55 protein-coding genes and 1 riboswitch (2 of these 56 cut by a window edge) are annotated in these 56375 nt (G+C 67.8%); of the genes, 22 read left to right on the top strand and 33 right to left on the bottom strand.

Annotated elements, in window-relative coordinates; all coding sequences use genetic code 11:
- The 3 genes in view from QGN32_RS09445 to QGN32_RS09435 are tightly spaced (at most 26 nt apart) and all read left to right on the top strand, a layout consistent with a single transcriptional unit that may run on beyond the window.
- Positions 1-720: the 3' portion of an endonuclease/exonuclease/phosphatase family protein gene (locus tag QGN32_RS09445; protein WP_326548309.1), read on the top strand. It extends 252 nt beyond the left edge of the window; only the last 720 of its 972 coding nucleotides appear in the window; its start codon lies off the left edge, out of view; it ends in the stop codon at positions 718-720.
- Positions 721-746: 26 nt separating this feature from the next.
- On the top strand, positions 747-2846 hold the full coding sequence (gene pta / locus QGN32_RS09440) for a phosphate acetyltransferase (protein WP_326548308.1): 2100 nt from the start codon (positions 747-749) through the stop codon (positions 2844-2846).
- A complete protein-coding gene (locus tag QGN32_RS09435; protein ID WP_326548307.1) occupies positions 2846-3988 on the top strand; it encodes an acetate kinase in 1143 nt (380 codons plus the stop codon). Before pta ends, QGN32_RS09435 begins: the two co-directional genes overlap by 1 nt.
- Here QGN32_RS09435 and QGN32_RS09430 read toward each other — a convergent pair.
- On the bottom strand, positions 3923-4252 hold the full coding sequence (locus QGN32_RS09430; RefSeq protein WP_326548306.1) for an STAS domain-containing protein: 330 nt from the start codon (positions 4250-4252) through the stop codon (positions 3923-3925). The genes QGN32_RS09435 and QGN32_RS09430 overlap by 66 nt on opposite strands.
- Positions 4253-4825: 573 nt before the next feature.
- Here QGN32_RS09430 and QGN32_RS09425 point away from each other — a divergent pair.
- Positions 4826-5209 (top strand): hypothetical protein, encoded by a 384-nt coding sequence (locus QGN32_RS09425; protein ID WP_326548305.1) that lies wholly within the window; start codon positions 4826-4828, stop codon positions 5207-5209.
- A 101-nt stretch (positions 5210-5310) separates the two neighbouring features.
- On the opposite strand, the gene QGN32_RS09420 is transcribed toward QGN32_RS09425, so the two are convergent.
- The 3 genes from QGN32_RS09420 to glnX all read right to left on the bottom strand — a co-directional run bounded on the left by QGN32_RS09420 (position 5311) and on the right by glnX (position 9877).
- The gene (locus QGN32_RS09420; protein WP_326549005.1) at positions 5311-7503 is read right to left on the bottom strand and encodes a serine/threonine-protein kinase PknG; all 2193 of its coding nucleotides are present in this window, start codon (positions 7501-7503) and stop codon (positions 5311-5313) included.
- A gap of 92 nt (positions 7504-7595) precedes the next feature.
- Positions 7596-8561 carry a glutamate ABC transporter substrate-binding protein gene (locus QGN32_RS09415; RefSeq protein ID WP_326548304.1) on the bottom strand — a complete coding sequence of 322 codons (966 nt, stop codon included), beginning with the start codon at positions 8559-8561 and terminating at the stop codon, positions 7596-7598.
- The gene (gene glnX, locus QGN32_RS09410; RefSeq protein ID WP_326548303.1) at positions 8558-9877 is read right to left on the bottom strand and encodes a protein kinase G-activating protein GlnX; all 1320 of its coding nucleotides are present in this window, start codon (positions 9875-9877) and stop codon (positions 8558-8560) included. Before glnX ends, QGN32_RS09415 begins: the two co-directional genes overlap by 4 nt.
- A gap of 111 nt (positions 9878-9988) precedes the next feature.
- Between glnX and QGN32_RS09405 the strand changes: the two genes are divergently transcribed.
- Complete coding sequence (locus QGN32_RS09405; protein WP_326548302.1) at positions 9989-10498, top strand: NUDIX hydrolase; 510 nt, start codon at positions 9989-9991, stop codon at positions 10496-10498.
- Here QGN32_RS09405 and thiE read toward each other — a convergent pair.
- On the bottom strand, positions 10482-11153 hold the full coding sequence (gene thiE / locus QGN32_RS09400; protein ID WP_326548301.1) for a thiamine phosphate synthase: 672 nt from the start codon (positions 11151-11153) through the stop codon (positions 10482-10484). The two genes, QGN32_RS09405 and thiE, sit on opposite strands and share 17 nt — an antisense overlap.
- 151 nt (positions 11154-11304) lie before the next feature.
- Between thiE and thiO the strand changes: the two genes are divergently transcribed.
- Genes thiO through QGN32_RS09370 form a run of 6 tightly spaced genes read left to right on the top strand, consistent with a single transcriptional unit; the run spans position 11305 to position 17039 of the window.
- Positions 11305-12318, top strand: coding sequence for a glycine oxidase ThiO (thiO, locus tag QGN32_RS09395; protein WP_326549004.1), 1014 nt, complete (start codon positions 11305-11307; stop codon positions 12316-12318).
- Complete coding sequence (gene thiS, locus QGN32_RS09390; protein ID WP_326548300.1) at positions 12315-12512, top strand: sulfur carrier protein ThiS; 198 nt, start codon at positions 12315-12317, stop codon at positions 12510-12512. Before thiO ends, thiS begins: the two co-directional genes overlap by 4 nt.
- On the top strand, positions 12505-13263 hold the full coding sequence (locus QGN32_RS09385; RefSeq protein WP_326548299.1) for a thiazole synthase: 759 nt from the start codon (positions 12505-12507) through the stop codon (positions 13261-13263). Before thiS ends, QGN32_RS09385 begins: the two co-directional genes overlap by 8 nt.
- Positions 13260-14033: an SGNH/GDSL hydrolase family protein gene (locus QGN32_RS09380; protein ID WP_326548298.1), complete on the top strand. Its 774-nt coding sequence runs from the start codon at positions 13260-13262 to the stop codon at positions 14031-14033. The genes QGN32_RS09385 and QGN32_RS09380 overlap by 4 nt, the downstream gene beginning before the upstream one ends.
- A 28-nt stretch (positions 14034-14061) precedes the next feature.
- Positions 14062-15579 carry a M28 family metallopeptidase gene (locus QGN32_RS09375; protein ID WP_326548297.1) on the top strand — a complete coding sequence of 506 codons (1518 nt, stop codon included), beginning with the start codon at positions 14062-14064 and terminating at the stop codon, positions 15577-15579.
- A complete protein-coding gene (locus QGN32_RS09370) occupies positions 15576-17039 on the top strand; it encodes a M28 family peptidase (protein WP_326548296.1) in 1464 nt (487 codons plus the stop codon). Before QGN32_RS09375 ends, QGN32_RS09370 begins: the two co-directional genes overlap by 4 nt.
- On the opposite strand, the gene QGN32_RS09365 is transcribed toward QGN32_RS09370, so the two are convergent.
- The 3 genes from QGN32_RS09365 to QGN32_RS09355 are packed head-to-tail and all read right to left on the bottom strand — an operon-like array spanning position 17024 to position 18835.
- On the bottom strand, positions 17024-18241 hold the full coding sequence (locus QGN32_RS09365) for an APC family permease (protein WP_326548295.1): 1218 nt from the start codon (positions 18239-18241) through the stop codon (positions 17024-17026). The two genes, QGN32_RS09370 and QGN32_RS09365, sit on opposite strands and share 16 nt — an antisense overlap.
- 14 nt (positions 18242-18255) lie before the next feature.
- Entirely contained in the window at positions 18256-18597 is a 342-nt protein-coding gene (locus QGN32_RS09360; RefSeq protein WP_442791801.1) for a hypothetical protein, read from the bottom strand.
- A 13-nt stretch (positions 18598-18610) separates the two neighbouring features.
- Positions 18611-18835, bottom strand: a complete 225-nt coding sequence (locus QGN32_RS09355) for a hypothetical protein (RefSeq protein WP_326548294.1) — start codon at positions 18833-18835, stop codon at positions 18611-18613.
- Between the two features lie 104 nt (positions 18836-18939).
- Here QGN32_RS09355 and QGN32_RS09350 point away from each other — a divergent pair, with 104 nt between their 5' ends.
- The gene (locus tag QGN32_RS09350; RefSeq protein WP_326548293.1) at positions 18940-20181 is read left to right on the top strand and encodes a TetR/AcrR family transcriptional regulator; all 1242 of its coding nucleotides are present in this window, start codon (positions 18940-18942) and stop codon (positions 20179-20181) included.
- A gap of 99 nt (positions 20182-20280) precedes the next feature.
- Here QGN32_RS09350 and QGN32_RS09345 read toward each other — a convergent pair whose 3' ends face one another.
- The 9 genes from QGN32_RS09345 to QGN32_RS09305 all read right to left on the bottom strand — a co-directional run bounded on the left by QGN32_RS09345 (position 20281) and on the right by QGN32_RS09305 (position 30148).
- A complete protein-coding gene (locus QGN32_RS09345; protein ID WP_326548292.1) occupies positions 20281-21768 on the bottom strand; it encodes a flavin-containing monooxygenase in 1488 nt (495 codons plus the stop codon).
- Between the two features lie 42 nt (positions 21769-21810).
- The gene (locus tag QGN32_RS09340; protein WP_326548291.1) at positions 21811-22548 is read right to left on the bottom strand and encodes a DUF4190 domain-containing protein; all 738 of its coding nucleotides are present in this window, start codon (positions 22546-22548) and stop codon (positions 21811-21813) included.
- 79 nt (positions 22549-22627) lie between these two features.
- On the bottom strand, positions 22628-23251 hold the full coding sequence (locus QGN32_RS09335; protein WP_326548290.1) for an alpha/beta hydrolase family protein: 624 nt from the start codon (positions 23249-23251) through the stop codon (positions 22628-22630).
- Positions 23248-24084: a bifunctional hydroxymethylpyrimidine kinase/phosphomethylpyrimidine kinase gene (thiD, locus tag QGN32_RS09330; protein ID WP_326548289.1), complete on the bottom strand. Its 837-nt coding sequence runs from the start codon at positions 24082-24084 to the stop codon at positions 23248-23250. The genes QGN32_RS09335 and thiD overlap by 4 nt, the downstream gene beginning before the upstream one ends.
- Entirely contained in the window at positions 24081-25715 is a 1635-nt protein-coding gene (gene thiC / locus QGN32_RS09325) for a phosphomethylpyrimidine synthase ThiC (RefSeq protein ID WP_326548288.1), read from the bottom strand. Before thiC ends, thiD begins: the two co-directional genes overlap by 4 nt.
- Positions 25713-25813, bottom strand: a riboswitch (TPP riboswitch). It overlaps the preceding gene by 3 nt.
- 81 nt (positions 25814-25894) lie before the next feature.
- The gene (locus QGN32_RS09320; RefSeq protein ID WP_326548287.1) at positions 25895-27481 is read right to left on the bottom strand and encodes an HNH endonuclease signature motif containing protein; all 1587 of its coding nucleotides are present in this window, start codon (positions 27479-27481) and stop codon (positions 25895-25897) included.
- 355 nt (positions 27482-27836) lie between these two features.
- The gene (locus QGN32_RS09315) at positions 27837-28661 is read right to left on the bottom strand and encodes an exodeoxyribonuclease III (protein WP_326548286.1); all 825 of its coding nucleotides are present in this window, start codon (positions 28659-28661) and stop codon (positions 27837-27839) included.
- A gap of 3 nt (positions 28662-28664) precedes the next feature.
- Entirely contained in the window at positions 28665-29555 is an 891-nt protein-coding gene (locus QGN32_RS09310) for an N-acetylglutamate synthase, CG3035 family (RefSeq protein WP_326548285.1), read from the bottom strand.
- The gene (locus tag QGN32_RS09305; protein ID WP_326548284.1) at positions 29555-30148 is read right to left on the bottom strand and encodes a peptide deformylase; all 594 of its coding nucleotides are present in this window, start codon (positions 30146-30148) and stop codon (positions 29555-29557) included. The genes QGN32_RS09310 and QGN32_RS09305 overlap by 1 nt, the downstream gene beginning before the upstream one ends.
- A gap of 123 nt (positions 30149-30271) precedes the next feature.
- On the opposite strand from QGN32_RS09305, the gene napA reads away from it, so the two are divergent.
- From napA to QGN32_RS09280, 5 genes are read left to right on the top strand one after another with little or no spacing between them, the layout of a single operon-like run.
- Positions 30272-30580 (top strand): nucleoid-associated protein NapA, encoded by a 309-nt coding sequence (napA, locus tag QGN32_RS09300; protein ID WP_326549002.1) that lies wholly within the window; start codon positions 30272-30274, stop codon positions 30578-30580.
- Between the two features lie 40 nt (positions 30581-30620).
- Positions 30621-31079, top strand: a complete 459-nt coding sequence (locus tag QGN32_RS09295; protein WP_326548283.1) for a LytR C-terminal domain-containing protein — start codon at positions 30621-30623, stop codon at positions 31077-31079.
- Between the two features lie 10 nt (positions 31080-31089).
- The gene (gene sodC / locus QGN32_RS09290) at positions 31090-31803 is read left to right on the top strand and encodes a superoxide dismutase[Cu-Zn] (RefSeq protein ID WP_326548282.1); all 714 of its coding nucleotides are present in this window, start codon (positions 31090-31092) and stop codon (positions 31801-31803) included.
- Positions 31760-32926, top strand: coding sequence for a glutamate--cysteine ligase (locus tag QGN32_RS09285; protein WP_326549001.1), 1167 nt, complete (start codon positions 31760-31762; stop codon positions 32924-32926). The genes sodC and QGN32_RS09285 overlap by 44 nt, the downstream gene beginning before the upstream one ends.
- A 2-nt stretch (positions 32927-32928) precedes the next feature.
- Positions 32929-33564, top strand: a complete 636-nt coding sequence (locus QGN32_RS09280; RefSeq protein ID WP_326548281.1) for an LON peptidase substrate-binding domain-containing protein — start codon at positions 32929-32931, stop codon at positions 33562-33564.
- Positions 33565-33601: 37 nt separating this feature from the next.
- On the opposite strand, the gene QGN32_RS09275 is transcribed toward QGN32_RS09280, so the two are convergent.
- The 14 genes from QGN32_RS09275 to QGN32_RS09210 form a co-directional block, all read right to left on the bottom strand.
- The gene (locus QGN32_RS09275; protein ID WP_326548280.1) at positions 33602-34507 is read right to left on the bottom strand and encodes an SAM-dependent methyltransferase; all 906 of its coding nucleotides are present in this window, start codon (positions 34505-34507) and stop codon (positions 33602-33604) included.
- A complete protein-coding gene (gene mnhG / locus QGN32_RS09270) occupies positions 34494-34856 on the bottom strand; it encodes a monovalent cation/H(+) antiporter subunit G (protein WP_326548279.1) in 363 nt (120 codons plus the stop codon). Before mnhG ends, QGN32_RS09275 begins: the two co-directional genes overlap by 14 nt.
- The gene (locus tag QGN32_RS09265) at positions 34853-35140 is read right to left on the bottom strand and encodes a monovalent cation/H+ antiporter complex subunit F (RefSeq protein WP_326548278.1); all 288 of its coding nucleotides are present in this window, start codon (positions 35138-35140) and stop codon (positions 34853-34855) included. Before QGN32_RS09265 ends, mnhG begins: the two co-directional genes overlap by 4 nt.
- Positions 35137-35670, bottom strand: coding sequence for a Na+/H+ antiporter subunit E (locus QGN32_RS09260; RefSeq protein WP_326548277.1), 534 nt, complete (start codon positions 35668-35670; stop codon positions 35137-35139). Before QGN32_RS09260 ends, QGN32_RS09265 begins: the two co-directional genes overlap by 4 nt.
- Positions 35667-37265, bottom strand: a complete 1599-nt coding sequence (locus QGN32_RS09255; RefSeq protein ID WP_326548276.1) for a Na+/H+ antiporter subunit D — start codon at positions 37263-37265, stop codon at positions 35667-35669. The genes QGN32_RS09260 and QGN32_RS09255 overlap by 4 nt, the downstream gene beginning before the upstream one ends.
- The gene (locus QGN32_RS09250; protein ID WP_326548275.1) at positions 37262-37735 is read right to left on the bottom strand and encodes a Na(+)/H(+) antiporter subunit C; all 474 of its coding nucleotides are present in this window, start codon (positions 37733-37735) and stop codon (positions 37262-37264) included. Before QGN32_RS09250 ends, QGN32_RS09255 begins: the two co-directional genes overlap by 4 nt.
- Positions 37732-40626, bottom strand: coding sequence for a Na+/H+ antiporter subunit A (locus QGN32_RS09245; protein WP_326549000.1), 2895 nt, complete (start codon positions 40624-40626; stop codon positions 37732-37734). The genes QGN32_RS09250 and QGN32_RS09245 overlap by 4 nt, the downstream gene beginning before the upstream one ends.
- 176 nt (positions 40627-40802) lie before the next feature.
- On the bottom strand, positions 40803-42911 hold the full coding sequence (locus QGN32_RS09240; protein WP_326548274.1) for an acyltransferase family protein: 2109 nt from the start codon (positions 42909-42911) through the stop codon (positions 40803-40805).
- Between the two features lie 108 nt (positions 42912-43019).
- Positions 43020-43457: a DUF1707 domain-containing protein gene (locus tag QGN32_RS09235; protein WP_326548273.1), complete on the bottom strand. Its 438-nt coding sequence runs from the start codon at positions 43455-43457 to the stop codon at positions 43020-43022.
- A 144-nt stretch (positions 43458-43601) separates the two neighbouring features.
- Positions 43602-45830, bottom strand: coding sequence for an AAA family ATPase (locus QGN32_RS09230; RefSeq protein WP_326548272.1), 2229 nt, complete (start codon positions 45828-45830; stop codon positions 43602-43604).
- Positions 45823-46683, bottom strand: a complete 861-nt coding sequence (gene pssA, locus QGN32_RS09225; RefSeq protein WP_326548271.1) for a CDP-diacylglycerol--serine O-phosphatidyltransferase — start codon at positions 46681-46683, stop codon at positions 45823-45825. The genes QGN32_RS09230 and pssA overlap by 8 nt, the downstream gene beginning before the upstream one ends.
- The gene (locus QGN32_RS09220; protein ID WP_326548270.1) at positions 46680-47408 is read right to left on the bottom strand and encodes a phosphatidylserine decarboxylase; all 729 of its coding nucleotides are present in this window, start codon (positions 47406-47408) and stop codon (positions 46680-46682) included. Before QGN32_RS09220 ends, pssA begins: the two co-directional genes overlap by 4 nt.
- Before the next feature lie 110 nt (positions 47409-47518).
- Positions 47519-48712 (bottom strand): molybdopterin molybdotransferase MoeA, encoded by a 1194-nt coding sequence (gene moeA, locus QGN32_RS09215; protein WP_326548269.1) that lies wholly within the window; start codon positions 48710-48712, stop codon positions 47519-47521.
- On the bottom strand, positions 48712-49623 hold the full coding sequence (locus QGN32_RS09210; protein WP_326548268.1) for an SDR family NAD(P)-dependent oxidoreductase: 912 nt from the start codon (positions 49621-49623) through the stop codon (positions 48712-48714). The genes moeA and QGN32_RS09210 overlap by 1 nt, the downstream gene beginning before the upstream one ends.
- A 56-nt stretch (positions 49624-49679) precedes the next feature.
- Between QGN32_RS09210 and QGN32_RS09205 the strand changes: the two genes are divergently transcribed.
- Together QGN32_RS09205 and QGN32_RS09200 are read left to right on the top strand one after the other, a co-directional pair.
- Positions 49680-50174: a PH domain-containing protein gene (locus tag QGN32_RS09205; RefSeq protein ID WP_326548267.1), complete on the top strand. Its 495-nt coding sequence runs from the start codon at positions 49680-49682 to the stop codon at positions 50172-50174.
- Positions 50171-51622 carry a PH domain-containing protein gene (locus tag QGN32_RS09200; protein ID WP_326548266.1) on the top strand — a complete coding sequence of 484 codons (1452 nt, stop codon included), beginning with the start codon at positions 50171-50173 and terminating at the stop codon, positions 51620-51622. Before QGN32_RS09205 ends, QGN32_RS09200 begins: the two co-directional genes overlap by 4 nt.
- Here the strand turns inward: QGN32_RS09200 and QGN32_RS09195 are convergent.
- Positions 51529-52959 carry an FAD-dependent oxidoreductase gene (locus QGN32_RS09195; RefSeq protein ID WP_442791834.1) on the bottom strand — a complete coding sequence of 477 codons (1431 nt, stop codon included), beginning with the start codon at positions 52957-52959 and terminating at the stop codon, positions 51529-51531. The two genes, QGN32_RS09200 and QGN32_RS09195, sit on opposite strands and share 94 nt — an antisense overlap.
- A 169-nt stretch (positions 52960-53128) precedes the next feature.
- On the opposite strand from QGN32_RS09195, the gene QGN32_RS09190 reads away from it, so the two are divergent.
- Together QGN32_RS09190 and QGN32_RS09185 are read left to right on the top strand one after the other, a co-directional pair.
- Positions 53129-53944, top strand: a complete 816-nt coding sequence (locus QGN32_RS09190) for an HAD-IIA family hydrolase (protein WP_326548264.1) — start codon at positions 53129-53131, stop codon at positions 53942-53944.
- A 4-nt stretch (positions 53945-53948) separates the two neighbouring features.
- Positions 53949-54221: an addiction module protein gene (locus tag QGN32_RS09185; protein WP_326548263.1), complete on the top strand. Its 273-nt coding sequence runs from the start codon at positions 53949-53951 to the stop codon at positions 54219-54221.
- Positions 54222-54434: 213 nt separating this feature from the next.
- Here the strand turns inward: QGN32_RS09185 and QGN32_RS09180 are convergent, their stop codons facing one another.
- Positions 54435-56132: a DEAD/DEAH box helicase gene (locus QGN32_RS09180; RefSeq protein ID WP_326548262.1), complete on the bottom strand. Its 1698-nt coding sequence runs from the start codon at positions 56130-56132 to the stop codon at positions 54435-54437.
- Between the two features lie 189 nt (positions 56133-56321).
- On the opposite strand from QGN32_RS09180, the gene QGN32_RS09175 reads away from it, so the two are divergent.
- Positions 56322-56375, top strand: the start of a protein-coding gene (locus QGN32_RS09175; protein ID WP_326548261.1) for a ribbon-helix-helix domain-containing protein. 180 nt of this gene lie beyond the right edge of the window; 54 of the gene's 234 nt are visible here — the first part of the coding sequence; the start codon lies at positions 56322-56324; the stop codon falls past the right edge of the window.

The following is a 56375-nucleotide window of genomic DNA, read 5'->3' as shown; positions in this document are numbered from 1 at the left end:
GAGAAGACCGCTGCGCCCTCGATCGCACTACGGGTGGTGACGGCCAATCTCGGCATGGGTCGGGCCGACGCGCGGGCGGTCGTCCAACTCGCGACCGCGTCGGCCGATGTGCTCGTCGTGCAGGAGATGACCCCGGAAGTGGCGGACGCCATGTCGACCGTCGGAATCGACAGCGTCTTCGGGCACCGGGTCGTCGATGCGCGCCCGATGGCGGAGGGGATCGGCGTATGGAGCCGCCATCCGATCGTGGCCTCCTCGGCCGTCGACGGTTACCAGATGCCGATGCTCGGCGCCCGGATTCGGTGGCCCGGAGTGAAGTTCGACCTCACCGTCCTCGCCGCGCATCTGGCCGCTCCGTGGGTGCAGCCGCTGCGCTGGTTCCAGGGCGACATCGCCCGTTTTCCCGAGACGCTACGGGCGCTGGCCGGGTCCGCCGGGGCGGGCGCGGTCATCGTGGCCGGCGACCTGAACGCCACCTACGACATGCGACCGTTCCGAAAGCTGCTGGACGAGGGTTACCGGGACGCCGCCGAGCAGGCCGGGGCGGGTCTCACCCGCAGCTATCCCAGCAAGCCGTGGCGGCCGCCGGTGCTCGGCATCGACCACGTCTTGGTCCGGAACTGTGCGGCGACATCGGCCGGCACCGTCGCGCTGCCCGGCTCCGACCACCGCGGGCTCGTGGCTACCGTCGAGGTCCCGATCGATCCGACCGCAGGCTGACGGGCGCTGCGGCTAGGCTGTGACGCGTGTCGGAGCGCTCATCCAACTCAGTGTCCTCGCGCGAGCGCTCAAGCGCCATCTACGTCGCCTCCCCCGAGGGCGACACCGGCAAGTCGACGATCGCGCTGGGCGTCCTGCACCGGTTGACGGCGACCGTCGCGAAAGTCGGTGTCTTCCGGCCGATCACCCGGCTCGGCGAGGACCGGGACTACATCCTGGAACTGCTGCTCGGCCACACCACCGCCGGTCTGTCCTACGACGACTGCGTGGGCGTCGGCTACGAGGAACTTCATGTCAATCCCGAGGGTGCGCTGGCCGAGATCGTCGACCGGTACCACTGGGTGGCCGATCACTGCGACGCGGTGTTGGTCGTCGGCAGCGACTACACCGACATCGCCGCGCCCAGCGAGCTGTCGACCAATGCGCGGATCGCGGCCAACCTCGGTGCCCCGGTGATTCTGGCGGTGAAAGCCAAGGATCGAAGCCCCGAGCAGGTCGCGCACATCGTCGACATCTGCCTCGACGAGATCACCGCCCAGCATGCGCACACCGCAGCGGTCGTCGCCAACCGCTGCGATCCCGCCCAGTTGTCCGCGGTGCTCGACGCGCTGAAGGGCTTCGAACCCAAGTGCTACGCCCTGCCGGAGGACCCGCTGCTGGTGGCGGCGACGGTCACCGAACTGCAACAGGCCGTCGAAGGTACGCTGCTCAGCGGCGACCCGGCGCTGCTGTCGCGGGAGGCGATGGATGTCCTGGTCGCCGGGATGACCGCCGAACGGGTACTCGAACGGCTCAGTGAGGGTGTCGCGGTCATCGCGGCGGGTGACCGATCCGACGTCGTGCTGGCGTTGGCGAGCGCGCATGCCGCCGAAGGCTTTCCGTCGTTGTCCTGCATCATCCTCAACGGCGGACTGGAACTGCATCCGGCGATCGCTGCGTTGGTGGCGGGCCTCGGGTTGCGGTTACCGATCATCGCCACCAGGTTTCGCACCTTCGAGACCGCGAGCCGGGTGGCCTCGGCGCGCGGCCGGGTGACGGCGAAGTCGGTGCGCAAGATCGACACGGCCGTGGCCTTGATGGAGACCCACGTCGACGTCGCGGATCTGCTTGCCCAGCTTGCTATTCCGATCCCAGCAGTGGTTACCCCGCAGATGTTCACGTATCAGTTGCTCGACTGGGCGCGCTCGGACCGCAAGCACATCGTGTTGCCGGAGGGCGACGACGACCGCATCCTGACGGCCGCCGGCCGATCGCTGCGGCGCCGGGTGGCCGATCTGACTATTCTCGGTGACGAGGCCCGGATCCGCGCTCGCGCGGCGGAATTGGGCGTCGACATCTCGAGCGCCACGGTGCTCGACCCGCAGACCAGCGACCTGTGCGACAAGTTCGCCGAACAGTACGCCGAACTACGGAAACGCAAGGGCGTCACCGTCGAGCAGGCGCGCGAGATCATCCACGACGTATCTTATTTCGGCACCATGCTGGTGCACAACGACATGGTCGACGGCATGGTCTCCGGCGCACGACACACCACGGCCCACACGGTGCGGCCCGCCTTCGAGATCATCAGGACGTTGCCCGACGTCTCCACGGTGTCCAGCATCTTCCTGATGTGCCTGGCCGACCGGGTGCTGGCCTACGGCGACTGTGCGATCGTGCCGGACCCGACCGCCGAGGAACTGGCCGACATCGCGATCTCGTCGGCACGCACCGCGGCCAGCTTCGGTATCGAACCGCGGGTTGCGATGCTGTCCTACTCGACGGGCAGCAGCGGATCCGGTGCGGACGTCGAGAAGGTCAGACAGGCAACGGAATTGGTTATGCAGCGGGAGCCGGATCTGCTTGTCGACGGACCGATCCAGTACGACGCCGCGGTGGAACCCTCGGTGGCCAAGTCGAAGATGCCCGACTCGAAGGTGGCCGGTCGGGCGACGGTGCTGATCTTCCCGGACCTCAACACCGGCAACAACACGTACAAGGCGGTGCAGCGCAGCGCCGGCGCGATCGCGATCGGACCCGTACTGCAGGGTTTGAAGAAACCCGTCAACGATCTCTCGCGCGGGGCGTTGGTCGAGGACATCGTCAATACCGTGGCGATCACCGCTATCCAGGCGCAAACGCTCTGATGGCACGCAGCGTACTCGTGATCAACTCGGGCTCGTCGTCGCTCAAATACGCGATCATCGAACCGGATTCAGAAACGATGGTGGTGGACGGCATTGTCGAGCGAATCGGCGAGGGTCAGGTTCGCGACCACGCCGAGGCGCTGCAGACGGCGTTCGACCAGATGGCGGAGTCGGGACGACCGCCCGACTCGCTCGACCTAGTCGCCGTCGGGCACCGGGTGGTGCACGGCGGGCCCGATATCTATCGGCCGACGCTGATCGACGACGCGTTGGTCGCCAAGATCGGCGAGTTGTGTCCGCTTGCCCCGCTGCATAATCCACCCGCTCTGCTCGGTATCGAAGAAGCCCGCAAGGCACTGCCCGATCTACCCCACGTCGCGGTCTTCGACACCGCGTTCTTCCACGACCTGCCGCCTGCCGCTGCCACGTATGCGATCGACAAGGACGTCGCGGCGCAGTGGCACATCCGTCGCTACGGCTTCCACGGCACCTCGCACGAGTACGTCAGCGAACAGGCTGCCGCGTTTGTGGGCGTTCCGCTGGACTCGGCGCGCCAGATCGTGCTGCATCTGGGCAACGGCGCATCGGCCTCGGCCATCGTCGGGGGGCGCCCGGTGGACACCTCCATGGGGTTGACTCCGATGGAGGGGCTGGTGATGGGAACACGTTCCGGCGACATCGATCCCGGGGTGCTGTTCTACTTGCGGCGCAACGCGAACATGAGCGTCGAGGATATCGAGGAGATGCTCAACCGCCGCTCCGGCGTCCTTGGGCTGGGCGGCGAGATCGATTTCCGGGTGCTGCATCAGCGTATCGAATCCGGGGACGCGGCAGCACAATTGGCCTACGACGTCTATATCCACCGGCTGCGCAAGTACATCGGCGCCTACCTGGCCCTGCTGGGCTCGGCCGATGTCGTCACGTTCACCGCGGGGGTGGGGGAGAACGACGCTGCGGTGCGCCGTGACGCGCTGACCGGGATGGCACCGCTGGGCATCGAACTCGATGAACAACTGAACGAGAGTGCCGACAGGACCACCCGGCGGATATCGGCCGACAATTCGCCGACGACGGTGCTAGTTGTTCCCACTGATGAGGAGCTTGCGATCGCCCGTGCCTGCGCGCACCTCGTCGAGCGGTGAGCGCGGCTTCTCGAGCGGCAGTTCGCCCGCGGGATCGCAGATGGCGAGCAGCCGGCGGACCCGCCGCCCGCAGCGCACCTCCCAGTCGATTCCGTTCCGCGAGCAGATCACGTTGATGTAGTGCAGGCTTGCGAATCCGGCCGTGCCGAAGAAGTCCACGAGCCGAAGGTCGACCAACAGGCGCCGCGTACCGGCCATCTGCCCTTCCACGTAGGTCGCCAGCGCGCGGCTGTTGGTTGCGTCGATGTCGCCGTCGACCGTCACGAGCACCGTCGAACGGGTCTGGTGCGCCGCGGAGAAGCTGCTGCGGTGGTGGCGTTCGCACTGATCGAACGAGCGGGGGTCGGGTCGAAACACCCGGCAGGTTCCTACAGCGGACACGGTGACTCCTGTTGTCGGACGCAGTTGGAGCCGCGGAGGCGCCGTCGGCTTCGATGGCCGCTATCGGGGAGTTCGACCCCGAATCACCTCTGCAGTTGGCTGTGACCTCAACCTGTGATGCAGATTACTACGAAATCCGCGCCTCGACCATTGGGTTTACGGCATGGGCAAATACTGCAAAGCCGCCGCCGCGGAAGCGGTGTTTGCTGGTATCGGCCACTGACTCCGTAGGCCCTCATCACGCCGCGGTCACGATTGTGAGGACGAATTGCCTCATCGGTAACCGGCGGAAACCGGCGGTGCAATCAGTGAAAGGCCCGAGTCAAGACTTTCTTCCCTGAACAAAGGTGGCAAAAGCCCCTGTTTGGTGATGCTGATCGCCCCGATAGTCAGCTATGCGAGAAGTTCACCGATCTGTCGGGAGGAGAGATGGCTAGAGAAAGGACCTCTGCGCGTGTGGGCTTGAACGTCGCTGCCGTATTTCTGGTCTTCGCCGCGGGCCTTGCCCTGTGTCTCGGGATAGGACAACGGGCCGGGGCAGCACCCTCCGTCGCTGAGACCTACAGTCAGTCCGCACGTATCAAAGCGGCGACCATGATGATTCCGATTGGGATGGGCAGCGCCGTCTTTGTGTCGTTCCAAGCGGAAACCCCCAATGGCGTCGTGATGACGCAAGGCGGATCGAACGAAGTCAGCCAGACGGAACTGGGTAGCGGATACCTTGGACAGAACCCCAAACGTTGGGCCATGGTCGACGCTCTCCGGAGCAAGATGCAGAATGCCGGCTGGACCGAATTGGGTGTGGACGGCCAGTGGTTCGAGTACGTCTTCGGGCGTTAGCGATCTGTGCAACAGTCATCTGACACCGATCAGCGGAAGGCTTGCGGTCGCCGCCAGCAAAGCGTCGATCGGCATGAGCTGACTGTGTCCAAACCAACCGCTTAGAAGGTGCTGGTCGGCCGCACGCTGTTGGCGAGGTCCACCAGCGCGTAGCGGTGCGCCTGGGTAGGCGCGGCCCGGGCCAGGGCGCGAAGCGACGCCTCCACGCCCAGTTGCAGCCCGTGCTCGGTGAACGGGAACCCCAGAATGTGATTGGTGCTTGCGGTGTTGTCCGCCAGCCAATCCATCGCGGTGCCCAGCACCAGGGCCCGGATCTGCAGCACCCGCGGCTCGGTGTCGGGTAGCGCCTCCACGCGGCGCGCGGCGTCCCGGATCTGCTGCTCGGTGATCTCGCTCGACGACCGTCCGGACAGCAAGGTCACCGCGCTAGTCAGCCGGGCGGTCGTGAAATGCCGGGACATCGCGGGCACCTTGTCGAGTGTCTTCACCGCGGCGTCTCGTTCACCGGCCGCCGACTGCGCGCGGGCCAACCCGAATCCCGCCGAGATCACCCCGTTGTCGGTCGACCAGACCGTGTTGTAGAACTTGCCCGCATCTGAGGTGCCGGCCAACTCCGCCGTCGCCGCCAGCGCCGCCTTGGGCCCGAGCTCACCTGGCATGGTGTCCAGCACCGCGGTGAAATGCTTTGTCGCCGAGTCGTAATCGGCTGTCAACAGTTCAGACACGGCCTTGAACCAGACCAGCCGCCACGGCCAACCCACCCGCTCGGCGAGGTCCTCGAGCTTTCGGGTGGCCTTGGCGACGTCGCCGAGATCCAGCAGGGCGCGTATCTCCATCAACGGCAGTTCGACCGAGTCGGACAGATCGATGCCCTCGGAGTCCAGCGCTCCGTGCCGGGCAGCGCGCAACTGGTCGAGCGTCTGAATGGGCTGGCTCATCACGCTGGCCGATAACACCGTCGCACCGACATCGGTCGGGTCGACCAGGGGGACCGGCAGGGCCCTGACGATCTCCTGTGCGGTCAGCCGTTCGGAATGTACCTGCCCGTCCAGGTAGACATCGGTGTGGGCGACCAGCAGATCGATGCCGAACGTGGACCGGGTGGGCGAAAAGACCGTGGACAGACCGGGTTTCGGCGAGCCGGTATCCTTTGCGACGACCTCGCGCAGCACGCCGAGCAGCTGGCCGGACATTTCGTCCGTGCTGCCGAAGCGGTGCCGGGGGTCAGGGTCGATCGCCCGGCGCAGCGCACGGCCGAACGAGTCGTGCTCGGCCAGCACCGGATCGTCCTCGGGCAGGCCGTCGACGTAACGGCCTCTGCGCGTGCGCAGTTTGAGTGTCAGCGCCGCGAGGGTGCGACCAACGGTGTAGATGTCGGTGGCCACCGTCGGGCCGGTGCGCACGATCTCGGGCGCCTGGTATCCCGGTGTCCCGTAGAGGTAGCCGAAGGAGTTGATCGTCGACACCGCACCGAGGTCGATCAGCTTGAGCTGCTCCTCGGTGATCATGATGTTCTCGGGTTTGAGGTCGTTGTAGGTCAGCCCGATCGAGTGCAGGTAGCCCAGGGCGGGCAGGATTTCGAGCATGTAGCCGATGGCCTGCGCCACCGGCAGCTTCTCGCCCCTGGCCGGTTTGAGTGACGTGCCCCCGACGTACTCCATCACGATGTAACCGACCGGGTTGCCGTGCTGGTCGGCGTGTTCGACGAAGTTGTAGATCTTCACGATGCCGGGGTGGGTGACCTCGGCGAGGAACTGCCGCTCGGTCATCGCGATCTTCTGCGCCTCGGCGTCACCGGAGTGCACCAGACCCTTGAGCACCACGGGCCGCTCGTTGACGTTGTGGTCGAAGGCCAGATACACCCAGCCGAGGCCGCCGTGCGCGATGCAGCCCTTGATCTCATACTGGTCGGCGACCATGTCACCCGGATTCAGTTGCGGCAGAAACGAGTACGAGCTGCCGCAGTGCGGGCACCAACCTTCGGACTGGGCGCGTTTACCCGCGCTGGAGCGGCCGACCGGGCGTCCGCAGTTCCAGCAGAAGCGCTTGGACTCGGCAACCACGGGGTGCGACATCAGCGCTTCGAGCGGGTCTTTCGCACGAACCCGCGGGATCTCCACCAGCCCGCCGCCCAGGCGACGCGTGCGCGACAACGCTCTCGTCGCCGCGGTGTTCTCCTGTGGCTCGGTGTCGCGGCTGCCCACCGACAAGTCCTCGGAGCCGTCATCGAAGTGCGGCCGGAACACCGCCTCGGTTGCCATCGGCCGGATGGTCGACGCCGAGTCCATGTCCATGTCGTCGAGGCTGGCGGGCTGGGTCCCGACTGTCGGCTCCTCCGACGATGTCGCGACCGGATCGTCGAAGTCTTCGCGCCGAGTTTCGGACATCAGTCGGAATACCTCGAGACCGGCGGTGCGGGCGCCGGACCGAGCACCGTGAGCCACTTGCGGTACAGGGTGTTCCAGGTGCCGTCGCGGCGGATGCGTTCGAGCGTGCCGTTGACGAACCGGATCAGGCCGGTGTTCTGCTTGTTGATCCCGATCCCGTAGGGCTCCTCGTTGAGGCTCGGCCCGACGATGTGCAGGTACGGGTCCTGCGACACCAGACCGGCCAGGATCGCGTCATCGGTGCTGACCGCGTCGACCTGACGCTGCTGCAGCGCCACCAGGCAGTCGGCCCACGTCACCACGCCCACGATGATGGGCGGCGGCGTGATCTGCTGGATCCGCTGCAATGAGGTCGTGCCCTTCGTGACGCACACCCGCTTGCCGGACAGGTCCGAAGCCCGCCGGATCGTCGAGTCGCGCGGCGCGAGGATGCGCTGATTGGCGATCAGGTAAGCAGTGGAGAAGCCGATCAGCTTCTTGCGCTCGCAGGTGATCGTCATGGTCTTGACGACGACGTCGACCTGGTTGTTCCGCAGGGCTGCAATGCGGTCGGCCGACGACAGGATGCGGTACTCCACCTGGGACGGGGTGCCGAAGATGTCGCGCGCGACCTCGCCGGCGATATCGACGTCGAATCCGGTGACCTGACCGGTGATCGGGTCGCGGAACGAGAACAGATTGCTCCCGATGTCCAGCCCGACGATCAACCGGCCGCGCGCACGGATGTTCTTCACCGCGCTCTCTGCCTCGGCCTGGGTGTTGAACGGCCGCAGGCTGGCCATGCGGTCGCACTCGTCCGCGGCTTCATCCGGCGGTCGCACCGGTTCGGGCGGCATCTCCTCCATGCCCGCCGGGGTGGGCGGCGCAAGCGTGACGCCCGGCGCCGAGGTCACCGACGCGGCCTCCCCGCAACCGGCGAGTACCACCACGGCGGCGATGAGTATCCCGCAGAGTCTGGCCGTCACCGGTACTCGCTCAATCTCGGCCACAGCCCCAACGCCACGGCGATCGCGGCGACGACGCTGAGCGCCGCGGCCCCCACGGTCGCGCCGGACAATATGCGGTAAGCGTTGACGATGTCCCTGCGCAACTGGCTGCGGCTCTCCTCGATGGCGTGGCTCAACGCCTCGTCCAGCTTGTTGAACGCCGGCGTGGAGTCGTCCTCGCCGGTGCCCAACGCCACCTGCGTGGCGGCCTGGTAGTTGCCCACACTGATGTAGGCGTTGATCCGGTCGTCGGCGGCACGCCACCTTTTCAGCAATTGGTCGGCCTCGGCGAGGTCGGTCTTGTCGATGGTGTCGTCACGGGAGAGGTAGTTCGAAAGCTGTTGCTGCATCATGTCGATGCGTTGGTAGTAGGACTCCTTTCGCACCGTCTCGTCGCCGCGCCGGACCAATGAGAGCGTCTCGTCGGCGCGCGCTTGCTGCGCGGTGATCGCCAGGTTGGTGACGGTCGTCAAGGACTCGGCGGCGGTGTCCTTGGCGCTGCGGCTGTCGGCGGTCGAGATGATCAGCGCCGTCCCCACCCAGATCAGCATGATCAGCACCGCCAGGCCGCCGGCGACGAAGCCGATGTTGATCCGCCTGCGGGTGCGCCGGGCCAGCCACCGGTTGGCGAACACGCCGAACAGCAACGTCGCCAGGACCACCAGGATGACCGGGCCGGGAATGCGGGTGGATGCGCTGGTCTCGTCGTCCACCCGCGCCGAGGTCTCCTCGTAGAGCCGCTGCGCACCGGGCAGGATCTGGTTCTGCATCAACCCAGACGCTTCGGACAGGTACGACGAGCCCACCGGGTTGCCTGACCGGTTGTTGGTGCGTGCGGTCTCGACCAGACCGGTGTACACCGACAGCTCGGCGTTGACCCGGCCCAGCAACTGCACCAGGTCCTCGTCGGTGAGCCCGCTCGACGCGCGTGTCACGGCGACCGACGCTTCCGTGATCGCCTGTTCGTAGCGGTGCCGGACGTCGCGTGGCTCGGCGCCGGCGATGAACGCGGTGGCCGCGGCGGCGTCGGCCACCGACAGCGTCGTGTAGAGCTGTCCGGCGGCGAAGGACAGCGGCTCGGTGTGGTTGAGCACCTTCATGAGCGCTTGCTGGCGGTCGTTGATCGTGGTCGAGGTGGCGAACGCGCTGGCGATGACCAGTGCGGACAGCACCACCCCGATGGTCAGGATCCGGCCCGGCGTGGTCCACAGGAACCACCAGCGTTGTTGTGCCGGTGTGGACGGTGACCGCGAAGCGAGCGGCTCCGTCGACGGGTGCGCCAACTCCACAGTCACGTGCGCGCGGACCTCATCAGCATCGCTTTCCGGCTCGTCGTTACGACCGCTCCCACTCTATGAAAGAAGTCTAAGAGTTTCCGGCAGCCAGGGCGGCCCTATTGTTGAGGCGTGCGTGGCGACGGTGACGGATGGGTGGTTTCCGAGGGCCAGGCCTACTGGGGTAGGTACGGTGCGGCCGGCCTGCTGCTGCGGGCCCCGGGCCTGAGCGGCGCCGCGGTGGTGCTGCTTCAGCATCGGGCGGCATGGAGCCACCAGGGCGACACCTGGGGTCTGCCCGGCGGTGCGCGCGACAGCCACGAGACTGCGGAACAGGCGGCCATCCGGGAAGCCCACGAAGAAGCGGGCCTGCCGCAGGACCAGTTGACGGTGCGCAAGGTGGTGCAGACCAAGGTGGTCGCGGCAGGCCCGAATGGGCAGGTGAGCTGGACCTACAGCACGGTCATCGCCGACGCGCCCGAGATGTTGGACACCGTCCCGAACCGGGAGAGCGCCGAGTTGCGCTGGGTGGCCGTCGACGAGGTCGTCCGGCTGCCGCTGCATCCGGGGTTCGCCGCCAGTTGGGAGCGGCTGCGCGACGAGTTCGCCTCGATCCCGCTGCTGGTCAATCGGCGGCTCTGAGCGCCGCCTTCAGCTGCCCGGCCGCCGCGCGCGGATCCTCGGCGGCCGTGATCGCCCGCACCACGACGATGCGGCGCGCACCTGCGGCCAGCACCTCCGGCAACCGGTCCGCGTCGATCCCGCCGATCGCGAACCACGGCTTGTCGCTACCCCGTTCGGCGGTGTGGCGCACCAGGTCGAGGCCGGGTGCGGGGCGCCCGGGTTTGGTCGGGGTGGGCCAGCAGGGGCCGACGCAGAAGTAGTCGACGGACTCGGCCATCGCGGCCGCCACCTGATCGACGTCGTGGGTGGACCGCCCGATCACCGGGTCGGGACCGACGATGTCGCGGGCGACCGTCAGCGGGAGGTCGTCCTGGCCCAGGTGAAGAACCCCGGCGCCGGCGGCCAGTGCGATGTCGGCACGATCATTGACGGCCAGCAGCGCGCCGTGGCGCCGGGCAGCGTCGGCGAGCACCTCGAGTGCCTCGAGTTCGTGACGCGCCTCCAGCGGCCCGAACCGCTGTTCGCCCGGCGAACCCTTGTCCCGCAACTGGATGACATCGACGCCGCCAGCCAACGCGGCGTCGGCGAACTCCGCGAGGTCGCCGCGCTCGCGGCGGGCGTCGGTGCACAGGTACAGCGACGCGGTGGCCAGGCGCTCCCGAGGTTCGTGCACACCGCGACGTTAGCGGCTCATCGAAGACGGTCTGGCCAGCGGGTACTGTGGGTGAACGAACGCGGGAGTCCCGGGACCGGGGACTGAGAGTGGGCATGCGAACCTGCCCTTACCGTCGCACCTGATCCGGGTCATGCCGGCGAAGGGAGGGATGTTGACCAAGGCAAGTCTGGCCGTGGTCGGCGGCGGCGTCATCGGGCTGTCGGTGGCGCGGCGCGCACTGCTGGCCGGCTGGGACGTGCGGGTGCACCGCACCGACGACCGCGGCGCGTCGTGGGTCGCGGGCGGCATGCTCGCACCGCACAGCGAGGGCTGGCCCGGCGAGGAGAAGCTGCTGCAACTCGGGCTGGAGTCGCTGCACCTGTGGCACGGCGGTTTCCTGGACGGGCTGCCCGACGACGTGGTCACCGCACGCGAATCGCTGGTGGTCGCCGTCGACCGCGCCGACGCTGCCGACCTGCGGACCGTCGGTGAGTGGCTGGCGGCCCAGGGCCATCCGGTGACGGTGACGTCGTCGGCCCGGGATGTCGAACCGCTGCTGGCGCAAGGCATCCGGCACGGCTTTCGCGCCGAAGCCGAATTGGCCGTGGACAACCGCGCGCTGGTGCGGGCGCTGGGGGCGCTGTGCGAGCGGCTCGGAGTGCAGTGGGCGGCGCCCGTGTCCGACCTCGCCGAGGTGCAGGCGGACAACGTGGTGATCGCGAACGGCGTTGACGCCCCGAAGCTGTGGCCCGACCTGCCGATCCGGCCGGTCAAGGGTGAGGTGTTGCGGTTGCGGTGGCGCCGCGGCTGCATGCCGGTGCCCCAGCGGGTCGTCCGGGCTCGGGTGCACGGCAGGCAGGTGTATCTGGTGCCCCGCGCCGACGGGGTCGTCGTCGGTGCGACACAGTACGAGCACGGGCGCGACACCGCACCGGCGGTGACGGGAGTGCGTGAACTCCTCGACGACGCCTGCGCGGTGATGCCTGCGCTGGGCGAGTACGAACTCGCCGAATGCGCCGCGGGCCTGCGGCCGATGACCCCGGACGGACTACCGCTCGTCGAACGGCTCGACGAGCGCACACTGGTCGCAGCGGGCCACGGGCGCAACGGGTTTCTTCTCGCGCCTTGGACCGCCGAGCGGATCGCGGCCGAACTCGATGTCACGGTTGGAGTAATTGGATGAAGGTACTTGTCAACGACGAAGCGGTGGAAGTGGATGCGACGACGACCGTCGCGGCGCTGCTCGAGCACCTCGGGTTCCCGGAGAAAGGCATCGCGGTCGCGGTGGACTGGTCGGTGCTGCCCAAGTCGCAGTGGAACACCGCGCTGTCCGATGGCTCCCGCGTAGAGGTGGTGACGGCGGTGCAGGGTGGTTGACTCCAAGCTGACCATCGCCGGTCGCGAATTCGGCTCGCGGCTGATTCTGGGCACCGGTGGCGCAGCGAACCTCGCCGTGCTGGAGCAGGCGCTCGTCGCGTCCGGCACCGAACTGACGACCGTGGCGATGCGGCGCGTCGACGCCGACGGCGGCACCGGCGTGCTCGACCTGCTCAACCGGCTCGGCATCACGCCTCTGCCGAACACCGCGGGCTGCCGCGTCGCGGCGGAGGCGGTGCTGACCGCCCAGCTTGCCCGCGAGGCGCTGCACACCGACTGGGTGAAGCTCGAAGTCATCGCGGACGAACGCACACTGCTTCCCGACGCGGTCGAACTCGTCAGGGCGGCAGAGCAATTGGTCGACGACGGCTTCATCGTGCTGCCGTACACCAACGACGACCCCGTGCTCGCACGTCGGCTCGAAGACATCGGTTGCGCCGCGGTCATGCCGCTGGGGTCACCGATCGGAACGGGATTGGGCATCGCCAACCCACACAACATCGAGATGATCGTCGGAGCCGCTTCGGTGCCGGTGGTGCTGGATGCGGGCATCGGGACCGCGAGCGACGCCACCCTGGCGATGGAATTGGGTTGTGACGCCGTGTTATTGGCCAGTGCCGTGACCCGCGCCGCCGATCCGCCGACCATGGCCGCCGCGATGGCTGCGGCCATCACCGCGGGCCATCTGGCGCGGCGGGCAGGCCGAATTCCGAAGCGGTTCTGGGCACAGGCTTCCAGCCCGGCTCGATGAATCGCTATGTCGCGCTGGGCAGCTCGATGGCTGCGGGGCCGGGGATCGGCCCCCGCGCCGACGGCGCGCCGTGGCCGGCCGGCCGGTCGGCGCGCAACTACCCACACCTGGTCGCCGCGAGATTGGGTCTCGACCTCGTCGACGTGACGTACTCCGGTGCGACTACCGCCAACGTGCTGCGGGAACGGCAGTGCGGCGCGCCGCCGCAGATCTCGGCGCTGAACGGCTCCGAAGAGTTGGTGACGGTGACCATAGGCGGCAACGACGTCGGCTATGTGCCGATGCTGTTCGCCGCCGGCATGCCGCGGCCCGCGCGAAGGCTGCCGCTGTTCGGTGCCGTGCTGCGCGCGAAGCTGGACCCGCGAGCCCGACAAGAGGCGCTGACAGAGGTGGCCGCGTCGCTCGAGGAGGTCGGCCGGACGCTGCGTCGCCGGGCGCCGCACGCGAGGGTGCTGTTCGTCGACTATCTCACCCTGCTGCCGCCGTCCGGCACGTCGGCGCCACCGCTGTCTGACAGCGATGTCGCCACCGGCCGCCATGTCGCCGAGACGTTGGAGCGGCTGACCGCCGAGGCGGCCGCGGCAACCGGCTGCGAACTGGTGCGGGCCGCCGAGGCCAGCCGGGCGCATCATGCATGGTCGGCGGAACCGTGGACGACGAAGTTCGGGCCGCTCGCATTTTTCCGGCCGGGCGCCCCCGCGCCCCTGCATCCCAACGCGGCGGGCATGCGCGTCGTGGCGGACCTCGTCGTCGCGCAGCTGACGAGCTAGTTCCGCGGCGACGCTAACGTAGTGCCCAATGAGCCACACAAGGGTTTCGAAAGCAATCGCGCTGATGTCGGCCACCGTTGTGGTGCTCGGCGGATGCGGCCGCGACGGGGAGCCGCAGCCGGCGGTTGCGCCGCCCACCACACAAATCGGGGTTTCGCCGGAGGCCGTGGAGTTCGCCAGGTCGCTCGCGCAGCGGACCTCCGCCGATGCCATGTATGCGCATCTGAGTCGGCTGCAGGAAATCGCCGACGGCAACGACGGCAACCGCGCGTTGGGCACATCGGGTTACGACGCCAGCGTCGAGTATGTGGCTGATACCCTGCGCGACAACGGATTCGATGTCCAGACACCCGAGTTCGAGGTGCGTCTGCCGTTCGCGGACGAACCCGCGCTGACCGTCGGTGGTGCCGAGGTCAAGGCCAAACCGCTGAACTTCACGATCGGCACACCGCCCGACGGCGTGTCTGGCCCGTTGGTGCCCGCCCGAGCCGAGGACACCCCCGGATGCACGGTCTCCGACTACGACGGCTTACCCGTCAAGGGTGCCGTCGTGTTGGTCGACCGCGGCGTGTGTCCGTTCTCGGACAAGGAGCAGGCCGCCGCCGAACGCGGCGCGGTGGCGTTGATCGTCGCCAACAACGAGGACGACGACGAGATGGGCGGCACGCTCGGCGGGGAGACCGAGGTGAAGATCCCGGTCGTCAGCATCACCAAGGTCGAGGGCAAACGGCTGCGGTCCGACCCCGGCGACGTCACCCTCAAGCTCAACGCGGGCGTACGAACCGAACGCACCCGCAACGTCATCGCCCAGACGAAAACGGGCGACACCCACAACGTGGTGTTCGCCGGGGCGCACCTCGACAGCGTCCCGGACGGGCCGGGCATCAACGACAACGGCTCCGGCGTGGCGGCGGTGCTGGAGTCGGCGGTGCAGTTGGGAGGTTCCCCCGATGTCCAGAACGCGGTACGGTTCGGTTTCTGGGGCGCTGAGGAGGTCGGGTTGTTCGGATCGAACAACTATCTGGAGTCGTTGGATGTCGATGCCCTCAAGGACATCTCGATGTACCTCAACTACGACATGGTCGCCTCGCCGAATCCCGGCTATTTCACCTACGACGGTAACCAGTCCATCCCGCCTGACGTGGACGGCGCGATCAGTCGGGTGCCCGAGGGTTCGGCGGGGATCGAACGCACGCTGGTCGGGTACCTCGACGCGGCCGGAAAGCCGGCGGCGGACACGAGTTTTGACGGGCGGTCCGACTACGACGGCTTCACCCTGGCCGGTATCCCGGCAAGTGGCACCTTCTCCGGCGCCGAGGCCGAGATGACGCGGGATCAGGCCGAACTGTGGAACGGCGAGGCCGACCAGCCGTTCGACCCCAACTACCACAAGGCATCCGACAACCTGGACCACATCGATCGCACCGCGCTCGGAATCCACGGGGCCGGCGTGGCGTACGCCGTCGGTATTTATGCGCAAGACCAGGGCGGCCCGAACGGCGTACCGACCCGTGACCTCCGCGTCCGTCACCCGCTCGCATCATGAGGAAGTGGCCGGCCCCCTTCCGCTTGGTCGGTGTCGTTGTCGGACTCGTCGCGGCGCTGACATCGTGTTCGTCCCATGAGTCGCCGCCGCCGTCGGCTCAGGACCTGGCGAACAAGGTCAGCGTCGACGAGATGTACACCCACCTGCGCAAGCTGCAGGAGATCGCCGACGCGAACAACGGTAACCGCGCCGACGGCACTCCCGGATACGACGCCACCGTCGACTATGTCGCGCAGTTCTTGCGCGACAAGGGATTTGACGTCCAAACCCCCGAGTTCGAACTGCTCGACCGCACGCAGGGCGGCAAACCTACCCTGCGGGTGGGCGGGCGCGACCATCCCGTCGACCAGGCTTCCCTGCTCATCACCACGCCGCCCGGCGGTCTGAACGCCGTCACACTACGGCCGAGGCAGGCCGCCGCCGGCTGCCGCGCGGCCGACTACGACGGGACATCGGTGCGGGGCGCGATCGCCGTCGTCGACGACACGGGCTGTTCGGTCGTCACCAAGCAGAACGCGGCCGTCTCGGAAGGCGCCGTCGGTCTGCTCGTCGTCAGCACCCCGGGAAGCGGTGGCAGCCCCGCCGGCCTGTTCACCCCCGGCTACTACCAGGACCTGACGGTTCCCGTGGGCGTCATCGGCCGCGACGCCGATGCCGCATTGCGGAGGACAACGGCACCTGTGCGGCTGGTCCTCGACAGCAAGCCGGTCATGAAGAAAACCCGAAACCTCGTGGCGCAGACCAAGACTGGTAACCGCGGCAACGTAGTGCTGGCGGGCGCCCATCTCGACAGCTCCGCGGCCGGCCCCGGGATCAACAACGACGGCACCGGCATCGCCGCGTTGCTGGAGACCGCGGCGGCACTGGGCCCGCAGCCATCGGTCGCCAACGCCGTGCGCTTCGTGTTCTGGGCGTCGGAGGAGAACGGGTTGGCCGGCCCGACGAAGTACGTGCAGGCGCTGTCGGCGGACGAGCTGCAAGACATCGCACTGTATCTGGGCTTCGACATGCTCGGCTCGCCCAACGCCGGATACTTCACCTACGACGGCGACCAGTCGGCCCAACCCAACCCGGAGATCCCCGCCCAGTCCGTGCCCAAGGGTTCGGCCGGTATCGAGCGGACGCTGGCGGGCTACCTCAACACCGCGGGGGTGCGGCCCACCGACATGCCGCTGAGCCAGTTCACGGACTACTACCCGTTCCTTGCCGCAGGCGTGCCGATCGGCGGCCTGACCGCAGGGTCTTCGCAGCGCAAAACCGAGGTACAGGCCCGCCTCTGGGGTGGCCGGGCGGGAGTCCCGTTCGATCCGAACTACCGCACCAAGCGCGACACCGCCGACAACGTCAACCGTGATGCGCTGTCGGTGCTCGGACCGGCGGTGGCCTATGCCGTCGAGACCTATGCGGAGTCGGTCGACGGGGTCAACGGCGTTCCGCCGCGGGATCAGCGGCGGCGGTAGGCCAGGGCGCCCACGAGTACCACGCCGGCGCCGGCGAGGACCGACGGGATAGGCAGCAGGAAGGCCAGCAGCAGGCAACCCGCGAGTCCGATCGCCGGGATCGTCCGGCGACCGAGGGTCCACGCCGACGCGTTGGCGATCGCGTAATACACAAGCACCGCAAAGGAGGAGAATCCGATCGCCTCGCGCACGTCCACGGTGGCGGCCAGCACGGCGACGACGACACCGACCACCACCTCGGCGCGGTGCGGGCTGCCGAACCTCGGGTGTACGCGTGACAACGCACGCGGCAGGTGACGGTCGCGCGCCATCGCCAGCGTGGTGCGCGACACCCCGAGGATGAGCGCCAGCAGCGATCCGACCGAGGCCACGGCGGCGCCCGCTCGCACGATCGGGTCGAGGGCTCCCAAGCCGGCCGCGGTCACCGCGTCGGCGAGCGGCGCGGACGCCGAACCCAATGCGTCACTTCCCAATTCGCTCAACACAGTGACCGCGACGAGCGCATACACGGCGAGTGCGATGGCCAGCGCCAGCGGTATCGCGCGAGGGATGGTGCGGGCGGGATCGCGGACCTCCTCGCCGAGGGTGGCGATCCGCGCGTAGCCCGCGAACGCGAAGAACAGCAACCCGGCGGCCTGCAGCACACCGCCGACGGAGACGTCGGCGCCGATGGACAGTCGTACGGTGTCGATCTCGCCGAAACCCAGGACCGCCACCACCACGGTGCCGAGCACCGCGAGCACCAGACCGACGATGACGCGCGTCAGCAGCGCCGACTTGCGGATGCCGACATAGTTCACGGCGGTCAGCGCGACGACCGTGCCGACCGCGACCCCCCGCGCCCACTCGGGCCACACGTAGTAACCGACCGTGAGCGCCATCGCGGCGCACGACGCGGTCTTGCCGACGATGAAGCTCCAGCCCGCTGTGTGGCCCCAGAACTCGCCGAGTCGCTCGCGGCCGTAGACGTAGGTGCCGCCCGACTGCGGGTAGCGCGCGGCCAGCCGCGCCGACGAGGTCGCGTTGCAGTAGGCCACCACGGCGGCGACCGCGAGGCCGATCAGCAGTCCCGAACCTGCTGCGGCAGCGGCGGGCCCGAGGACGACGAAGATGCCCGCGCCGACCATGGAGCCCAGCCCGATGGTCACCGCATCGACGGTGCCGAGCCGCCGGGCCAGCGGCAGGCCGTCCGGCGTGCTCACGCCCGAATGCTAAGTCAGCGCTTGTCGTGGTGCGCCGACAACGATTCGCGGGCCGACGTCGTCGCGGACGCGACCACGACGGCGAGAAGCGCCGCGCCGGCGAGCACCGCCACCGGCAAAGTCCACATCCGGCGCATCAGCAGCGCGGTCTCGCACTGGTCGACGTAGTTGATCTCACCGACGGTCGCGGCCGCCTGGGCTAGATCGGTGGCGTAGCCGGTCCCGCACTTGATCTGCCAGCCGTACTGGTCGTAGCTGTCGAGGAACACCGGGAAGTTCATCGCGAGCAGGGCGACGACCAGAACGACGGCGGCGATGATGCCGGTGTAGGCGAGGCGATGATGGCGTTGAGACAACCTGTTTCCCCGTTCATGTCATACAGACGTCTGCGAACAGCAGCACCGGCCAGGAGACGATCGATCCCAGGTACGAAACAACCAGGTCAGCACCCGCCATGTGCCGCAGATGTTCAGTGTGCGTGGCTGACCAGAACACGCCGACGACCAGGTACGGCGTACCGATGACCAGCGCCACGACGATCAGTTCACCGATAGTGACCTGAAAGCCCAGAAGCTTACGAAGCGCGCCGAACATTCCATTATGTTAATGGCGATTCTGCTTCCCGTGACAAGTTTGGCCTAAGATCGGCAACCGAAGCCGGTCGATATGTAGGCGGTTGGTCCGTTATCGTATCTGCCATGTCGCGCACTCGGCCGGCGAGCGGTGACGCGGTTCGGCGCCGGCCGAAGGACCGTAAGGAACAGATCGCCCGGGCATCCGCTGAGGCGTTCAGCACGCTGGGCTTTTACGGCGTCAGCATGGACACCATCGCCTCCCGGGTAGGGATCTCCGCGGCCGGGCTGTACCGGCACTATGCGAGTAAGTACGACCTCTTCCGCGACGCGGTTCTGAGCCTGGGCCAACAGTTGGTGGATGCCACTTCCTTCGTTGACGGGACGGTCTGCGAGGACCCGCGGACCGAACTGCGCCGGCTGGCCGCTGCGCTGACCGACACCGCGATGACGAACCGGGAGTCGGGCGGGTTGTACCGCTGGGAAGGCCGTTACCTGCGGGGCGACGACCAAGCATCGCTCATCGCGCAGATGCGCACGGTCAATCACCGCATTCAACGCCCGATCAGCATCATGCGGCCGGACCTCTCATCACGACAACGCTGGACGCTGTCCACCGCGATGCTCTCGGTCATCGGCAGCATCGTGGACCACCGCGCCAAACTGGCCGCCGTCCAGGTACGGGCGCTGCTCGTCAATCTTGCCGAAGCGGTAACCGCCATCGAGTTGCCCGACATCGACGACGTCACCGAGGAGCCGCGTGTGCCGCGCTCGGCAGCGACCGAGCCGTCGAAGTACGAGGCGCTGCTCAACGAGTCGATCCGTCTGTTCAACATCAACGGCTACCGCGATACGGGCATGGAGGACATCGCCGCGGCCGTCGGCATGCCCGCGTCGGGCATCTACCGGTATTTCGCCGGCAAGAGCGACATCCTGTCCGCCGTGTTCCGGCGCGCGGCCGACCGGCTCTCCGACGAGTTGACCGCGATCACCGCGTCCATCGCGGATCCCGAGGAGGCGCTGACCGCGGTCATCGACGCCTATGTGGCGCGGTCATTCGCACAGCCCGAACTCGACTACGTCTACTACACCGAGCGGCTCAACATGTCGCCGACGGACCAGAAGATCCTGCGAAACATGCAGCGCACCACCGTGCAGTCCGTGGTGGAGTTGGTGGTCGCCGTGCGCCCGGAGTGGACACCGGGGCAGGCCCGGTTTGCCGTGCACGCGGCCATGGCGCTGGTGATCGACCTGGGCCGGTTGATGCAATACGCGAACGCACCGCAGAACCGGGCGGTTCTGCAGCGGCTGCTGGATGTGACGTTGTTGGGCCGCTACCGGTTACGCACTACGTTGCCGGTCAAGTAAGCCAGGTAGCCAAGCGTTCCGACGACCAGCCCTGCCAACGTGGCCACGCGCGAACCGCCGCCCGATTCCTGAAGTGACACAGCCGTTGTTCCTCCCGGGTCAGGCAATTCGATAGTCGCTCAAGGGAAAATGCGACGCCTCGTTGATGGCTTTGCGGGTGGACATCGGCTGCAGCAGCGACGCCTCACCGTTCGGGTCGAAGTAGTAGGATCGCGATCCGGCGCAGTTCCCGGCCACGAACACCGAGTCGCCGATGAGTTCGGTCATCTGGTTCAGGTAGCGGGCGTTGGCTTCCTCGGTGACCTCGAATGTCGTCGCGCCCCGGCGCTTCACCTCACCGAACAGCCGGTCCATGTGGCGCATCTGGTATTCCATCGTGTTGAAGAAGTTCAACCCGAGGAACGCATACGGACTCGCCAAGCTCATGAAGTTGGGGAAGTGGGGGATCGTGACACCCTGGTAGGCCTGGAACCGCGTGTCGCGCCACCACTTGCCGAGGTTGCGTCCGCCGCGTCCGATGATCTCTATCGCCGGGAAGTTCGCCTCCCACAGATCGAAGCCCGTCGCCAGCACAAGCGTGTCGATCTCGGTCTTGGTGCCGTCGTTGGCGACGATACCGTCGGCCTCGATGCGCTCGATCCCCGAAGTCTGCAGGTGCACATGGGGTTTAGTGAAGACCCGGTAGTAGCTGTTGGAGAACGTCGGGCGCTTGCAGCCGAAGTCGTAGTCCGGGGTCAGCTGCTGGCGCAGCTCCGGGTCGCGGATCGCGAAGAACCGGTGCATCTTCGCCACGTCTGACGCCGCGATGTTGAGGCGCCGGAACAGCAGCCGGCGGTGGCGCAGCCCGACATAAAGGAAGAACTCATACACCGCGTCGGTGACGGCTCGAATTACGCGCTGCGTCAATGGAACCCGCGCGAACAGCCGCTTTGCCCGGTCGGGGAACCGGAAGTCGAGCCTGGGTACCACCGAGACCGGTGTCCGTTGGAAGACGGTCACGTCGGCCGCCTTCTTCGCCAGTTCCGGAGTGAGCTGTACGGCTGTGGCGCCGGTGCCGATGATCGCCACGCGGCGGCCGTTGAGGTCGTAGGTGTCATCCCAATCTGTGGTGTGGATGACCTTGCCGGCGAAGCTCGTGATCCCCGGAATGTCGGGTGTGTGCGGCTGCGACAGGAACCCAGTGGCCGTGATCAGATAGCGCGCCGTCAGCGCCTCGCCATCGGCCAACGCGACCCGCCACAGGCTGGCTTCCTCGTCCCAGCACGCGCCCTCGACGAGGGTGTCGAACCGCATGTGCCTGCGCACGTCGTACTTGTCGGCGACGTCCTCGGCGTACTGCTTGATTTCGGCGCCCGTGGAGTACAGCCGTGACCAGTTCGGGTTCGGCTCGAAATAGTACGAGTAGGTGGTCGTCGGAACGTCGACGGCCAGCCCTGGATAGCGGTTGACGTGCCAGGTTCCGCCGAGGCCGTCCTCGCGGTCGAGGATGACGAAGTTCTCGTAACCCATCCGCTTCAGCTGGATGGCCGCACCGATACCCCCGAAGCCCGCGCCGACGATCACGGCGTCGAACTGCTCCGAAAACATTCGTTAACGGTACCTCAGGTAACACACATTCCCGCGGAGGCGTCAACCTTTTATCGAGCCGGTTCGCGGCGGATCGAGCGTCGCGATGCAGGTCACGGCCCGGTCACCCTGCTCCCATGTCTCGACTGTGGGATAGAGCACGTACAGCTGAACGGAGTCGTCGGTCATCGCGTCCGGCGAGTAGACGGCGAGTTCGGGGCTGCACTTGTCGGCGTAGGCGTCGATCGCCGGTTGGCCCGGGAAGTCGCCCTCGGGCATCTGCAGCACGGCGAACACCTCACCGGCGTGGGTCTCCTCGCATTCGACGGTCTTCACGGTCAGCACCCGCGTATCGCTCGGAATCTCGGCTAGGCAGTCGCCCTGCTTGACATTGGTGGCGGTCACGGTGCCTTTGCTGATTCCCAAGTAGAGCACCAGGCCGATGATGAGCAACAGCACCCACACGGCTGACAGCACCAGCCCCGCGATTGCCATGCCCCGGCCGCCCTGATCCTCCTTGGCCTTCTTCAGGCCGACGATGCCGCATACGACGCTGACCAGGACACCGCCGAGCAGGCCGAAGACGAGCGAGACGATGGCCCACCAGTTCGTCGGCCGCTGCTGGGGCGGGACGTGATAGCCGGGCGCCTGCTGCGAATAGGGCGGAGGCGGTGGTGGCGGGTAAGGAGCCCCGGGCGGCGGGTAGGGCGGTGCCGGCGGCGGGTACGAATGGGGCGGCTGCTCGCCGTACGGCGAGGACGGCGGCCCGTACGGCTGGGGAGGGCCCGGCGGCGTGGTCACGCGAGAACCGTATCGCGGCGACCGCGATCTGGCCGCGGAACCCGGTGGCATCCCGACACGGCCACCAGGAATCCACCGCTCAGGGTGGACTCATCAGCCGCAGTGCGGCATCGACCGCCAGTGCGGGCACATCGAGGGTCTTCGAGGCCAAGTCGTGTCGGGCACCGGTGATCTCGACGACCTCGGTGGGCGCGCTGATCAACGCCGCGGCGGACCGCAGTTCGTCGATCGAACCGAACGGATCGGCGGTGCCGTGGGTGAACACCGTCGGCGCGGCGATGTGCGGAAGGTGTTCGGTGCGGGCGAGATCCGGCTTGCCGGGCGGATGCAGCGGGTACGAGAACAACGTCAGCACATCGATGTCGGCCGACCGCTCGGCGACCACCACCGACGTCATCCTGCCGCCATAGGAGTGCCCGCCCGCGATGACGGGACCATCGGCCAGCGTGCGCGCCACCTCGATGGCCTCGACCACTCCGGCCTGATCGGCTTTCGCGGACCCGGACGGGGGACCGTTGGGGCGGCGCCTCCGGTACGGCAGGTTGTAGCGCACCGCCAGCCAACCGCGCGCGGCCCACTCGTCGCAGATCCTCTTGAGCAGTGGCGCTTCTCGGCTGCCGCCGGCGCCGTGGGTGAGCACGACGACGCCTGCGGGCGCACCGAGGGGCGCGTGCGCGACGCCCGCGATCTGGTCGAGGTTCATTCGGTGAGCCGAAACAGCGCCGACACCGGGCCATGGCCGTGGCCCAACGGGTAAGCGGCGCGCAGGCATTCGGTCACCCAACGCTTGCCGAACGCCACCGCGTTGGGCACGGAATAGCCGTGTGCCAGCGCGCTCGCGACCGCGGCGGCCAACGTGTCGCCGGCGCCGTGGTCGTGGCCGGTGTCGATCCGCGTGGCGTCGAACTCGTGGAAGTCGGTGCCGTCGAACAGGATGTCCGGGCTCTGCGCCGACGCCCGCAGGTGCCCGCCCTTGACCAGTGCCCACTGCGGGCCCAGGGCGTGCAGCGCGCGGGCCGCCTCCCGCGCAGTGGCGTCGTCGACGACGTCGACGCCGACGAGCAGGCGCACCTCGTCGAGGTTCGGCGTGACCAGGGTGGCCAACGGAAATAACTGTGTGCGTAGCGAATCCAGCGCGCTGGGATGCAGCAGGGGGTCGCCGTGCATCGAGGCGCACACCGGGTCGACGACCAACGGCACCGCACCCGCCAAACCCTGCCCCCGCCAGGCATCGGCGACGGTGTCGATGATGTCCGAGGACGCCAGCATCCCCGTCTTGGCGGCCTGCACGCCGATGTCGGAGGCCACCGCCTCGATCTGTCCGGCGATAACGTCCGGTGGGATCTCGTGAAAACCCTTGACGCCGACCGAGTTCTGCACCGTGACAGCGGTGACGGCGACCAGTCCGTGCACCCCCAACAGCGCAAACGTGCGCATGTCGGCCTGGATGCCCGCACCTCCGCCGGAGTCGGACCCGGCGATCGTCATCACCCGCACCGGTGTGGTGCCGGGCCGCGGTAGCGGCAGATAGCTCATGCCAGGGGCAGGTAGACGCGGTTGCCGTGTTCGGCGAACTCCTTCGACTTCTCGGCCATCCCCTGAGCGAGCACGGCTTCGATGTCTTCCTCCGTCTCGAGGCCGTGTTCGGCGGCGTAGTCGCGGACGTCCTGGGTGATCCGCATGGAACAGAACTTCGGCCCGCACATCGAGCAGAAGTGCGCGGTCTTCGCCGGTTCGGCGGGCAGTGTCTCGTCGTGGAACGCGCGCGCGGTATCGGGGTCCAGCGACAGCGCGAACTGATCGTTCCACCGGAACTCGAACCGTGCGCGTGACAACGCGTCGTCACGTTCCTGGGCGCGCGGGTGGCCCTTCGCGAGATCGGCGGCGTGCGCGGCGATCTTATAGGCGATCACGCCGTCCTTGACGTCCTTGCGATCGGGGAGACCGAGGTGTTCCTTCGGCGTGACGTAACACAGCATCGCGGTGCCCGCCTGGGCGATGATCGCCGCGCCGATGGCGCTGGTGATGTGGTCGTAGGCGGGCGCGATGTCGGTCGCCAGCGGCCCCAGGGTGTAAAACGGCGCCTCCTCGCACCACTCCTCTTCGAGTCGGACGTTTTCGACGATCTTGTGCATCGGAATGTGGCCCGGGCCCTCGATCATCACCTGCACGCCATGGGATTTCGCGATCTTTGTGAGTTCACCCAGCGTGCGCAACTCGGCGAACTGGGCCGCGTCGTTGGCGTCGGCGATCGAACCCGGGCGCAGACCGTCGCCGAGCGAGAACGTCACGTCGTAACGCTGCAGAATCTCGCACAGCTCCTGGAAATGGGTGTAGAGGAACGATTCCTGGTGGTGCGCCAGGCACCAGGCGGCCATGATGGAACCGCCGCGACTCACGATGCCGGTGACACGCTTGGCCGTCAACGGGACGTAGCGCAGCAGCACGCCGGCGTGCACGGTCATGTAGTCGACGCCCTGCTCGCACTGTTCGATCACGGTGTCGCGGTACAGTTCCCACGTCAACGCGGCGGGGTCGCCGTTGACCTTCTCCAGCGCCTGGTAGATGGGCACGGTGCCGACGGGCACCGGTGAGTTGCGCAGAATCCACTCGCGGGTGGTGTGGATGTCACGGCCGGTGGACAGGTCCATGATCGTGTCGGCGCCCCATCGAGTGGCCCACACCATCTTGTCGACCTCCTCGGCGATGGAACTGGTAACCGCCGAATTGCCGATGTTGGCATTGACTTTCACGCTGAATGCCTTACCGATGATCATCGGTTCGGTCTCCGGGTGGTTGTGGTTGGCAGGGATCACAGCGCGGCCCCTGGCCACCTCGTCGCGCACCGACTCGGCGGGCACGCCTTCGCGTGCGGCGATGAAGGCCATTTCGGCGGTGATCTCGCCGGCACGGGCGCGCTGCAGTTGAGTGCCGCGGTCGCGTACGACGCCCGGTCGCGGCCGCAGGCCCGCCTGCAGATCGATATCGGCCGCAGGGTCGGTGTACGAGCCCGAGGTGTCGTACAGGTCGAGGTGCTCGCCGTTGGACAGGTTCACGCGGCGAAAAGGCACCTTCGCACCGGGCACCCCGTCGAGAGCCCGATAGATCTTGGTGCTGCCCTCGATGGGACCGGTGGTCACGGACGGATCGACGGTGATATGCGTCATCTGAAATATCTCCCTACGCCGGCATTACCCGGTCAGGTTCGTACGGTCGACGGGTCCACCCGTCCTCTCAGCGCACTGGTGTGCGCTCCCGTGTGTGGACGCGTGCCACGTTAGCGCAGGCAGCGCGGCGACGGCAGGGGGTGACGCGAATGATTTGCCCGTGACTCGGCCAGTCCCGGTCAGAACGGTGGCTCGTCGGGGCCCGGCGGTGGCGGCGGTGGCGGCTCCCAGTCGGGTGGTAGCTCTTCGGGCTCGAACGGGTCGTTGATCCAGCGGCACCAAGGGCTGGTGCTGGGCGCGGCACCCTTGAAGACGATCTTCAGGAAGCGAGATCGATTGCGCCATCGCCGTGCTTCCATCTCACGCCGCCGCTCTCGAACTCTGCGGCGTTGTTCGGCGTTGATGGGGCGTTGAGCCGCCAACTCGGCGCGCAGATGGCGGATACGAGCATTCCTTTCCCGTTTGCGATTCCGCTTCCGCGGCTTTGGCTCGGCGCAGGCCGGACGCATCTGGGGGAACATCTCCGGGCAGTCGGGCGTGGTGCGATAGGTCCTGCCGGTCGGCGAAATCCAGACAATCGTCCCGTCGGGCAACTGCTCGTCACGCCATCCTCCGGGTCCCCTCAGGAACGTCTTCAGCCTGTGGTGCTCTCGGCAGTAGGCGGCGAGGCCCCACGGGACGGTCAGGCCACCTGCGGCCGGGTCGTCGTGGTTGAACGGTGTGGTGTGGTCGAGATCGCAGATGGCAGCGGGCCGGTCGCAGCCTGGGAATCGGCACGTGAGGTCACGGAAGCGGACCCAGCGGTTGACCTCCGCCGAGGGCTGGTAGCGCACCGCCTGCTCTGGGGTGACCGTGGGCTGTTGCAGCGGCCGCACTGTTGCGTTCTCGGCGATCTCGCGCACCATGTCGGCATCGACCACGCCGAAGCCCTCCAGGTATCCGGGCTGGTCGCTTTTCCCGGCGACCGTGTCCTCGGTGGCGATCAGGTTGAGCACCGTGCGCACCCGCCCAGCCTCCGCATCTTCTTGGGGACGAGCGGGGCAGTCCGGCCGGCCGCAGTCGCATGGCAGGCCGCGCCCTTCCGTCAGCGCGGTCAACGCATCGGCACGCCGCTGTGCAACGGTGCGAGAGTCGTTCGCGCACACCGACATGGCCAGCTCCGACAACCGTCGGTCGAAGGCCGCCGCCGCCGTCGCGGTGATGCGTGCGCGCACCTTGGCCGTCCCGTCGACTTGTGCCTCAACGCTGACGTAACGGTCGCGCTCGGACGATGCACGCCTTTCCTTGGCGGCCTGCGGATCGATCTCGTGCACCAGGTTGTCCACCACGTCCTTGACCCGCCGTCGCGACCAGGTCTGCCACCGTGCCAGCCGTTCCGTGATTGCCTCGTCGAGCTGGCTGATCATGTCATCACTGACCAACTCGGAGCGCGTGATGATCAACTGGGTGGTGCTCCAGTCGACGGCGCCCCGTTCGAGCAGGGCGGCGAGTTTCGGCAGGCGCGTGTTGAGAGACTCGGCGTGCGACACCAGGCGGCTCGCGAGCGACGGAGCCATGTTCAGCGCGGCACCGACCTCGGCCGACGTCCGCGCGAAGCCGGTCACCATCGACCAACCTGGATCCGGGTCGATTTCACCGGCCTCGTCTGTGCGGAACGCAAGGAGGTCGGCGATGGCCGCCATCCGGTGCGCGATCAGGGTCGCCTCCTGCCGCTGACTCGACTCGATTGCCGCTATTGCGGCATCGGGGTCGACCACTTCGAACATGTATTCGATTATGCCACCGGGGTCCGACAGCGTTGACTCATCAGAAATGCGCGCGAATGGGTGCTTCGTTGCCTCATGAGAAATGCGCGCGTGGACGGCGCGGGAGTCCGACACATGTCAGACCGGCCGCCACCTCCCTGAATAGGGGAGGGAAATGCGGGTATGGCGCGGCGCATCATCACGCACCGGGAACAGCCGGGTTCGACGACCGCAAGGGCTGGGCGCACCGCGTCACCGTGGACCCGTTCTCCGACGCGATCGCCGGTGCCCGCGGCTACGCCGGCCGGTTCGGATACACCAGTGTCATGTAAACCCCGACGCGATGCGTTCGGCGGGTTCTCGGCGTCGGCAACAACTACTCAACGCTGTTGCAGCGTGAAGTTCCGAGTTCCACGAGCACCGGGGCGTGATCGCTGGGTGCCTTGCCTTTTCGTTCCTCCCGCACGATCTCGGCGTGGGTCACCCGGTCCGCCAAAGCCGGTGAGCCGAGGATGAAGTCGATGCGCATACCGCGGTTCTTCGGGAACCGCAGCTGGGTGTAGTCCCAGTAGGTGAAGACCGCCGGTCCCGGGGTGAACGGACGCACCACATCGGTGAACCCGGCCTCGACCACCGCATCGAACGCCTCGCGTTCAGCCGCGGTGACATGGGTGCTGCCCTGGTAGAACTCGACGCTCCACACGTCCTCGTCGGTCGGTGCGATGTTCCAGTCGCCGACGAGCGCGATCTGTGCGGCCGGCTCGTCGGACAACCACCTATATGCCGTATCACGCAGTGCTGCAAGCCATTCCAGTTTGTACGCGTAGTGCGGCGAGCCGACGAACCGGCCGTTCGGCACGTACAGGCTCCACACCCGCACGCCGTTGCAGGTGGCGCCGAGCGCGCGGGCTTCGGCGGCCGCTTCCACTTCGGGTTTGTCGCTCCAGGTGGGTTGGCCGTCGAAGCCGACCTGTATGTCGTCGATGCCCACCCGGGACGCGATCGCCACCCCGTTCCACTGGTTGAACCCGCAGTGCGTCACCTCGTAACCGGCGGCCAGGAAAGGCATCGTCGGAAACTGCTCGGCGTTGCACTTGGTTTCCTGCATGGCCAGCACGTCGACGTCGGCCCGCTCGAGCCAGTCGGTGACCCGCTCGGCCCGGGCCCGAATCGAGTTGACGTTCCAGGTGGCGATCCGCATGGCCTACAGGCTACGAGCGTCGACGTAGCGGCTGCGGTGCTGCACCTCGAAACCCATCGACCGGTAGAGACCGACGGCCGCGGCATTGTCGGCCAGCACCTGCGCATAGCCGCGGGCGGCACCCCGTTCGGCGCCCCAGGCCAGCAGCGCCGAGCACAAGCCGCGCCCCAGGCCCTGACCGCGCGATTCCTCGTCCACCCGGACCGCTGACAGCCCGACCCAGCGCCCGCCGTCCGGCGCCGTCGTCACCGCGGCCCGGCCCACTGCCCTGCCGGCCACCTTCGCGAACACGACCTCGCCGTCGACCACGGCGGTGAGCACGTCGATCGGCACGTCGCGTCGGTACAGACCCAGCCATTCGGCGTCGGGTGCGTCGTCGAGAGTCACTGTCGGGTCAGGTTTTTCGGCGCCGACGTCACATGCCATGACGACCGTCTCCAGATGCGGCGGGGCGTCGGCCAGCCGGTACAGCCGATCGGGCACCGAAAGCCACGGCGTCAGTCCGCGTTCGGCGTACCAGTCGATGATCTCGGGCAGCGCCGAGGCGTCGGCTTCGAATCCCAGCGGCACAGCGGAATTGCCGCGATGCGTGTGACCGCCGGCGGCGCGCAGCAGCCACCCGTTGACCCATCGTTGTTCGAGGCCCGGCCACGCGAGCGCCGCGGCGTACTCGAGTTTGCGAATGTCGGACGTGCGCACCGTCGCCGGCGGCAGTTCCTTGATGACGACCACCTCGTCGGCGCCGACGTCCACGATCTCGCCGTGCTTGGTGCGCACCCGAAGTGTCGGTGCGGTCGCCACGAGATGCCCGACCACGTCGCTCAGCGGCGGCTCCGATCCGGCGGGCAACCGGTAGCGGATCATCACCCGCACGCCGACCGCAGGTACCTGCATCAGTGACCGAACGGATCCGGATCCTTGCCGGGCAGCCACGACAGCCCCGGCACACCCCAGCCATGTGACTTCACCGTGCGCTTGGCGCTTCGCGCGTGCCTGCCGACCAACCGGTCCAAATACAGGAAGCCCTCGAGATGGCCGGTTTCGTGCTGCAGCATCCGGGCGAACAGATCGGTGCCCTCGATGGTGATCGGGGCGCCGTCCGCGTCGAGGCCCGTCACCCTGGCCCAGTCGGCCCGTCCCGTCGGGAACGACTCGCCGGGCACCGAGAGGCAACCCTCGTCGTCGTCCTCCGGATCGGGCATGGTCTCGGGAACCTCGGAAGTCTCCAGCACCGGATTGACGACGACCCCGCGGCGCCGGGTGATGCGACCGCGCACCTCTGCGCAGTCGTAGACGAACACCCGCTTGGCGACCCCGATCTGATTCGCCGCCAAGCCAACCCCGTTCGCGGCGTCCATCGTGTCGTAAAGATCGGCGATCAAGTCCGCGAGGTCGGCGGGCAGCGAACCGTCGTCGCCGACAGGCACCGGATCGGTGGCCGTGTGCAGGACGGGATCTCCTACGATGCGGATCGGTACGACTGCCATGCTGGGAGAGCTTAATGAGGCGACTCGTGGGCATGTCGGACGGCTCATCATCGGTTCGCGTGGTTGAATGAGCGCCGAACCACAGCGATGTCATTCAAGTTGTCGGAAGGGTCCAAGAGCCAGATGGACGGCGCGATCGCGCGGACTGAGCAATCCGGGGACAACTCTGATCTCTGCAACGGGCTGACCCGGCGCGAGCACGACATTCTCGCGTTCGAGCGGCAGTGGTGGAAATACGCCGGCTCCAAGGAAGACGCCATCAAGGAACTGTTCTCCATGTCAGCCACCCGCTACTACCAGGTGCTGAACGCGCTCGTCGACCGGCCCGAGGCGCTGGCGGCGGATCCAATGCTGGTCAAACGGTTGCGCCGGCTGCGAGCCAGCAGGCAGAAGGCGCGGGCGGCACGCCGTCTCGGCTTCGACGTCACCTGAGTTTGCGGGGCCGAGAGGCCCGCTCGATAAGGTGGGCGCAATGAATCAGCGAGACTCGTCCGGGTTACCCCTGCGCGCCATGGTGATGGTGCTGCTTTTCCTGGGCGTGGTGTTTCTGTTGGTGGCCTTCCAGGCCATGGGCTCCGACAGCGACGACGACGCCTCGGCGCCGCTGGCGACCACGACCATGACCAGCACCCCGACCACGCCGGCGTCGCCGAATCCCGCCGAGGCCGAGGTACGGGTCTTCAACATCTCCACCGTGGCGGGCGCGGCGGAGGGGACCGCAGGTCGGTTGCGCGAGGCCGGCTGGAATGTCACCAAGACCGACAACCTCGAGCTGCCGGAGGTGACCGCGACCACCGTGTACTTCAGCGACGCCCCCGGCGAGCGGGAGGCCGCAGAGGAGGTGGGCCGACTGCTCGAAGCGCCCGTCGAACCGCGACTGCCCGCACTCGCCGAGCAACCGCCGGGCGTCATCGTGGTGGTCACCGGTTAGGCTCTTGCACATGATCAAGACCGTCGCTGCCGCTGCCTTGTTCGCCGTTCCCGCTCTGGCGTTGAGCGCCTGCGCGGCGCCAGAAGAACCCAGCAGTACACCCGGTACCCCGCCGCCGGTGTGGACCGGGTCGCCTTCTCCGTCGGCGCCCCCGGGTGAGGGCGGCGGCGGGCACGGCGGTGGTCAGGGTGAAAGCCAGGCCGCCGGCGAGACACTCACCGCCGAGCTGAAACTGGCCGACGGCACCCCTGTCGCCACCGCCGACATCCAGTTCACCGACGGCTACGCGACGATCACCGTCGAGACGGTCAGCTCCGGAGAGCTCACTCCCGGCTTCCACGGCATGCACATCCACCAGGTCGGCAAGTGCGAGGCCAACTCGGTGGCGCCCACCGGCGGCGCCCCAGGGAACTTCAACTCCGCGGGCGGGCATTTCCAGGTCCCCGGTCACAGCGGCCATCCGGCGAGCGGCGATCTGTCGTCGTTGCAGGTGCGCGAGGACGGTTCGGCGAAGTCGGTGACGACGACCGATTCGTTCACCGCCGAGGAACTCACCGCGGATGCGGGGACGGCGATCATCATCCACGAGAAGGCGGACAACTTCGCCAACATCCCGCCGGAGCGCTACCAGCAGGTCAATGGTGACCCGCCACCGGATGCGGCCACTCTGGCGACCGGTGATGCCGGCGCGCGGGTGGCATGCGGTGTCATCTCCGCCCGGTAAGGCACCGGCTAGCAGCCGTATCGATTTCGTCGGCTCCCCACGGCCGACGGTCGGTGTCGAATGGGAGTTCGCCCTCGTCGACGCCACCACGCGCGATCTGAGCAACGAGGCGGCCGCGGTCATCGAGGAGCTCGGCGACAATCCGCGCGTGCACAAGGAGCTGCTGCGTAACACCGTCGAGATCGTCACGGGTATCTGCGAATCGGTGCCCGAGGCGATGGACGACCTGCGCTCGACGCTGGTCACCGCGCGCGGGATCGTCCGCGACCGCGGCATGGAACTGTTCTGCGCGGGCACGCATCCGTTCGCGAAGTGGTCGCCGGGCAGCCTGACCGATGCGCCGCGCTACGCCGAGCTGATCAAGCGCACCCAGTGGTGGGGCCGGCAGATGCTGATCTGGGGTGTGCACGTACATGTCGGGGTGCGCTCTGCGCACAAGGTGATGGCGATCATCACCTCGCTGCTCAACCACTACCCGCACCTGCTGGCGCTGTCGGCGTCCTCTCCGTTCTGGGACGGTGAGGACACCGGCTACGCCTCCAACCGCTCCATGATGTTTCAGCAGTTGCCGACGGCCGGTCTGCCGTTCCACTTCCAGACGTGGGCGGAGTGGGAACGCTTCGTCTACGACCAGAAGAAGACGGGAATCATCGACCATATGAACGAAATCCGTTGGGACATCCGGCCTTCCCCCCACATCGGCACCGTGGAGATCCGGATCTTCGACGGCGTGTCGAACCTGCGGGAGCTGAGCGCTCTGGTGGCGCTGACGCATTGCCTGGTGGTCGACCTCGATCGCCACCTGGACGCCGGTGAGCCGCTGCCCACCATGCCGCCGTGGCATGTGCAGGAGAACAAGTGGCGCGCCGCACGATACGGCCTCGACGCCATCATCATCCGGGACGCCGACAGCAACGAACGGCTGGTGACCGAGGATCTCGACGAGCTGCTGAACCGCCTCGAACCCGTGGCCGCATCACTGCACTGCGCCGACGAACTGCGCCGCGTCGCTGACATCTACGGGTCCGGCGCGTCCTATCAACGGCAACGCCGCGTCGCCGAGGAGCACGACGGTGACCTGCGCGCGGTCGTCGACGCATTGGTCGCCGAACTGGACATCTGACGGTGGCCGCGATCCCGATGTTCCCGCTGCAGGTGGCCATGCTGCCCGGCGAGGAGCTCCCGCTGCGCATCTTCGAGCCCCGCTACAGCGCGCTGGTTTCGGATTGCCTGGCCCAAGCCGATGATCCCGCGTTCGGCGTGGTGCTGATCGCGTCAGGTCGGGAAGTGGGCGGCGGGGACACCCGCAGCGACGTCGGCGCGCTCGCCCACATCGTCGAGGTCGCCGACTTCGGCGACGGACGCTACCGGCTGAAATGCACGATGGGCGAACGTATCCGAGTCATCGAATGGCAACCCGACGACCCTTACCCACGCGCCGCGGTCGAGCCGTGGTCGGACCAGCCGGGCGACCCGGTGGGGGTGGATGCGATCCGCGAGGTGGAGGGCCGCATGGTCGCGCTGTTCGAGCGGATCGCCACCGTACGGGGCGCCGAGGTCGACGGCCGCGAGTTCGTGGCGGGTGCCGACGCCTCCGGCGATGCCGGTAAGTGGTTGTACGCGTTGACGTCTCGGCTGCCGATAGGGCAAGCCGACCGCTACGCCGTGCTGGCAGCTCCGACGGTCGCCGAACGACTGGAGGCGCTGCGCGATGCCGTCGAAACCCTCCACGCCATGGTGGAGTTTCAGATCGGGGATTAGCTATTTCGCCGCGACGCCGGCGTGCCGACACCGTTTGTCAGCACATCTTGTTGCCCTCGACAAAAACCGTTCGGGGTGTGGCATCGTCGGCCTCGCCGACCGCGCACCGGCCGTAGCGGTCCATCAACTCCGCGGCAGCGATAGCGGTCACTTCCCAACCGTGGTCGGTCAGCCAGTCGGTCACCTCGGTGCGCGCTTCGATGAACCACAGATCCTGGACATCGAGCGCGTTCCCGTCGTCCTCTTCGCCGGCCTCCTGCCGGTACTGCTGCAGCTTCTGCCGTCGGCTCGCCAGATACTCCGGATCGAAGAACCCCGCGCCGAACGACTCGACGCCGACCCGGCTACCGCGCGTGCTGAGGTCGTGGATGCGTTCGAACAGCAAGTCCTGCCCGCTCGCCGGCAGGTACGGCAGCAGACCCTCGACCGCCCAAGCGGTCGGCTCGCTGGCGTCGAACCCCGCGTCGCGCAACGCTGTCGGCCAGTCGTCGCGAAGGTCGATCGGGACCGGAACGCACCGTGCCGAGGGCGTCGCGCCGTGCGCGAGAAGTACCTCGGCCTTGAACGCCAACACCTTCGGCTGGTCGATCTCGTAGATGACGCTGCCGTCGATCCAGGGGAGCCGCCAGGCGCGGGCGTCCAGACCCGAGGCCAAGATCACCGACTGCTCGATCCCGTTGGCGCCAGCGGCGAGGAAGAACTCGTCGAACCACTTGGTGCGTGACGCCGCATACCCGCCGATGGCCTTGATCCGCGCGACCATGTGGGCTGGGGGCAACCGCCACCCGCGCTCCAGGGCAGCGTCGACGAACATCTTCGCGTACGGATCGGTGAACAGCGGGCAGTCGGTGTCCTGCTCCTGCGCCCGCGACCACGCCACGCCCAGCGCGGTTGCGCCGACGCTCTCGGTGATGTCCCAGCTGTCGCCGTCAGTCCTGGCCATTGTCAACGCTTTCCGGGTGATCGGCGAACTCCCGCATCTCGTCTCTGATGAGGAGGTCCTCGCGGTAGTTGTGCTCCCGGTATGCCAGCTGGCCGACACGGTTGGCGATTACCGGGGCGGTGATCAGCGCGAACAGCCCGGTCAGGATCAGCATGCCGACGTCGGCATTGCCGCGCAGCCTGATCGTCGCCCCGGAGAGCACCAGCAGCAGGCCAAGTGTCTGTGGTTTGGTCGCAGCGTGCATGCGCATCAAGGTGTCCGGGAATCGGACGATGCCGATGGCGGCGGTCAGCGCCAGCGCCGAGCCCCCGAGTACGAGGATCCCGCTGATGATGTCGGCCACGTTCATCGCGGTGCCCGTCTGCCGCGCGGCTTCTCCACGTCGGGCACGCGGAAGCGGGCGACGCTGACCGAGCCGACAAAGCTGATCAACGCCAACGCGGTCAAGCTGTACGTGACGGTGGTATCCAGGCTGAACGCCGCCCAGGTACCGATGCCGCACATCGTCACTGCCGTCAGGGTGTCCAGCGCGACCAGACGGTCGAGAGTGCTCCGCCCCGCAAGCATTCGGTACATCGTGATCGTCGCGGCGGTGCTGATCATCACGGCGGCGATCACCCACACGTAAGTCATGCGGCCTCCTTGTCCGTCGCTGGTCGCCAGTCTTCCTCGCGTTCCAACGCTGCCACCAGCAACCGCTCCAACGTCGCCATCTGGGTGTAGAAGTGGTTCAGGGTGCGGTCGGAGCCGACATTGATCACATGGACGTAGACCATCCTGCGAGCCTGGTCGATTTCGAGTGCAATCGTGCCCGGGGTGAGGTTGATGATGTTGGCCGCCAGCGTCAGCACCAGATCGGACTTGAGTGCGAAGTGTGCCCGCAGCACCGCGCTCAGCGGTGGCGGCCCCGGCTTGATCGCCAGCCACGCGATCTGTATCGACGAGCCCGCCAGCCAGTAGGCGACCTGGGCCACAAGCCGTAGCAGCGACAGCGGGTGCACTTTGCCTTGGACGGGCACCCTCGGCAGCGGCAGCAGAAGCGTGATCACCAGTGCCACCACCAGACCGCCGATGAAGTTCGCCGCAGAAGCGTCGCCCCACAACAGAATCCAAACCAGAACCAGTCCGCCGAGCACACTCAGCCGCAGCAGCGCGCTCCTCATCGATGCACCCCCAACACTGCGGTGATGTACTGTCCCCGGTTCAGTACCTGGTCGGCCGCACGCTCGCTGTAGGCGATGATCGGTCCGGCGAAAACCGTCAACGCGACGCCCACGACGATCAGCGCACCGGTGGGCACCAGCATGCCGACCGGCATGCGGCCCACGTACTTGCGATCGGCGAATGCGACGTCGTCCGACACGTCGAGCAGCGCCGCCGGTACCGCAGCCGCCAGGTGCCCCTCGGGCGCGTCGGCCCGGGATCGCCAGAACGCCTTGGTCCACACCCGTGTGACCACATACAGCGTCAGCAAGCTGGTCACTACGCTTCCACCAACCAGGGTCCAGGCCAGCACCGAACCCTGTTCGGCACCCGCCTCCATCAGCGCGACTTTGCCGATGAAACCCGAAAACGGCGGAATACCACCGAGATTGAGGGCGGGGACCACGAAGATGAACGCGAGCAGCGGGCTGGCGGCGGCTAGACCGCCGAGACGTTGCAGGGTCGATGCGCCAGCCTGACGTTCGATCAGGCCGACCACGAGGAACAGCGTCGTCTGCACCAGAATGTGGTGCGCCACATAGTAGATCGCACCGGCCGTGCCGAGATCGCTCGACAGCGCGATGCCGAACACCATGTACCCGATGTGGCTGACGAGCGTGAACGACAGCAGTCGTTTGATGTCGCTCTGGGCGATGGCGCCGAGGATGCCGATCAGCATGGTCGCGAGCGCGGCCACGAACAGCAGCGGATCCAGGCCACCACCGGGAAACAGCAGCGAGTGCGTCCGGATGATGGCGTACACGCCGACCTTCGTCAGCAGGCCCGCGAAGACCGCGGTGACCGGCGCGGGGGCAGTCGGGTATGAATCGGGCAGCCAGGTCGACAGCGGGAACACCGCGGCCTTGATGCCGAACGCCACGAGCAGCACGGCGAACATCGCGGTGCGGGTTCCCGCACTGACGTGGTCCAACCGCATCGCCAGTTCGGCCAGGTTCAGTGTCCCGGTGGCCGAGTAGACGAACGCGATGCCGAACAAGAAGATCATCGACGAGACCATCGAAACCATCACATAGGAGGCGCCGGCGCGGACGCGCTCTTTGCTGGCGCCGATGGTCAACAACACGAAGCTCGCGGCCAGCAGCACTTCGAAGCCGACGTAGAGGTTGAACAGATCGCCTGCGACGAATGCCATGCACACACCCGCCGAGAGCACCAGGTAAGAGGGCAGGAAGATCGACACCGGCTGGCGTTCGTCACCGTCGCGGATACCCTGCCCGATCGCGTAGAACACGACGGCGAGCAGCACGATCGAGGAAACAACGAGCATCAGCGCCGACAATCGGTCGATCACCAGCGAGATGCCAAGCGGACCCAGACCGGCAAGCGTTGGGCCCCATCCGCCGACGTGTAACGCGATGGTGCCGCCCTGGTCGGACAGCCAGAGCAGCATCGAACACACCACCACCACGGCCGACAACGCACCCAGCGTGATGACGCGCTGCAGGCGCGGCCGCCGCCCGGCGAGCAGGCTCATGGCCGCCCCGAGCGTGGGAATCAGCACCGGCAGCGGCGTCAGGACGCCCGAGAGGCTCATCGCGATCCCTCTTCCCCGGGCACTGCGTCCAGTTCGTCGGGTTCGTCGGTGTCCTTGTAGAGGCCGGGTGGTTTCGGCCGGTCGGCGTCGATCGTGGTCGCCTCCTCGTCGGACAGCCGCGACACCCGCGTGTCCTCGGGATCGTCGCTGACCTCATCAGCGGTGGTCAGCCGATACGACCGATAGGCCAACGCCAACACGAACGCCGCGATGCCCATGGTGATGACGATCGCGGTGAGGATCATCGCCTGGGCCAGCGGGTCAGCGGTGTGCTCAGCGCCCTCGCTGGTGCGGCCCCGGATCGGCGGATTGCCCGCCGCGCCGCCGGCGGTCAGGATGAGCAGGTTGACGGCATTGCTGATCAGCAGCAGCCCCATGAGCATCCTGGTCAGGGTGCGTTCCAGCAGCAGGTACACCCCGGCGCTGGTGACCCCGCCGATCAACAGGAGCTGAACCAGATAGGAGGTCATCGCACACCCGTCCCCGACCGTCGAGCGGACCTCGACTCAGCCAACTCGACATCCAGGCGGGCCCCGAGACTGCGCAACACGTCGAGGACCAGGCCGAGCACGATCAGGTAAACCCCCGCATCGAAGAACAGCGAAGTGACGAACTTGACCGTGCCCAGCACCGGCACATCGATCTCGATCAATGCCGACGACAAGGCTGGGGCGCCGAGCAGTAGCGAACTGACCGCGGTCCCGGCCGACAACGTCAAACCCGTGCCGAGCACCTTGCCGGCGTCGAACGGCAGGGTTTCGCCGAGTTCGTAGCGGCCGCCGGCGATGTAGCGCAGCACCACCGCCAGTCCCGCGGTCAACCCGCCTGCGAAGCCGCCGCCGGGCGTGTTGTGGCCGGCGAAGAAGAAGTACACCGACAACACCATGATCAGAGGGAAAATCATGCGGGTGGCCACCTCGAGCACCAGCGAACGGTGCTGCGGGTCGCGCAACTCGCTGCCGCGCAGCCAGGTGGTGTCGCCGAAGGCCGGGCTGATGTTGACGAACGCCGCGATCTGACCGATATCGGGTTGGCCCCCGTCGGCTACTCGCGGCGGTGAGCCGAAACGCCGATGACGGAACACCATCGACGTGACCCCGGTGGCCGCCACGAGCAACACCATGATCTCGCCCATGGTGTCCCAGGCGCGGATGTCGACCAGCAGGACGTTGACGGTGTTGGAGCCATGACCCCGGAAGTAGGCGGCGTCGGGAAGCAGTTCGGAGATGGCTGCGCCGGAGCGCTCGGCCGCCGCGAAACTCGCCAGTGTGGCGACCGTTGCGCCCACCGCCAGCGCGAGCGCGGCGCGCGGCCATCGGTGCGCGGTGACCTGTGCCCGTTCGGCCTCCGCGGGCAAGGACCGCAGCACGAGCACGAAGATCACCAGCGTCAGCGTCTCCACCAGCAACTGGGTCAGTGCCAGGTCGGGTGCGCCGTGCAGCGCGAAGATCACGCCGCAGCCATAGCCGGTCACCCCGACCAGTAGCGCAGAGGCCAGCCGATTGCGCATCACGGTCAGGCCGAACGCGGCGGCCAGCATGACCACGCCGACGACTGCGTGCAGCGGGATGTCCCACAGGGCGAAATCAGGGCGGTCACGGGCTCCGACGGCCAGCGCGACCGTCGGCACCGCGACGAGCGTGGCCAGGATTGCCGACTGGGTGGCCGGAATCGACCCGCGCTGGGTGACGGCCGTGACCCGCACTGCGAGCACGTCGAACGCCCGGATCACGCCGTCGTAGGCGCGGTCGGCGTTACCGAGCACGCGAATCGGGAGCGGTGCGCGACGCAGCATGTCGCGCGCGAAGTAGGCGGCCGTCCCCGCCGCGATCACCAGGGCCGACAACAACACCGGCAGGTTGAGCCCGTGCCACAGTGCGAGGTAGTAGTTCTTCCCGCCCGGCACTGTGTCGGCGTATCCCTCCAATACCGCGCCGATCCCGGCGGGCCAGATCCCGAAGGCCAGACCCGCCGCGGCCAGGATCGCGGGCGCAAGCATGAACGGGATCTCCAGGCGGTGCATCTCTGCGACCCGCCTACTCGGCTCCGCCTGTCCCTTGCGGCCGAACGCACCGAACAGGAAGCGCAGGCTGTAGATGGTGGTGAAGACCGCGCCGAGCACGATACCGGCGAGCACGACCGGCGACGCGGCACCGAGGTACGGACTGTGCAACACCGTCTCGAAGTCGGCCTCCTTGGCGACGAAACCGAAGAACGGCGGCAATGCGGCCATGCTCGCGGTCGCGCCGATCGCGATGATCAGCAGCGGACGCGCGCGGTCGCCGAGCCAGGCCAGCCTGCGGATGTCCCGGGTTCCGGTGGTGTGGTCGATGATGCCGACGACCATGAACAGCGCCGCCTTGAACATGGCATGCGCGACCAGCATGGCCAGCCCGCCGAGCATCATGTCGCTGCCGCCCGCGCCGACCATCACGGTGATCAGCCCCAACTGGCTGACCGTGCCGAACGCCAGAATCAGCTTTAGGTCGTACTCGCGCACCGCGCGCCAGCCCGCGAGCAGCATGGTCAGCAACCCGAGCGAGACCACCATCGGCCGCCACGGCGCCACGTCGGCGAACCCCGGCGTCATCCGTGCGATGAGATACACGCCCGCCTTGACCATGGCCGCGGCGTGCAGGTAGGCGCTCACCGGTGTCGGGGCGGCCATCGCCCCCGGCAGCCAGAAGTGCAGTGGCACGATCGCCGATTTGGACAGCGCACCGATGAGCACCAGCACGAGGGCGACGGACACGGCCACCCCGCCCGGCGGCGATGCGATGAGTTCCGACAACAGATAGGTGCCCGCGATCTCGCCGAGCGCGATGATGCCCACCAGCATCGCCAGCCCGCCGAATGTCGTCACCAGCAGTGCCTGGGTTGCCGCCCGCCTGCTGGCCATTCGTTCGGCGTAGTGGCCCACCAGCAGGAACGAGAGCACCGAGGTGATCTCCCAGAACACGTAGAGCATCAGCATGTTGTCGCTGGTCACCAGTCCGAACATGGCGCCGGAGAAGGCGACGAGTTCGGCGGCGAAGCTGGGCAGCCGGTTCTCCTCACGGCCGTCGTGGTGATGGAAGTAGTCGGCACAGTAGAACAGCACCAGCGCACCGATCGCGAGCACCAGCACGCTCATGATCGCAGCGAGTGAGTCGAAGCGCAGGTTGACGTCCATCGACAGCTCGGGCACCCATGCGATGTCGACCCTTGTCGACCGGCCGGGGTCCGGCCAGTTCGTCGCCACCCAGATCAGCGAGAAAAGCGGCACCAACCCCAGCGGATAGAACGCCATCCGCCCCCACCTGTAGACAAGCAGGGGTGCGAGCGCGGTGGCGACCGCGTGGGCGAGCAGGACGGCGAGCAGGGCACTCCGATCGATTGGGTTGACAGCGCGCGGCCGCCAACCGGAGAACTTATGGTCGGGGTGTCAGCCGGCAGGGCTTTCGGTGAACCACATTCTACGGGGACCGATCAGCGCTACCGTGCCGCGTCGCGGGCACCACCGATGTCGTGGCTACCGCAACGGGGCTGAGCGCTGAATCACCACCATCCGGTTGCGTCGGAGATCTGCCGGGCCAGTTCGTCGGTCAGAGTGCGGACGTAGGTCGCCGAGAGGTGGTGGGCGTCGTGGTACACGAGGACGTTGCCCTCGACGGCCCGACAGTGGTCGGGTCGGCACACCGCGTCGCTGAGGTCGAGCACTGTGAGCAACGGATAAGCCTCGGCGTGGGCCAAGGTCGGATTGCGGTCGGCGAGTGCCTCGTTACGTGGCACCCCGCAGGATTCGGGATCGCCGTTCTCAGCGAGGCAGTCGATGGGCGTGAACAAGAAGCCGTCGCGGAACATCCACGGGGTGTCGCGAAGACCCAACACCGCGATTCCGTTCGCGCTGAACTCGTCCCAGATGCCGAGATATCCGTCGGGCACCATGTCGCCGGGTCCGTCGGTGTACGGCCGAGTGGTGGTGGTGAACACGTAGTCGGGGCGGTCGGCGATCAGTGCGGTCATGGCGTCGCGCACCCAGGTCCGGCACTGCGGGTACGGGTCGAGCGAGCCGGCGATGCGGGGGTCGTCGTCGGTGGTGAGCGGGCAGCCCATCTTCAGATAGGTCACGACGCGGAAGCCGTGAGTGCGCCCGAGCAGGTCCAGCGCCGTGATCCAGTGTTCGGCATGCGAGCCACCGGCAAGGGCGATCGTCCTCGGCGCCGCGGGATCGCCGTATGCGCAACGAACGACGTCCGTTCCGGCGAAGTCGGTGATGCACCCGTCGGTGGTGGTCGCGGGTAGGTCGTCGGAGGCCTCGAGCAGCGTCGGCCGCATCGGCAGCTTCGCCACCCTGTCGTTGTCGAGCAGTGCCCGGCCGCCCGGGTAGTCTCGGACCGATAGGTTCTGCAACTCAATGCCTTTCGCGCGCACCGCGGCCAGATGATCGCGCCAGGTGAGCGACGACACGGTGACCGCGACGGCCAGCAGCGTGACGAAGCCGCCGAGTACCGCTGTGACGTGGCGGTTCGCTAACGGGAGTCGGTGCGCACCAGCGCTTTTCGATGGCTGCTCGCGCAGCGGATCCTCGACGAACCGCAAGGTCAGATAGGCCAGTGCCAGCGAGAGCAGAAGGATGACCACTCCATCGTCCAGCCCCGCTCCCTCCTGATCGGAGTAGGCGAGCCAGAAGATCAGCAGCGGCCAGTGCCATAGATAGAGCGAGTACGCCATCGCGCCCAACGTGGCCAGCGGTGGTGTCGCGATGAGCCGGTTCGGCCACGGGATGTGGCCTGCGGTCTGGGCGCCGCTGAAGATCAGCAGCACCGTCGCACCGACCGGCACCAGGGCCCACGGTCCGGGGAACTGCGCCGCCCCGTCGAGCAGAATGCCGCAACCGAAGATCGCCGCCAGCCCGATCACACCCGCGGACGTGCGCAACCACCACGGCATTTGGACCGCCGAAACAACGGCTGCGGCAAGCATTCCCGCAAACAGTTCCCACGCGCGCGCGAAGGTGTCGTAGTACGCGTGTGATTGGTCGAGATTGTGAGCGACAACGGCGTACCAGAACGAAAGCGCGGTGGCCACTGCCACGACCGCGACGAGGACGGTGCGCCGCCTGTGCGCCCAGTTACCGGCCCTGGAGGCAATCGCGGCCAGTGCCGCGATCGTGAGGACCGCGATGAAGAACTGCCCCTGCACGGACATCGACCAAATGTGTTGCAGGGGACTCACACTCTGGCCGGCCCGCAGGTAGTCGGTGGCCGTGTCGGCCAGATACCAGTTCTGCCAGTAGAACAGGCTCGCGACACTCTGGTCGGCGAACGCCTCCCAGCGCGTCTGCGGCTGGACCAACACGGTGAGCACGGCGGATGCGGCCAGCACCACGACGAGCGCAGGCAGCAGCCGGCGGGCGAGCCGGATGAGCGCGCGCAGCAGTGGTTCGGTAGGCCGCTCCCCGGCCGCCTGACGCAGCAATCGGCCGCCGAAGAAGAAGCCGGACAGCACCAGGAACACATCGACACCGCCGGACACCCGGCCGAACCAGACGTGGTAGAGCACCACCAGCAAAATCGCGATGCCGCGCAGGCCGTCGAGGTCTTCACGAACCCGGGCCGGCGGGATCGCCGAGCGGGGAGGGGCCACCGACACGGAAGTTCTCATGGTGTGGATCGACAAACCTGCCCGTTCAGAGACTCAGGGATGGCTCAAGAATATCGAAGCCAAAGTACATCCCGTGTGCCGAGCGGGGTCACGATGACGCGGTAGCGGCTACGCGCTTCGCGCAGGGTTGGCCGAACCGTGGGCTATGGCCGGAATTGCGTGGCATATCACGCCGAAGCCCCAACCCATGATCGGCCATACCGGCCAGAAGTACCACGCTCCGGCGCTGAGCCCGACCACCAGCCAGATTCCGAGCATCAGCAGGGATCCGGCCAGGTAGCCGGCGACGTGGAACTGGACGCTTCGGCGCGCCACCCTTCGGCGGGCCTTCCGGCGGCGGGGGTCGGCGCGCTTGAGGCGCTCGACCGGCAGGTCGGCGGTGAGCTCGTGCAGTTGCGCGCGGGTGCGCGCGGCGAACGCGGCCTGGAGCCGGGCCTCGTACTCGGGCATTTCGAGGTAGCCCTGCGCCAGCGCCTGGCCGAGCAGGTCCGCTGTCTTTTCCCGGTCCGGGTTTCCGGCGCGGACGACGGGTGCGTTGGCGGGCATGGCGACCTCCTCGATCTTGACACTGCCAAGTTAGTCCGACTATGCCGCCTTGACTAGCCACTGTCAAGATGGCCTTCCGCTTTACGCGATTTGGGTGCGCTACCGATCGCTGCGCAACTGGTAGCGCACCGAAACCCCGGCTGACTAGCGCGCGGCGTTGAACGTCCGCAGTGTCTCGACTTGTGCCGCGTCCAGCGACGGCCGCACCGACTCGCGGGCGGTCGCGACGTCCGCGGCGGTGACGTCGGCGGCGTCGATCGAGCGCCGCATCGCGGTCAGCGCTGCCTCGCGCAACAACGCGACGCAGTCGGCGGCGCTGTAGCCGTCGAGGTCAGCGGCCAGCGCCTGGAGATCGATGTCCGGCGCCAGCGGGATCGACTTACCCGCCGTCCGCAGGATCTCGTGACGAGCCTCGGCGTCGGGCGGCTCGACGAACACCAGTTTCTCCAGCCGGCCGGGCCGCAACAGCGCGGGGTCGATCAGGTCGGGGCGGTTCGTCGCGCCGAGCACCACCACATCGCGAAGCGGTTCGATGCCGTCGAGTTCGGTCAGCAGCGCGGCCACCACGCGGTCGGTGACGCCCGAGTCAAAGCTCTGACCCCGCCGGGGCGCCAGCGCATCGATTTCGTCGAGGAACACCAGCGAGGGCGCCGAGTCGCGGGCGCGCCGGAACAGTTCGCGCACCGCCTTCTCCGACGAGCCCACCCACTTGTCCATCAGCTCCGCGCCCTTGACCGCGTGCACCGACAGCCGCCCCGAGCTGGCCAGCGCACGGACCACGAACGTCTTGCCGCAGCCGGGCGGGCCGTAGAGCAGCACGCCGCGGGGCGGCGCGACACCGAGCCGCTGGAAGGTTTCGGGGTGTTGTAGCGGCCACAGCACCGCCTCGGTGAGCGCCTGCTTGGTGGCGGCCATGTCGCCGACGTCGTCGAGCGTCACCGAGCCGACAGACACCTCTTCGGTGGCCGACCGTGACAACGGACGGATGACGGTCGTCGCGCCCAACAGGTCGTCCTGGGTCAGGCTCGGTGGCTCACCGTCGGCGCTGGCCCGCGCCGCCGCCCGCAGCGCGGCCTCGCGGACCAGTGCGGCGAGGTCGGAGACCACGAAACCCGGTGTGCGGTCTGCGATCTCGTCGAGCTTGAGATCCTTGGCCGGAACGTCGCGCAGCAGCACTTCCAGCAGCTGCTTGCGGATCGCGCCGTCGGGCAGGCTCAGCCCCAGCTCGCGGTCGCACAGGTCGGGTGCGCGCAGCCTCGGGTCGACGTTGTCGGGCTGCTGCGACGTCGCGACGAACGCCACACCGCGGGTGGCGACCGCGTTGCGCAGTTCGGCGAGGATGAGCGTCGACACCGGATCGACGGGCCTGTCTTGCGCGCCCGGCAGGAGGGCGTCGATATCGGTGACCAGCAGCACCCCGCCGCCGTCGCGCACCGTGGCCACCGCCGAAGCCACGCTCGACAGCCGGTCCTCGGCCCGCAGTGAGCCGACCTCGGGCCCGTCGAGTTCGACGAGTCGCCGGTCGGCGCACACGACGCGCACCAGTGCGGCTTTGCCGACACCGGCGGGCCCGGACACCAATACACCGAGATTGGCTGTGGCGCCGAGTGTTTCAAGCAGCTCCGGTTGGTCGAGCGCCAACTTGAGCCATTCGGCGAGACGCTGCGCCTCGGCCTGCGAGCCCTTGAGGTCGTCGATGCTGCGCGTTGGTTGCGACTTCTCGGGCGCCGTCACCACCGCCTGGCCGGTGGCCGTGCCCGGGGTAGGTGCCGTGGAACCGCCCGCCGAACCGTCGGACCAGCAGACCGCCGAATTCGGTTGTACGCTCACGGGTCCCGCGGGATCGGCGCCGGTCACCGTCAACAGCTCGGAAGTCCAGATGATGCCCACGGACGAGGCCAGGGCCGCGGTTGCGCGCGAGGTCGGGATGTCGGGCCCCAACTCCCGGGGCAGCAGCGACACCGTGTCGCCGACCGTCATCACCTTGCCCAGCAGTGCCTGGCGCAGCGTGGCCGGTGCGATCGACTGTTGGGCCAGCCGAGAGCCGGACAGGATCACCGACCGCGCGCCGTAGACGGTCACCGGGGCGACCAGCACCGTGGTGTCTTCGCGCAGTCCGGCATTCGACAACGTGACGTCGTCGAGCAGCGCGGTGCCCGCCGGGACACCGGCGGGTGCCTCGCCGACGACGGCGGCGGTGGTGCGCGAGCCCGTCAGCGACACCGCGTCCCATTCGCGAATCCCCAGCGCCGCAATGGCTTCCGGGTGTAAGCGAACCACCCCCCGGCGGGAGTCCAGCGCCGACGTGTTCAGTCGCGCGGTCAGGGTGAGCCGGTGCCGGGGGAGCGGACGCTCGGACTGCAGTTCAGCCATGTCGAGAACCCGGCTTGCGCAGCCCGAGCCGCATCACCGACCGCCGGTGTGGCTGGGCCCGACGGATGGCTCGCCGGGCCGCGCGTTGCTGGCGTGGTTTGTCGTCCCAGACTTCCGGATGTTCGGCCAAGAAGCGGCGGGTACGGATGGCGAACGGGATGTGCACGACGTAGGCCGCGATGATGATGAGGATCACCAGGTAGCCGTAGAGGATCGCCGCCGCCACGCCGATCGCGACGAGCGCCAGCAGTGGGGCGACCATGTTGGACGGCACCGAGAACGTATGGATCTTGCGCATCGGGATCGTGCTGACCACCAGCAGCGAGACGCCGAGCATCCAGATCACCACCGCGGGCTCCGAGGTCCACCAGCCGTCACCGAACTGCATCTTGGCTGCCAACGGACCGATCGCCCCGATCGCGCCTGCCGGGGCGGGCATGCCGACGAAGTACTTCTTCTCGTAGTCCGGCTTGTCGACGTCGAGCATCGCGTTGAACCGAGCCAGTCGCAGCACGATGCACACCGCGTACACCAGCACCACGATCCAGCCGATCCGCGACTGCGACAGCAGCGTGGCATAGACGATGAAAGCCGGTGCCACACCGAAGTTCACGGCGTCGGCCAACGAGTCGATCTCCTCGCCCATGCGCGACGTGGCGTGGAGTACGCGAGCGATGCGGCCGTCCAGCGCGTCCAGAATCGCGGCGACCGCCAGGAACGCCATCGCCTCGGTCGGTCGCTCGTCCAGCGCCATCTTGACCGCGCTCAGGCCGAGGCAGATCGCGGCGACCGTCATCGCGCTGGGCAGGATGCGCAGGCTCACGACCGAGCGTTTGATGCGCGGTCTGATCATCGCTGAGCCGCCCGGCCGGCGACATCGCGCTCGAGCTCGGCCAGTACCGTCTCGCCCGCCAACGCACGCTGCCCCACCGACACCAGGATGCGCGATCCCGCGGGCAGGTACGTGTCCAGCCGCGACCCGTACCGGATCAACCCGTAGGTGTCGCCGATCGCCAGTTTGTCGCCCACCTTCGCCTCGCATACGATGCGCCGCGCCACCAGACCGGCGATCTGCACCGTGATCACCTCGACGCCGTCAGCGGTGCGGATCAGCACGCTGTTGCGCTCGTTGTCTTCGCTGGCCGCCTCGAGTTCGGCCGACCCGAACAAACCGGGGCGGTGCTTCACGGCGACGACCTCGCCGCCGATCGGAGCCCGCTGCACGTGCGCGTCGAACACCGACAGGAAAATGCTGATGCGCGGCAACGGCGTTGCGGGCAAACCGAGTTCGGCCGGCGGCAACGCGTCCTCGATCAGGCAGATCAAGCCGTCGGCGGGCGCGACGACGAGGTCGGGCCGGGTGGGTGGCACGCGCGGCGGATGGCGAAAGAACGCCGCGTTGGCGGCGGCCGACGCCAGGGCGGCGCCCCGCAACCATCGCTTCCGGCGCCCCAGGGCCGCCACCGCCAGGCTCGCGCCGACGAACGGCAGGCCCGCGGGATGCATCGGGGGAATCGTGGTACGGGCCAGCGCCAGGAGTCGCGCGGGGCCGGATTTCAGGTCGGGGCGTCTGGCCATCGTCCAGCGATTCTACGGGCTGCCCCCTCGCTCCGGCGAAACTGAAGATATGCGCGAAAAATCGCTGGAATCTCATGCATAAGCTCAGTTTCGGCAGAGGTAGGGGCCGGTCAGGTCAGGTCCCACACCTGGACCTGCGCTCCGGCGGACAACGCGTCGACGTCCTCAGCGATCTCGAGCAGGCAGTTCGCCGATGCCAGCCAGCGCAGGTGGTGTGAGGCGGGCGGGCCGTAGCTGGTCACCGTTCCCGCGTCGGCGTCGAGCACGCCGCGGCGGAATTGCCGCTTACCGCGCGGCGAGGTGAGGTCCTCGGTCAGCACCGCGGTGTGTCGCGGCCGGTCGGGGGTGGGCAGGCCCATCGCGGTGCGCAGCGGCGACCGGATGAACACCTCGAAGGACACCAGCGCGCTCACCGGGTTTCCCGGCAGCGTGATGATCGGGATGTCGTCCACGGTGCCCGATCCCTGCGGCATCCCGGGTTGCATGGCGACCTTCACGAAATCCACCGTCCCGCCCAGTGCGTCCTTGACGACCTCGTAGGCGCCCGCGCTCACCCCGCCGGTCGTGATGATCAAGTCGGTGTCGGCGGTGTGCCGTGCCAAGGCGTCGCGGAACGAGTCGACGTCGTCGCCGCTCATCGTCGCCGCCACCACGTCGGCGCCGGCGTCCCGCAGGGCCGCGGCGAGCATCACAGCGTTCGACTCGTAGATCTGTCCGGGTGCCAGCGGTGTGCCGGGTGCGATCAGTTCGGTGCCGGTGGACATCACGAGCACCCGTTGCCGCGGGATCACCGACAGCTCAACGAGACCCAGCGCGGCGACCAGCCCGAGCGCGGCCGGTGTGACCACCTGCCCAGCTCGCAGCACGGGCGTGCCGGCCGTGACGTCCTCACCGGCGCATCGGATGTGCTGGCCGTCTTTGGCGCTGGCGCAGATCTCCACGGTGTCGGTAGCTGCGTTCGTCGCCTCCACCGGTACGACCGCGGTAGCGCCCGCGGGAAGCATCGCACCGGTCATTATCCGGTGTGCGGTACCGGGTTTCAGCGTCAGTACATCGGTGCGCCCGGCCGGGATGTCCTCGGCGACGGGCAGCCGCACGGGGTGCTCGGGTGTCGCCGCTGCCACGTCGTCGGCCAGGACGGCGTATCCGTCCATTGCCGAGTTGTCGAAGCCGGGCAGCGACGACGGCGCGATGACATCGTCGGCCAGCACCATGCCCAGCGCGTCGGCGATGGGCACGCTGACCGGTGCGCGGCGGGTGATCAGTGCGGCTACGACGCGCTGATGCTCTTCGACGGTCCGCATCAGACCGGATAGCTGACGCCGGTCAGCTCCTCGGACATGGTCCACAACCGGCGCTGGATGTCTTCGTTGTGCGACTGTGCGCTCGAGGCAACGACTTTCGGATCGCCCCTCAACTCGCCGAGACCGTCGGGACCGTAGTACTGCCCGCCCTGCGCGCCCGGGTCGGTGGCTGCGCGGAGCGTCGGCAGCGCACCCTTGTCCGCGGGCTGGGCGAAGATCTTCCAGAGGAAGTCGGGTATTACGCCGGGGATGTAGCGCATCAACTCGGTGTCCGAGAAGCCGGGGTGGGCGGCGGCGGCGATCGTCGGCGCGCCCTTGAGCTCGAGGCGGCGCTGCAGTTCGTAGGTGAACAGCAGGTTGGCCAGCTTCGACTGCCCGTATGCCTGGACCCGGTTGTAGCCCGTCTCGAAATGCGGGTCCTCGAACCGGATTCGGGCGATGATCCGGTGGCCGAAGCTGCTGACCGTCACGACGCGCGACCCTTCGACGCTCAGCAGATGGTCGAGCAGCAGGCCGGTCAATGCGAAGTGGCCGAGGTGGTTGGTGCCGAACTGCATCTCGAAACCGTCTTTGGTGGTTTCGCGGTTCGGCACGTACATCACGCCCGCGTTGTTGATCAGCAGATCGATGCGCGGGTGTGCGGCGCGAAGTGCGTCGGCGGCCCTGCGCACGCTGTCCAGTGAGGACAGATCGAGTTCCTGCAGCGCGACGACCGCGTTGGGGCTGACCGCCTTGATGCGGTCCTTCGCTTCGTTGCCCTTGTCGATGTCGCGCACCGCCAGCACCACCTGGGCGCCCTTGTCGGCCAGCGCGGCCGCGGTGTCGTAGCCGAGGCCGCTGTTCGCGCCCGTGACGATGGCGGTTCGTCCGGACTGATCCGGTATGTCGGCCGCGGTCCACTTGCTCCCCATGACGATCAACATACTCAGCGGCCGAAGACTCCACGGTTACCTAGGCTGGACGCCTGATGACCGATCTGTTGGATCTTTTGGACCCCGCGAACAAGCCGAGCCGCAAGGCGCCGCTGGTATGGGCGATCGGCGCGGCGATCCCATGGGCGTTTCTGGCGCTGGGGCAGCTGATGTGGTTCGCGGTGGACCCGCAGGCGTGGTGGGTGCACGCACTGGCGGCGGCGGCCACGCTGCTCGGCATCGTGGTGTTCGTCGTGGTGGTGCCGTGGTGGCGGTATCGCGTGCACCGGTGGGACGTCGACCCGCGGGCGGTGTACACCCGCACCGGCTGGTTGACCCAGGAGCGCCGCATCGCGCCCATCTCGCGCGTACAGACCGTCGACACCGAGCGCGGCCCGCTGGACCGCCTGTTCGGGCTGGCCAACGTCACCGTGACGACCGCGTCGTCGGCGGGTGCGGTGCGCATCGTGGCGCTGGACGCCGATGTGGCCGACAGGGTCGTGGCCCACCTGACCGACATCGCCGCGATCGGTGGCGAGGACGCCACATGACCCACGGAGCCCCGCCTGGTGACTGGCAGCGCCTCAGCCCCCGGATGCTGCTGGTGCACCCGGTGCACGAGGTGCTGCGCCAGATTCCGGTGATCGTCGGGACACTGGTGCTCGGCACCGCGACTGGCAACCCGGTGCTGGCCTTCGCGGCACTGGGCATCACGGTTGCGATCGGTGTGGCGCGCTGGTTCACCACCAGCTACCGCATCGGGCCCGGCGACGTCCAACTGCGGACCGGGGTGCTGCAACGCAAGTTCTTGTCCGTGCCGCGCAACAGGATTCGCTCGGTGTCCACCGACGCCCGGCTACTCCACCGGCTGCTCGGGTTGACCGTGCTGCGGGTCAGCACCGGTCAGGAGGCCAGGAGCGACGCGGCTTTCGCGCTCGACGCCGTGCCCTCCGAGCAGGTGAGCCGGTTGCGTGCGGTGCTGCTGGCCGACTCCCTGGTGGCAGACGCGGACCAGCCCGCCGCGCCGGGTCGGGTGCTCGCCCGATGGACACCGTCGTGGTTGCGCTACAGCCCGCTCAGTTTCACCGGGCTGGCGATGATCGCGGCGGCGGCGGGTGTGGTGTATCAGGTGGCGGCCGGTGGCGGGGTCCGCGACTCGGACCTCGCGCGGTCGGGGCTGGACGCCGCGGAACGGTTCGGGGTGGTGGCCAGCGTCGCGATCGTCGCGGTGGTGCTGCTGCTGGCCTCGGTCGTGCTCTCGGTGCTGCAGTCGTTGTTGACCTACGGGAACCTCGAGTTGCGCCGCGACTTCGAGGTGCTGCACCTGCGGCACGGCCTGATCCGGGTGCGCGAGCACACGTTCGACATGCGCCGGCTGCGCGGGGGAACGCTGCGTGAACCGTTGCTGGTGCGGTTGTTCGGCGGGGCCCGCCTCGACGCGGTGATGACCGGTGTCGGGGGCGAGGGCCAGGCCTCGCTGCTGTTGCCGCCCTGTCCGAAGCGCACCGCGGAGGCGGTGTTGACCGATTTGATCGAACGCCGGGACGCGGTGAGCGGCGCACTGCGGGCGCACGGTCCCGCCGCGACGCGCAGACGCTGGACGCGAGCGTTGCTGCTGCCCATCCTCGTCGCGGTAGTGCTGCTGGTGGCGCCGAGCCCAGCGTGGGTGTGGGTGCCATGGGCCGTGCTGACCGGGTGCTGTGCACTGTTGGCCGCCGACCGCGCGCGCTCGCTTGGACACCGGGTGGGGGACGGGTGGGTGGTCGCGCGCACCGGCAGCTTTCAGCGCCGCCGCGACTGCATCGAGGCGTCGGGCATCATCGGCTGGACCGTGCGGCAGACCTTGATGCAGCGACGTGCCCGGGTGGCGACGTTGGTGGCCGCGACCGCCGCGGGGGTCAAGCACTACCAGGTTCTCGACGTCCCCGCCGACCTGGCGTGGTCGATCGCTGCGGAGGCGTCGCCGTGGGTGGCCGACTGTCGATGGGCCGACCGATAGCGATCGCGCTTCGTCGCAACGACCCGGAACGCGAACGAGGGCGACAACAGTTTCGTCGGGGAATCGATCATTCCGATCACTCGCAGGAATCTCATCATCACGGTTGGATCGCTTTCGGCCGCCGCCATGACCCGGTCCAGGTACATGTTGCTCAGCCGCATCGAAAGGGGCGCGCGGCCCTCCACTTCCGGCAGCGCCAGATCCGAGCCGACGGCGCTCTGCCACGCGATGCGGATCTTCTTGGCGCTGGCGCGGAAGAAGCGCCGCGGAAGGTCGCGATCGCCGTCGAGCAAACACTCGCGCAGTATGAGCGATTCGACGGCCGCCACCGTCATACCCTGGCCGTAGATGGGATTGAAGCTGCAGATCGCATCGCCGAACGCGATCAGGCCGGCCGGCAACCGCCGCATCTTGTCGTAGCGCCGCCAGCGGTTGGACGGCACACGGTAGTGCGCTACCTCGCCCAGCGGCTCGGCGTCCGCGAGCGCTATAAGCGCGCGCGTGGGCGCGAAATCGGCTGCGAATGCGACCATTTCGGCGGTGGTGCGTGGCGGCTCGAGCCCCGCCATGGTGCCCACCCCGAACATGGCGATGTCGTTCTCGCAGCCCATGACCGCGAACATCTTCGGGCGACCCGGCTCGGGCATGACTGCGATGAAATTCTCGTCGATGTCACCGGCCTCGATACGCACCGCCTGGCAGGCATAGGCCAGGTGCACCGTCACCTCATCCTCAATGGGCCGGCCGTAGCCGAATTCGTCGAGGAAAGCCGGTGTGCGCGAACCGCGCCCGGTCGCGTCGACGATGAGATCGGCTGCCAGCGCCGTGGGATGTCGGTTCTCCCGGTTCACCACCTCGACGCCCGTCACACGGCTGTGGTCGGCCGTTGCCGTCAGCCCCAGCACGTCGTGATGCTCGAGGATGGTGACATTCGGAAGGTTGCGCATCCGCCGGAGCACGTGACATTCGAGGAACGGGCGGCTCTGGAAATAGAAGGGCATCGACTCCGAAGCCGCCGCCCGCCCGGCGGTCACGAGTTGATGACCACCCATCGAGAAGCGCAGCTTGGCCAGGTCGCCGTCCCACCTGGTGGCGCCGTCGGCCACGAGTTCGTCGAGAATGCCGGGAAACAACTCGTCCAGGATCTGCGCGCCGCGCGCCAGCAGCGCGTGGATCATCCTGCCCTGCGGGACGCCGCGCCGACACACCGAATCGGCGGGCAGGACATCGCGCTCGACCACCGTCACAGTCCGGTACCTTTCGGCGAGGACCCTCGCGGCCATCAGGCCGCCCATACTCGCGCCGAGGACAACTGCGCGCTCACCCAACACGTCCATGTCCATCCCCTCATCCGTTCGCTTAGACGATTTGGCCTGGTGAGGATAGTTTTCCGGCGGCCGGGGCGGCGCACTAGCGTAGTCGGATACCCCAACTTGGAATCCGCGACGTAGTCGTGCCCCAGCCCTGACGACTTGCGCCGACCGGTTTGCCGTTTACTGTCGGGCCATGGCGATCGGTGGAGTGCTGTTCGACATCGATGGCGTATTGGTGACCTCGTGGCAGCCGATCGCCGGCGCGGCGGAAACCGTGCAGGCGTTGACCGACAACCAGATTGCCTGCTCGTACCTGACCAACACGACGACCCGCACCCGCGTGCAAATCGCCGAGTTGCTCACCGGGGCCGGGATGGCTGTCCGACCCGACGAGGTGATCACCGCGGCGGTGCTGACCGCCCAGTACGTTCGCGATCGGTATCCCGATGCTCGCTGTTTCCTCGTCAACAGCGGGGAGATCGCCGAGGACATGCCCGGTATCGACATCGTGTATTCGCGCGAGTTCAGCGGTCCTCGCGCACCGGAGCCGCCCGATGTGGTGTTGCTCGGCGGCGCCGGCCCCGAGTACAGCCACCTGACGCTGTCGTGGGTCTACGACTGGATGGCCCGGGGGGTGCCCGTGGTCGCGATGCACCGCAGCACCGCGTGGACGACCACCGACGGGTTGCGCATCGACACCGGCATGTACCTGATCGGTATGGAGGAGACGTCCGGCCGCAAGGCGACGGCGGTCGGCAAGCCCGCCCCGGAGGGATTCCTCGCCGCAGCAAGCCGACTCGGCGTCGAGGCCGACGAGATGTACATGGTCGGCGACGACCTCAACAACGACGTGCTGGCCGCGCAGGTGGTCGGTATGACCGGCGTGCTGGTGCGTACCGGTAAGTTCCGCCAGGACACGTTGGACCGTTGGGCTGCAGACGAATTCGCAATGCAACCCAACCATGTGATCGACTCCGTCGCCGATTTGCCCGAGCTTCTCGGACTGTAGGGGAATGTCGATGTGGCAACGGGTGCAGCAGATATTGCTGCAGCGGGGGATCAACACCTACCTGGAGCTCGCGTTGTGGATGACGTTGGTCTACACCGTGTTCGGGGTCGGCTACGCGCTGCTCCACATCGAGCTGATCGGGCAGCTGGAGTCGGCGTTGTCCGGCGACTTCACGATCTTCGCCAACATCGCCGCACTGGTCGTCACGGTGGCGCTCTGGCCTCTGCTGTTGATCAGCTCGCTGGTGTGCGGGGTGGCCGGGTGCGGGGTGTTCTGACGATGACTTCTCGCCCCGGTCTGTACCGCCAAGACTGAGAAGCGCATACAGGCGACCGCCGCAGCACCTCGACAACTCGTCGAGCAACCTCGCGGCCCTCGCCGAGGGGCGCGGCCAGGCCTCCACCCCCGGTGAGCGCTCAACTGTGTACATAAAACCTGGCTGAAAACGTACAAGGATGAGCGCTCGCCACGGTTTCAGGCTAAGCCTGGGCTAGGCCTGCAGGCCGCGCACGGCTTCGATGCGGGCACGCAACTGGTCCGTCGTCGCCGCGGCGACGGCTGGGCCGCCGCAGATCCGGCGCAGCTCCTTGTGGATCCAGCCGTGCGGCTTTCCCGTGCGGTGGTGCGCGATGGACACCAGCGTGTTGAGCTCCTTGCGCAGTTCGCGCAGCTGGCCATGCGTCGACACCCGCGGCACCTCCCCCGAAGCGGTCTGACGGGTGAGCTGCTGTTCTTGCCTGCGCCGCAACAGGTCTCGCATCTGGTCTGGGGCGAGCAGACCGGGGATGCCGAGGTAGTCGGCCTCGTCCTCGCTGCCGACGGCGGCCGCGGTGCCGAACGACGACCCGTCGAAGATCACCTGGTCGAGTTCGGCGTCGGCACCGAGCATCTCGAAGCCGTTGTCGAGATCACCGGCCTCGTCCTTCTTCTTGTTGGCGTCCACGAGTGCCGCGTCGTCCCACTCGCCGGCCGACTCGCGGTGCGGCTTGCCGAGCACGTGGTCACGCTGCGCCTCCATCTCGCTGGCCAGGTCGAGCAGGGCGGCCACCGACGGCAGGAAGATGCTCGCGGTCTCGCCGGGGCGTCGGGATCGGACGTAGCGGCCGATCGCCTGGGCGAAGAACAGCGGGGTCGACGCGGACGTCGCGTACACGCCGACGGCCAGTCGCGGCACGTCGACACCTTCGGAGACCATGCGCACCGCGACCAGCCATCGGTTGGTGCCCGCCGCGTACTCGGCGATGCGATCCGACGAGCCGGGGTCATCGGAGAGCACGAGCGTCGGCGCCTCCCTGGTCAAGGTGGTCAACACCTTGGCGTAGGCCCGCGCGGCCTTCTGGTCCGAAGCGATCACCATCGCGCCCGCGTCGGGCACACCGCCGTTGCGCAGCTGGGTCAACCGCGTGTCGGCGGCCTGCAGCACTGCCGGGATCCACTCACCGGTCGGGTCCAGCACGGTGCGCCATGCGCGCGCGGTCTGCTCGGCGTTGAGCGGTTCGCCGAGGCGTGCGGAGTACTCGTCTCCGGCGCTCGTACGCCAGCGGGCCTCCCCGGAGTAGGCCATGAACACCACCGGCCGGACCACGCCGTCGGCGAGTGCGTCGGAGTACCCGTAGACGTGGTCGGCACGCGAGCGCAGGACTCCGTCGCCGTCGGGTTCGTAGGTGACGAACGGGATCGGGCTGTCGTCGCTGCGGAACGGCGTGCCGGTCAGCGACAGCCGGCGGGTCGCGTCGTCGAAGGCCTCGCGCATCGCATCACCCCAACTCTTGGAGTCGCCGCCGTGGTGAATCTCGTCGAAGACGACCAGCGTGCGGTGGTTCTCGGTGCGGACGCGGTGACGCGACGGGTGGCTGGCCACCTGGGCGTAGGTGACGACGACGCCGTGGTACTCCGACGAGTGGTGCGCGGCGCTGTTGGAGAACTTCGGGTCCAGGGAGAGCCCGAGCCGGGCCGCGGCCAGCGCCCACTGCGTCTTGAGGTGTTCGGTCGGCACCACGACGGTGACCCGCTCGACGGTACCGTCGGCCAACAACTCGCCGGCGACGCGCAGGGCAAACGCCGTCTTGCCTGCGCCGGGGGTGGCCACGGCCAAGAAGTCACGCGGTTTGGCACCGAGATAGCGCACCAATGCCCGCCGCTGCCAGCCCCGCAAAGCCTGGGTGCTGGGCGCTGCGTCAGCCCGCACCCAAGACTCCTTCCTAGACCAGATGGACTCTACTGCAACAGATTCCGGACAGGCACCTCGCGCGGCGTGTCGGGAGGCGTGTCGGATCTGGCGGTTCCTTGGTCCGGTCTGGCTTGGTGGCCGTCGGTGCTGAATTCGGCTTTGGAGAAGCCGATCCCAGAATGGGATGCATTCGGCTAGTATCGCGGTGTGAGCAAGCAAATTGCGGTACGCCTGCCGGAGTCGCTGGTGGTTGAGCTGGAT

The organism is Mycolicibacterium sp. ND9-15 (assembly GCF_035918395.1).
In the GTDB taxonomy this organism is placed as follows: Bacteria; Actinomycetota; Actinomycetes; order Mycobacteriales; family Mycobacteriaceae; genus Mycobacterium.
The sequence above is the reverse complement of the archived record's forward strand: the minus strand, read 5'-3'. Positions and strand labels throughout refer to the sequence as shown.

What these genes read in the sequence shown, in the direction of transcription:
- QGN32_RS09285 (WP_326549001.1), top strand. Translation starts at nt 31,760, where the DNA reads ATGCCGGCGCGCGGGTGGCATGCGGTGTCATCTCCGCCCGGTAAGGCA.
- thiO (WP_326549004.1), top strand. Translation starts at nt 11,305, where the DNA reads ATGTTGACCAAGGCAAGTCTGGCCGTGGTCGGCGGCGGCGTCATCGGG.
- moeA (WP_326548269.1), bottom strand. Translation starts at nt 48,712, where the DNA reads ATGCGGACCGTCGAAGAGCATCAGCGCGTCGTAGCCGCACTGATCACC.
- QGN32_RS09315 (WP_326548286.1), bottom strand. Translation starts at nt 28,661, where the DNA reads ATGCGGATCGCCACCTGGAACGTCAACTCGATTCGGGCCCGGGCCGAG.
- pssA (WP_326548271.1), bottom strand. Translation starts at nt 46,683, where the DNA reads ATGATCAGACCGCGCATCAAACGCTCGGTCGTGAGCCTGCGCATCCTG.
- QGN32_RS09250 (WP_326548275.1), bottom strand. Translation starts at nt 37,735, where the DNA reads ATGACCTCCTATCTGGTTCAGCTCCTGTTGATCGGCGGGGTCACCAGC.
- QGN32_RS09345 (WP_326548292.1), bottom strand. Translation starts at nt 21,768, where the DNA reads ATGTTTTCGGAGCAGTTCGACGCCGTGATCGTCGGCGCGGGCTTCGGG.
- QGN32_RS09420 (WP_326549005.1), bottom strand. Translation starts at nt 7,503, where the DNA reads ATGGACATGGACTCGGCGTCGACCATCCGGCCGATGGCAACCGAGGCG.
- sodC (WP_326548282.1), top strand. Translation starts at nt 31,090, where the DNA reads ATGATCAAGACCGTCGCTGCCGCTGCCTTGTTCGCCGTTCCCGCTCTG.
- QGN32_RS09320 (WP_326548287.1), bottom strand. Translation starts at nt 27,481, where the DNA reads ATGTTCGAAGTGGTCGACCCCGATGCCGCAATAGCGGCAATCGAGTCG.
- QGN32_RS09185 (WP_326548263.1), top strand. Translation starts at nt 53,949, where the DNA reads ATGTCGATGTGGCAACGGGTGCAGCAGATATTGCTGCAGCGGGGGATC.
- QGN32_RS09275 (WP_326548280.1), bottom strand. Translation starts at nt 34,507, where the DNA reads ATGGCCAGGACTGACGGCGACAGCTGGGACATCACCGAGAGCGTCGGC.
- QGN32_RS09265 (WP_326548278.1), bottom strand. Translation starts at nt 35,140, where the DNA reads ATGACTTACGTGTGGGTGATCGCCGCCGTGATGATCAGCACCGCCGCG.
- QGN32_RS09260 (WP_326548277.1), bottom strand. Translation starts at nt 35,670, where the DNA reads ATGAGGAGCGCGCTGCTGCGGCTGAGTGTGCTCGGCGGACTGGTTCTG.
- QGN32_RS09205 (WP_326548267.1), top strand. Translation starts at nt 49,680, where the DNA reads ATGACCGATCTGTTGGATCTTTTGGACCCCGCGAACAAGCCGAGCCGC.
- mnhG (WP_326548279.1), bottom strand. Translation starts at nt 34,856, where the DNA reads ATGAACGTGGCCGACATCATCAGCGGGATCCTCGTACTCGGGGGCTCG.
- QGN32_RS09210 (WP_326548268.1), bottom strand. Translation starts at nt 49,623, where the DNA reads ATGGGGAGCAAGTGGACCGCGGCCGACATACCGGATCAGTCCGGACGA.
- QGN32_RS09370 (WP_326548296.1), top strand. Translation starts at nt 15,576, where the DNA reads ATGAGGAAGTGGCCGGCCCCCTTCCGCTTGGTCGGTGTCGTTGTCGGA.
- QGN32_RS09255 (WP_326548276.1), bottom strand. Translation starts at nt 37,265, where the DNA reads ATGAGCCTCTCGGGCGTCCTGACGCCGCTGCCGGTGCTGATTCCCACG.
- QGN32_RS09240 (WP_326548274.1), bottom strand. Translation starts at nt 42,911, where the DNA reads ATGAGAACTTCCGTGTCGGTGGCCCCTCCCCGCTCGGCGATCCCGCCG.
- QGN32_RS09295 (WP_326548283.1), top strand. Translation starts at nt 30,621, where the DNA reads ATGAATCAGCGAGACTCGTCCGGGTTACCCCTGCGCGCCATGGTGATG.
- thiD (WP_326548289.1), bottom strand. Translation starts at nt 24,084, where the DNA reads ATGAGCTATCTGCCGCTACCGCGGCCCGGCACCACACCGGTGCGGGTG.
- QGN32_RS09220 (WP_326548270.1), bottom strand. Translation starts at nt 47,408, where the DNA reads ATGGCCAGACGCCCCGACCTGAAATCCGGCCCCGCGCGACTCCTGGCG.
- QGN32_RS09235 (WP_326548273.1), bottom strand. Translation starts at nt 43,457, where the DNA reads ATGCCCGCCAACGCACCCGTCGTCCGCGCCGGAAACCCGGACCGGGAA.
- QGN32_RS09335 (WP_326548290.1), bottom strand. Translation starts at nt 23,251, where the DNA reads ATGAACCTCGACCAGATCGCGGGCGTCGCGCACGCGCCCCTCGGTGCG.
- QGN32_RS09200 (WP_326548266.1), top strand. Translation starts at nt 50,171, where the DNA reads ATGACCCACGGAGCCCCGCCTGGTGACTGGCAGCGCCTCAGCCCCCGG.
- QGN32_RS09190 (WP_326548264.1), top strand. Translation starts at nt 53,129, where the DNA reads ATGGCGATCGGTGGAGTGCTGTTCGACATCGATGGCGTATTGGTGACC.
- QGN32_RS09435 (WP_326548307.1), top strand. Translation starts at nt 2,846, where the DNA reads ATGGCACGCAGCGTACTCGTGATCAACTCGGGCTCGTCGTCGCTCAAA.
- thiC (WP_326548288.1), bottom strand. Translation starts at nt 25,715, where the DNA reads ATGACGCATATCACCGTCGATCCGTCCGTGACCACCGGTCCCATCGAG.
- thiS (WP_326548300.1), top strand. Translation starts at nt 12,315, where the DNA reads ATGAAGGTACTTGTCAACGACGAAGCGGTGGAAGTGGATGCGACGACG.
- QGN32_RS09230 (WP_326548272.1), bottom strand. Translation starts at nt 45,830, where the DNA reads ATGGCTGAACTGCAGTCCGAGCGTCCGCTCCCCCGGCACCGGCTCACC.
- QGN32_RS09355 (WP_326548294.1), bottom strand. Translation starts at nt 18,835, where the DNA reads ATGTTCGGCGCGCTTCGTAAGCTTCTGGGCTTTCAGGTCACTATCGGT.
- QGN32_RS09380 (WP_326548298.1), top strand. Translation starts at nt 13,260, where the DNA reads ATGAATCGCTATGTCGCGCTGGGCAGCTCGATGGCTGCGGGGCCGGGG.
- QGN32_RS09310 (WP_326548285.1), bottom strand. Translation starts at nt 29,555, where the DNA reads ATGCAGGTACCTGCGGTCGGCGTGCGGGTGATGATCCGCTACCGGTTG.
- napA (WP_326549002.1), top strand. Translation starts at nt 30,272, where the DNA reads ATGGACGGCGCGATCGCGCGGACTGAGCAATCCGGGGACAACTCTGAT.
- QGN32_RS09375 (WP_326548297.1), top strand. Translation starts at nt 14,062, where the DNA reads ATGAGCCACACAAGGGTTTCGAAAGCAATCGCGCTGATGTCGGCCACC.
- QGN32_RS09305 (WP_326548284.1), bottom strand. Translation starts at nt 30,148, where the DNA reads ATGGCAGTCGTACCGATCCGCATCGTAGGAGATCCCGTCCTGCACACG.
- QGN32_RS09195 (WP_442791834.1), bottom strand. Translation starts at nt 52,959, where the DNA reads ATGGACGTGTTGGGTGAGCGCGCAGTTGTCCTCGGCGCGAGTATGGGC.
- QGN32_RS09350 (WP_326548293.1), top strand. Translation starts at nt 18,940, where the DNA reads ATGTCGCGCACTCGGCCGGCGAGCGGTGACGCGGTTCGGCGCCGGCCG.